This window comes from Kocuria massiliensis, assembly GCF_900169715.1.
Taxonomy (GTDB): domain Bacteria; phylum Actinomycetota; class Actinomycetes; order Actinomycetales; family Micrococcaceae; genus Rothia; species Rothia massiliensis.
This window is the reverse complement of the sequence record NZ_LT835160.1, coordinates 57,672-115,158: the sequence shown is the minus strand read 5'-3', so window position 1 is coordinate 115,158 and position 57,487 is coordinate 57,672. Positions and strand designations below refer to the sequence as shown.

The following is a 57,487-nucleotide window of genomic DNA, read 5'->3' as shown; positions in this document are numbered from 1 at the left end:
ACGACATTTCCCGAGGGCGGGGAACTCTTCAGGAGGCCTTGGCCCGATCCACGTGCGGGTGGAGCGTCATCGCCGTCGATTCGGACCGCTTGTTTTATCCCCGAGAATCGGAAAGTTTGGCCGCAGCCCTCCCGCGGTCCGTTCCGGTGCACACCGTGTCGTCCCCGAGCGGCCACGACGGTTTCCTCATCGAGACCGCCCAGATCGCCAACTGTTTAGCCGCCGGCTGGCCTTCGGCGGAGACCGCACGCCGCTAGCCGCCACGGCCAGTTCCAGGTCCCGCTTAGACTGGAAGCATGACTCAGGAACCCTTCGTCGAATACTCTCGTCCGTCCGAAGAACGCCGCGGCACTCATTTGGTGCTCATGCTTCACGGCTACGGATCGAATGAGCAGGACCTCCTCGGGCTATTGCCCGCATTGCCGTCGGACGGCTTTACCTACGCGTCGATGAGGGCACCCGACCCCATGCCTTCCGGTGGCCCCGGGTTCAGCTGGTTTGACCTCAATATGGGTCCGGAGGGGAGTCTCGCCAAGACTGCAGAAGGCGCGAAGGCAGCCACTTCGATGGTCACCACATGGATCGAGTCCCACGCCGATGAGTACGCGGACGTCACACTCCTTGGCTTCTCGCAAGGAATGGCAATAGCCAGCTCGGTTGCTCGGCATCGCCCGAATCTTCTGGCCGCCGTGGTGGGACTCTCCGGTTTTGTGATCGATTCCGACGACGAATCCCTTGACGACGCCGCCCTCGCCGCCCGCACACCTCGCTTGCCCTTCTTCTACGGGCGAGACCAAGAAGACCCCGTCGTGACGGGCGATTTAGTGGCCTTCACCCTCGATTGGCTGAGGGACCACACGCAGGTCACCAAGGTTCTCTACGCGGGGATGGGTCACGGAGTGAGCAATCAGGAAATGAAGCACGTTTCCGAATTCCTGACGTACGTGCTGCGCTGAGATAGCCGGTGGCTTCTGAAGGGTGGGCGAGACGTTTAGCGGTGGCCGTCGAGGTGCATCACGAAAGAACGGTCCGGATCGATGAGAGCGTGATTGCTGTACTTCAGGGATAATGGAGCCATGACTTGGGCCAGGAGAGCGGTCCAAGGTATGGGATATTCAGCGTTGAGGCCCCAGGGCTGTTGCGGGCGCTTTTCATCCAATAGTCGATCAAAGTAACTCAGGCGACGTTCGACTTCGCTGAGCCACGCATCGGTCCACGAAGAACCTGGCTTGAACCCAAAGGCGCGCTGATCGAGCATACGCGTGTAATGGGTGCGCTGGTCAGATCCGAGTGCTCCGAACGCCGGGCTGAGATCTCGGGAATCGGGCGGTGTAAGCCCACAAGCCCACATGGTGTGATCGCGATTTGCACGATCAATGAGTGGTTTCCACGGCTCCCGCATGTCCTTGATATCCGAATAAACGCCTCCATGATGATGCATCAGATAAGCGCGCAGGTAATCGGAACGGTGGACGTAGCTTAATTTTTCATACGCCGGGTGCAAAGGGTGCCCTTGAACGACGACATCGTTGAGATTCTCGGCCGTGATAAAGACGACGTCCAATTCAGTATTGTGACGTCGCAAGGATTTGATGGCCCGTATGCGTTGCGGACTTAGGTCGTTGTCGCCGGTCCAGAGCAAAAACAGTCTGCTCGGCATTGGCGAATGTGGCGGATCTGTCGGTGGTGAATACATCAGATGATTCACCTTGAAGGTTAGAGACGATGCCTCATGGATCCGAAGAATTTTGTCAAAGCTTTGGTAACGATCGAGATCGTATTTATACGGGAAGCGTTTGGAATAAATAGAGCGAGAATGATCGATGAGTAATCGAATATTTCGGCGCGAAGATTTGTTGAGCGCCAAACCGGCGTGCTTGACCCGTCGTAGAGGCTGAATTAAAGCGTTCATGAGAGATCCGTCTTAATTGATGTGGTTGCAGAATGTATTTTTGAGGAGGCGGAACTTAGGCTTCAGCGCGTTGAACTTGGATCGTCATATCGCCCAGGCGTACCTTATCGCCCGGACGTATCTGCTTGCCGCGTTGCGTTTCTACCTCATCATTAACGCTGACGTGCCCCTCAGCGATGACTTCGCGGGCCTCCAATCCGTCGCCCACCAGGTTTGCCAATTTCAGTAATTGGCCCAAGCGGATCATGTCGTCCCGGATCTCGATCACTTCCACGGATTCATTTCGACTCGTCATGTCATGAGCCTATCCGTTTCGCTTGGGGGAAGCATGGAGACCCGCATGATCGTGAACAGCCGGGATGGGCGACCTAGGAGTCAAACCGGTAGGCTGGGCGGGAGAGATTTGACCCTTTGCACGCGACACCCCCGATGGCGCGTGACGACCTATGGAGTGAGCAATACCTATGGCACCTAAGTCCACGCTGGACAACGTCATCACGCTGGCCAAGCGCCGCGGATTCGTTTTTCAGGCGGGTGAGATCTACGGCGGTTCTCGCTCGGCGTGGGATTACGGCCCCCTGGGTACCGAACTCAAGGAAAATATCCGTCAGTTGTGGTGGCAGAACTTCGTGCGTTCCCGCGAGGACATGGTGGGACTGGACTCCTCGGTGATCTTGCCGAAGGCCGTGTGGGAGGCCTCTGGGCACGTCGAGACCTTCACCGATCCGCTCGTGGAGTCCTTGCACACGCACCGTCGGTACCGTGCGGATCACTTGCTGGAAGCCTACGAGGCCAAGCACGGCCACCCGCCGGTCAACGGTTTGGCCGACATCAATGACCCCGAAACGGGCCAGCCCGGGCAGTGGACCGAACCGCAACAGTTCTCGGGTCTCATGAAAACCTACCTCGGCGCCGTGGACAACGAAGAGGGCATGACCTTCCTGCGTCCCGAGACCGCTCAGGGCATTTTCGTGAATTTCAACAATGTGGTCACGGCTTCCCGGAAGCGTCCCCCCTTCGGAATCGGGCAGATCGGCAAGGCGTTCCGCAACGAAATCACTCCGGGAAACTTCATTTTCCGCACTCGTGAATTCGAACAGATGGAAATCGAATTCTTTACGCACCCGGAAGATGCCCCGAAGTACTTTGACCGGTGGGTCGAGGACTGCTGGAACTGGTTCGTGGACCTCGGTATTAACCCTGAGAATATGCGGCAGTTCGACGTACCTGAGGATGATCGCGCGCACTACTCTGCGGGGACCATCGACATCGAGTACAAGTTCGGTTTCCAGGGCAATGAGTGGGGGGAGCTCATGGGCGTGGCCAACCGGACGGATTACGACCTCGGCGTACACAACGACCATTCCAATACCCGCCTTGAATACTTCGATCAGGCCACCGGGGAACGGTACGTCCCGTACGTCATCGAGCCGTCCTTCGGCTTGACGCGTTCGATGATGGCGTTCCTCGTGGATGCCTACAGCGAGGATGAGGCCCCGAACGCCAAGGGCGGCGTCGACACTCGGACGGTCCTCAAGTTGGACCCCCGCTTGGCACCCGTCAAGGCTGCGGTCCTGCCGTTGTCCAAGAAGGAAACGTTGACCCCGACGGCCGAGAAGCTCGCCGCGGAACTGCGGAAGAACTGGAACGTCGACTACGACACGTCGGGTGCCATCGGTCGCCGCTACCGTCGCCAGGACGAAATCGGAACCCCGTTCTGCATCACCGTCGACTTCGATACCCTCGACGACCAGGCGGTGACCATCCGTGAACGCGACACCATGGCGCAGGAGCGCGTCAGCCTGGACCAGGTGGCCTCGTATTTGGCCGGCCGGCTGATCAAGTAGCGAACAGGAGAACGTGGTGACGGATTACACCCTTCGACCGTGGCAAGAGGGCGATGACCTGCAACTGATGCAGATCTGGCCCGACGCCGACAACATCCAGGCCTCCGTGTTTCGCGCCAAATTGGGCCCAGACACGGATTCGCCGTGGCAAAGGTCGATCGTGGTCGAGCACCAGGGGATTCCCGTGGCGGCCGGAACCGTGTACGAAACGTCACTGCACGACGCTCGGCTCTGGGCCTACGTCGAGGTGGCGCCGGACCATCGACGACGCGGCGTCGGCCGGCTCATCCTGGACCAGTTGCGGGAACAGGCCGCCACCTCGCCGTCCGGCGTCTCGGCTCTTCGAACCAAGATCGTGCCAGAAACCTCCGGTGCGGGTTTCGCACAATGGGCGGGCCTGGGCTCGATTCAGCGGACCCGCATGGTGCGCGTCAACGCGGGGGCTTTGGCCCCGCAGCCTCTTCGGGCCGACGACGCCGACCGCCTCGATCAGGCGGTAGAGGATCTCGCCACGGGGTCACTCGAACTCACTCAGGCGCTCTGGGATTTCTATCGGTCCGTCCACGAGTGGGACCCGCCGGCAGAACAATCGTTGGGTCGCGTGAATCGGTTGTTCCTCTCGGACGAAGCGGAGGCGTTTGGCGCGATTGTCGTTCGTGACGACGTGATTGCCGCGCAACATGACGGGAAAAAGGGGCCGATCAGCGCCTTTGCGGTCAGCTACCGCTCCCTCGATGCCGATGCCCCCGGTCGGGAGATTCCCGAGGACGAGCCCACGGAAGTTCTCCTCGGTTACGACATCAACGCCCCACGTGCGGCCGAGGACGTCGAGCAATTGCTCGCGCTCCTCGTGGCTCAATACCCGGTGGTCTTCCAGGTGGATGACTCGATGAGCGTGCTGTCCGAATTGGCCGATGCATTGATCGAGCGTGGAACCGCTGAGGTCGAGGAAGAGGCTTTGGTCCTCGCGGACCGTTAGGGCCAAGAAGGAGTCGCATCGTGGATGACCTGCGTCTCGAGAGGATTCTGCGGGCGGTCGAAGGAATCCCTGAGGGGCAGGTCGCGACTTATGGGACGATCGGCAAGATCGTGGGGGAGTCGCCAAGGGTCGTTGGCAACGTCATGGCGCGCTGGGGCTCCAACGTCCCGTGGTGGCGGGTGGTCAACGCCCGAGGCGAAATTCCCGGTCACCACCAAAGGGTCCGCGAGCATTGGGAACGCGAGGGTTTGCTTCGCCCGGCACATGAAACCGGGCAGGAAGCGCCGTCGGATGGCACGCTTCGGGTTCGGCTGTCCAACGTCGCCGCCGACGTCGTGATACTGACCGCGAATTTCGAACGAGCCGTCGAAGATCTCCCGTCCGATGCTGCCTCAGATAGTGATTCATAACCGAGGGGCCGCCTCGCCGCGGGAGCGCCGAGGTGCGCGATTCCGGGCATGAGTACCTACACTGGTCCACAGGGCCCCGACCAGGGGAAACGAACCAGGAGGTAGTCCGATGAACGGAATTGATCGAGGTCATACCGAGTCCACGGATCCCATGGACGGGCTGGCGGCGGGCCCCAGCGAGGCCGAGCTCGCCGCGGGGAGAGAAGCCTATGCCCTGGACCGGAAGCACATTTTTCACTCTTGGTCGGCCCAGGGTTCCCTGGACCCCATGACCGTGACCAAGGCCGAAGGCTCGTACGTCTGGGACGGCGCCGGCCACAAGCTCCTGGACTTCTCGTCCCAGATGGTCAATACGAACATCGGCCATCAGCATCCTGTTGTGGTGAAAGCCATTCAAGATCAGGCCGCGAAGCTGTGTACGATCGCGCCCTCCCACGTCAACGACGCACGTTCCGAAGCTGCCCGGCTCATCGCGGGGCGGACACCCGGGACCTTGAATCACATCTTCTTCACCAATGGTGGGGCAGAAGCCGTAGAGCACGCGATCCGTATGGCTCGGTTGCATACGGGACGTCGGAAAGTTCTTTCCGCATACCGCAGCTATCACGGTGGGACCGATCTGGCCGTGAATGTCACGGGGGATACCCGCCGTTTCGCGAGCGACTACGGTGACGCCGGGGTCTCGCATTTCATGCCGTCCTACCCATATCGCTCGTATTTTGGGTCGCAAACTCTGGAAGAAGAGACCGAGCGAGCCCTTCGACACCTTGAGGACACCATCATTCTGGAAGGGCCCGAGACGATCGCGGCCATCATCCTCGAAACGGTGCCGGGAACCGCCGGCATCTACGCGCCCCCGCCCGGATACCTGAAGGGGGTTCGCGATCTCGCGGACCGTTACGGCCTGGTGTATATCGCGGACGAGGTCATGGCGGGTTTCGGTCGCACTGGAGCTTGGTTTGCCGTGGACCATTGGGACGTCGTCCCCGATCTCATGACCTTCGCCAAGGGCGTGAATTCTGGCTACGTCCCGCTGGGCGGCGTCGCCATCTCGGATGACATTTTTGAGACCTTTCGCGAACGGGCCTACCCGGGCGGTCTCACGTATTCTGGCCACCCGCTGGCTTGTGCCGCTGCCGTAGCTACCATCCGCACGATGGCGGATGAAGGCATGATCGAGAATGCCGAAAGGATGGGGCGGGAAGTCTTCGGACCTGGCCTCGAGAAGATCGCCAAGAACCACGCCTCTGTCGGCGAAGTCAGGGGCCTGGGGTGTTTCTGGGCCATCGAACTCGTCAAGAATCCCGAGACCCGTGAGCCTTTGGCTGCCTATGGCGGAAGCTCCCCGGAAATGAACGAACTCATCGGCACCATGAAAAAGCTAGGGTTGCTTCCTTTCGCGAATTACAACCGTATTCATGTGGCACCCCCGCTGAATATCACTCAGGACCAGGCGGAAGAGGGCTTGAGGATCATCGATCGGGCGCTCGACGTCGCGGATGCCCACGTCGTCTGACCCGAGAGTGCCGCCACATGCGAATGTTCCTCCACCCACAATGTGCGCTCGAAACGTGTGCAACCGTTGTGGCCTGTGAGAAAATCGCTGGGTGACTACCGCAACCGCTCCCACCCGCCTTTCACTGCCACCACTGCGTCTTGGGCCGCTCACGGTCGATGTTCCCGTGGTTCTGGCGCCGATGGCAGGCGTGACGAACCGTGCTTTTCGGCGCCTGTGCCGCGAGTACGGTGGAGGGTTGTACGTGACCGAAATGGTCACGGCCCGCGCTTTGGTGGAACGCCGCCCCGAGTCCTTGCGCATTATCGAGCACGACTCCGACGAGAAAATCCGCTCGATCCAGATCTACGGCGTGGATGCCGTCAACGTGGGCAAGGCCATCCGGATGGTCGCCGAGGAGGGGCGAGCGGACCATGTGGACCTCAATTTCGGTTGTCCGGTTCCCAAGGTCACCAAAAACGGTGGGGGCTCGGCCCTGCCGTGGAAAACCGACCTCTTTGAAGCCATCGTGACCACGGCCGTACGCGAGGCATCACGAGCGAATATCCCCGTGACCGTGAAGATGCGCAAAGGGATCGACGATGATCACATCACCTTCCTCGACGCCGCCAAGACCGCCCGCGACGCTGGTGTGGCCGCGATCGCGCTTCATGGTCGGACCGCGGCGCAGCACTATTCGGGGCAAGCCGATTGGGACTCCATCGCGGAACTGCGAGAGGCAATTCCGGACGTTCCCGTGCTCGGTAACGGTGATATCTGGTCGGCTGAAGACGCCGCTCGGATGGTCGAGCAGACGGGCGTAGACGGCGTGGTGATTGGGCGCGGTTGCCAGGGCCGTCCGTGGCTCTTTGGTGACCTGCAGGCAGCTTTCGAGGGACGCACGGATCGCTTCCGCCCTGGAGTGGCCGAAGTCGCCGACATCATCTATCGGCACGCCGAACTACTCGTCGAAACCTTCCATGATGAGCATCGAGGCATGCGCGAGATCCGTAAGCATATCGCCTGGTATTTCAAGGGTTACCCCGTTGGTGGCGAACTTCGTGCCAGCATGGCGCAGGTTGCCACGCTCGACGAATTCCGTGACCTGCTCAATCAACTGGACCTTTCCCTCCCTTATCCTGGTGCCGATGTTGAGGGACCGCGTGGCAGGGCGGGGTCACCGAAGAAGCCCCATCTTCCGGACGGTTGGTTGAATTCGCGAATCTTGGGCGACGCGGAACGTCTGGGTCTCGCCGATGCCGAATTGGACATTTCGGGCGGCTAAGCGTGACCCGACCCGCGGATGCTGTGGAAAACTCCGTCCTTCCGCGGAATCACGCGGTACTGTGGGCATGACCCAACGTCCCCGATCAAGGTGCCCGCTCGATGTCTTCCCCGATGGATCCCCAGCAGCCTGGTTACACCGCGCGCGATTCCGAGCGGTGGCTCCCGGAGAACCACAAGAACCTGTATCGCAGTCACTTCGAACGGGACCGGGCGCGAGTCTTGCATTCTTCGGCATTGCGTCGGCTGGGCTTCAAGACTCAAGTCGTTTCACCGAATTCGGACGACTTCATTCGGACCCGGCTGACACACTCCTTGGAAGTTGCCCAGGTGGGGCGAGAAGTCGGCCGGATGATTGGGTGTGACCCCGACGTCGTCGACGCCGCGTGTTTGGCCCACGACCTCGGCCACCCGCCTTTTGGCCACAACGGCGAGACGGCCCTCAACGCGATTGCGGAATCCGCCGGTGGCTTTGAAGGAAACGCGCAAACTCTTCGACTGCTGAGTCGGCTCGAACCCAAGGTCACTATGCCTGACGGCCAACCCTGTGGGTTGAACCTGACTCGCGCGAGCCTCGATGCGGCCTGCAAATACCCCTGGAAGCGCGAAGACGCTCCGGTGAAAGACGGCGTGCGAAGCAAGAAATTCGGCGTCTATGAGGATGATCTCCCGGTATTTGAGTGGTTCCGAGACGGAGCCCCGGAGGGTCAGAAATGCCTAGAAGCGCAGGTCATGGACTTGGCCGACGACATTTCCTATTCCGTCCACGACGTCGAGGATGCCGTCTTTGCCGGTCATGTGCAGTTGGGCTGGATGGACCGCACGGCCGAGCGGGAACGCGTGCTGAGCTGGACGCAACGGTTGTACCTGCCCGACGCCGAGCCCTCCGAGTTGGAGGAGGCGTTGGGGCGTCTTCGGAACTTGAAGGAATGGCTGCCGAGCATGACGGGTACCCGAGCCTCGATGGCCGAGCTGAAGGCGCTGACCAGCCGGTTGATCGGTCGGTTCGCCGGTGATGCCATTGCGGCGACCCGTGCTGAATACGGCGACGGACGTCTCACCCGATACGATGCCCAATTGCGAATCCCTCGGGAGACTCTGACCGAGATCGCGGTGATGAAAGGTATCGCCACCGCTTTCGTGATGGCGGTCCGAGACCAAGGGCCCATGTACGAGAATCAGCGCGAGATGCTGACGGTAGTGGTTGAAGCTCTGGTCGAGACGGACGGCATGTACCTTGATCCGGTTTTCGCTGCCGATTGGCGGGAAACCGACCCCTCCGACGACGCCGGGCGCTTACGTTTGGTCATTGACCAGGTCGCTTCGCTCACGGATTCTTCTGCGGTGCGTCTCCACGATCGCATCACCGGCCTGAATTGGCGCACCGGCGATAAGCCCCTGTGGTGAGATGTCCACGTTCCGCGAAGACCAGCCCGTGACTTGCGGGCCCCAGATAAACTGACCCTTGTGGCTGGATTGATACGACGCGAAGACATCGATGAGGTACGTTCCCGAAGCGATATTCGGGAGATCGTCGAAGGCTTTGTCACCCTCAAATCCGCCGGCATTGGCTCCTACAAGGGTTTGTGCCCTTTCCACGATGAGCGGACGCCGTCGTTCCACGTGCGGCCCCAAATGGGTACGTACCATTGCTTCGGATGCGGAGAATCGGGCGACGTCATCGCTTTCCTGATGGCGATGGAACATACCAGCTTCGCCGAGACTGTGGAGCGTTTGGCCGCACGCATCGGTTACGAACTGCACTACGAGCAGGGGAGCGGGCCGACGCGCGAGGAGAAGGGTCGCCGTCAGCGCCTGATTGATGCGCACAAGATTGCCCAGGAATTTTTCGAGCGCCAGCTCTATACCCGTCAGGCCCAAGTGGCCCAAGCGTTCCTTGGCGGCCGTGGCTTCGATGGGGAGGCGGCGAAGAAATTCGGGGTGGGGTTCGCCCCTCAAGGCTGGTCGAATCTCCTGAAGCACCTCCGTGATCAGGGGTTTTCCGATGAGGAACTCAAGGCCACCGGTATGTTCTCGGAAGGGCAACGCGGCTTGTACGACCGTTTCCGTGGTCGACTGATCTGGCCCATCCGCAATATCACGGGCGAAACCATTGGCTTCGGTGCTCGCAAGCTCTTCGACGACGATCAAGGCCCCAAATACCTCAACACCCCTGAGACGCAGCTCTACAAGAAGTCTCAAGTGCTCTACGGCATCGACCTCGCCAAGCGGAAGATTGCACAAGGGAAGCAGATCATGGTGGTCGAGGGATACACCGACGTCATGGCTGCGCACCTGGCCGGAATCGAAACTGCGGTGGCCACCTGCGGAACGTCATTCGGCACCGAACACATCAAGATCGTTCGTCGACTACTGGGAGATGACGGTAGCGGCGGAGAGGTGATTTTCACGTTCGACGGCGATGAGGCGGGGCAAAAGGCGGCCCTCCACGCGTTTCAGGAGGACCAACGGTTCACCGCTCAAACGTACGTGTGCGTGGCCCCAGACGGTATGGACCCGTGCGATCTCCGGCTCAAACGGGGGGATCGCGCCGTCCGCGACCTGCTTGAAGATAAGCGTCCCCTCTTCGAATTCGCGATCCGAGTTACTCTGAGGGACTTCGACCTGGACAGCATCGAGGGGCGCTACCGGGCCATGAAGGCAGTCGCGCCCATGGTCGCCTCGATCCGCGATTCCGTTCTCAGGCACGGTTATCAGCGTGAAGTGTCCCGATGGATCGGAGTGGACCTTCAGGAACTGGATCAGGCCGTCCAAGCGGAAGCGCGCAAGCCCTCGGAACGACGTCGGGACGAGGTGGAAGCCGTCGCGGCGGCGTCGGATCACGGTTCCGTGGGGGCGCCACAGATTGAGGTGCCGGATTACAGGGATCCCGCGGCCCGGCGCGAACGTCAGGCTCTGGAGGTGTTGATTCAGGTTCCGGAGCTCGTGGAACAGTCCCAGTGGGATGCCCTGGGGTCGATCCGGGTGAGGTTTCGGGTCCACTATGAGTTGCTCCGTGGGATCCTCGCTGCGGCCGGCGAGATGACCCCCACTTCAGGTACAGGGTGGATCAACGCGATTCGAGGTCACGCCCACGAGGCAACGCACGGTTTGCTTGCCGAGCTGACCGTGGCGCCGTTGCCGGCCTCGAGCCAACGCCAGCTCGAGGCCTACGCCGTCTCGATTCTCAATAGCCTGCTTCAGCAGGAGCTCAGCGCTCGGCAACGGGATAAAGTGCGTGAGCTCGAACGGGTCGATGCCGTCACCGAGGCTGATCGATTCCGCAGCATCCAGCGGGAGATAGCCGACCTGGAGTACAAACGTCGGCAGCTTTCGGAGTATCGGTGACAAGGGTCACCCGCCATCGTTTTGCGAACCCCCAGCCGAGCCTGTAAAGTTTAGTGCTGTTGCAAGCGTTGAAGAACGCTGAGAGTAACGGTCCCCCGTAGCTCAATTGGCAGAGCATTCGACTGTTAATCGAAGGGTTACTGGTTCGAGTCCAGTCGGGGGAGCCAAGAGATTGCCGGGATGCCGGGCCACATGGCCTAGTGTCCCGGCATTTTTTGTGCCCGAAAACGGCCAAAGGCGCGGTTAAGTCACGGATTCAACTCGACACTGTCCAACCCAAGACCGTCGACCCGATACCGGCCCCGGGGCCTCTGCAGGTGGGGTGATTCAAGGTTTCTCGATTCGAATCCACTGGCCTGGTCGGAAGTTAACTCTTTTGAAGTACTAGGGAGTAGAGTGTGGGTCACATTGAGACTTCTGTGCATTTGCGCAGGTCAGTAGCCATTTGGGTGGGGGACCATGGAACATACAGGACTTCGGCGTCGAAGTATCATCAAGGGCGGCGCCTGGAGCGCGCCGGTTATCGTGGCAACCGCTTCCATGCCAGCGTAGGCAGCCTCGCCGACGAATCCGGATTTAGGGGTACTTTTTGACGGCGGAGGAGGCGCCGACGGCTACCTTAACAGCGTGTACGTGGATTTGGGGGTGCCCGCCGCCGGAACTCCGATGACTTTGCAAGCGCCACTGGTCATATCCTTGAACGTAGAGGGACTATTAACGGCTGCAACGGATGAACGGGCCTTCACGGTTTCTGCCAGCTTAGGCTCCGTCAGCCGTGGTGCCTACAACGTTTCCACACGAACCACAACGATCACCTGGACCTTGCCGGCCGGTACAAATTTGCCGAAAGTCAGCACGGCTTCAGGCGTTCCGGACATATTGTTCACTTTTCAGGATGGTGGGTCAAAAACGACCACAGGCCGAATTAAAAATAAAATCGTGATCACCAGCGTGACCGGCGGGACCATCGTGACGCCCAGTAGCACACCGATAGATTCATCGGTCGTGCGAGATGTTAACCAAGGCGCAGTGAGTCCAAACGGCATCTACTAAGTCGGTTTCAAAGCCCCGCTCACCTTCTGTGGTGGGCGGGGCTTTTTATTACCTGCAAATATCAATTCGAAGTCGATTGAAGGTGAAGGCCGCAGGTCGGCGAGTGAGAGTGAAGCGTCGTGGATACGTCACGGATTCAGTCACTTCCTTCTCGACGGCGTCCTCAACCATTCATCTACTGCGCAAAAGGGCCCCCACATACCGTGCCGGTCAGTGGGAGCCCTATTGTTTGGAGCAGATCTAGCCGTTGAGATGTTGGATCGCGTAGTCCGCTTCCTCAGGAGTGAAACCCTCGATCTCAGAAGTCAGCTGCGTCCGTACTGCTTCGGGTGACATATTCTGCTGGGACTGGTAATCCTTCGCCTTCTTGAGGGCATTTTCGTTCCAGTTCGCATCGATGTGATCGATTGCGTACTGTGCCGCTTCCGGAGTGAACTGCTCCACGCTTGAGGTGAGCTGATTGTAAATGCCTTGTTTCGACATATTCATGGTCTGAGCGTAGGACTGTCCCTTCTTGAGGGCGGCCTTGTAATCAGCGGGAGTGTCATCGCTCTTTCCAGAACCGTCCGAAGAGCTGGATTGCGAATTACCCCCAGAATTTGAGTCATGGTTCGAATTTGCCCCATTGGCAACCATGACGATCACGGCGATGATCACAATGACGACGATGATGCCGAGGCAACCGAGACATCCAAATGGCCCCCGGCGCTTCTTTTTCGGTTGCTGGACGTTTCCATAGTGGCCTTGCCACTGCTGATTATCGTGACCCTGCCATTGCTGGTTGTTTTGGGGTGCGTTGGGCTGGTTTTCCAAAGGGGGATCTCCTGGTGTTGAGGGAATGCACAGGTGTATGCCTGCTGTTGCGAATTGATGGGGACATGAAGCCTCGGGAAAACCGAGGTACCTCAAGCAGTGCCTCACCATGCGAGCCGTTTGTTCGCGGCCGAATGATCTATGGGCGCGTGGCGCGACTCAAAGGGGATTGCCTCAAGCCGAGTGGCTCCTGGGATAACCCCGCTTACCTACGAAAGGTCAGCGGGGTTTCCGTCGAGGAGCTGTGGCTTTAGCCGTTGAGGTGTTGAATTGCGTAGTCTGCTTCTTCCGGGGTGAACTTTTCGCCGTACTCGGAGGTGAGCTGGGTCCTAATCGCCTCAGGAGACATATTCATCTGGGATTGATAGTCCTTCGCCTTCGCCAGAGCATTGGCGTTCCAGTCGGACTTCATATTGTCGATGGCATACTGCGCGGCTTCCGGAGAGAACTTTTCTCCATATTCTGAGGTGAGCTGGTCGTAGACGCCTAGCTTAGACATGTGCATCATGCTGGAGTACTGCTCAGCTTTGCGGAGTGCCGACGAGTTGACGCTCGATCCACCGGCGTTCGGCTGTGCCGGGGCGGGGGCTTGGTTTGCATCGGGCGCGGTATCCGCAGGAGCAGACGAAGGCGCTGCCTGTGACGGCGCAGGTGAGTCCGCCGGTGCGGGCGCTTCGGTCTGCGCGGCCTCCGTACTGTCGGTCTCGGAGCTTGAATCCGACGGAGAATCCTCCGGAGTCGTCTCCGTGACGGACGGCGACTCCGTTGCAGGAGCTTCCGATGCGGATGCGGCCTCGGTCGGGGTCGCAGAGGCGCTGGACGAAGAAGTCGATGCGCTGGAGCTGGGGCTAGCGGAGGACGACGAATTATCGGCATGGCTGCAACCTGCGAGAGCGAGAGTGGCCACAGCAAGTGCGGGAATGATGGTGCGAGATTTCATGATGGTTCTTTCTGTGTGGGGCCTGAGTGCGGCCTGGATAGATTGTATGTGGTCGCTCGCCATTTGGGTAGATAGCTTGAGAAAACTTAGTAAAGCTTGTGTTCACCACTGCGAAACACCTTCGGTATGCGGCAAGAAAAGTCGTGTCCGCACCTGAAACCTAAGTCAAAATCCGAGGGATTCTGGAAACTATGGCCCCAATGATTAATTGGCGCCAATGGTTCATTCCCGTCTTGAGTCCCACTTCTAAAACTTCCGGGGCATCAGGTTGAGAGGGTGCAGATAATTGCATTTCGAAATAATTCGAACCGATGCAGGTATGGCTTCGTCCATCTTGATCGGGAAGAATCGCGAGACAGGCTCATCGACGAACCACATCTCAGCTCTGGAGGGCATTATGACCGACACCATTGCAGGCATCACCGTCCCGGATACAGATCTCACTCGGGAAGCGACCGAGCTGGTCCGGGACGCGGCCGACGACGTCCTTTACCATCATTGCCGTCGCGTCTATTTCTTCGGGTCGTTGCGAGGCCAAGAATTCGGACTGACCTGGGACCCAGAGTTGCTCTACGTGGGGGCGATGTTTCACGACCTCGGTCTCACCCCGAGGTATCGAACCACTGATCAGCGCTTCGAAATAGACGCGGCCGACGTGGCACGTGATTTCTTAGTTAACCGAGGAATTGCCGACGACGCCGCCGACCGAGTCTGGCAGGGCATAGCACTTCACACCACCCCCGAGATTCCGTTGCATATGCCACCGGAGGTGGCCTTAGTGACCCGGGGTGTGGAGCTCGACGTGATGGGCGTGGGTTATGACGACATCAGTGAGGCGGACCGTTCTGAAGTAGTTGCCGCCCACCCGCGCCCGGACTTCAAGAATCAGATTCTGGCCGCCTTTACCGACGGTTTGAAAGATCGACCGGAGACCACGTTCGGAAATGTTAAAGCGGACGTCTTGGCTCACTTCCTTCCGGGATTCCGCAGGGGAGATTTTGTGGAGGTCATTAAGAATTCGTCGTGGCCTGAATAGATTCGATGAAAACGAAAACCCACAACGCCCCGGTCCCATAGGGCCGGGGCGTTGTGGGTCGACAGCGGGGTTCTAGCGCTGGTCGCATGCAGTCACAGGCTATGACTTGGCCTCGCAGGCAACACCGTCGCCGTCGCGGTCCAATTTGCGGCTGTAACCAGGTTGGCCTTGGTGAATCGGCGCAGCGCCTGCGGCGCGAGCTGCGGCGCACGTCGGGTAGTAAACGTTGCCTTCCTGCGGAGGCGCCGGTTCGGCGGGGGCCTCGGGCGCCTGTGGTTGCTCGGGTGCCGGTGCTGCTGGGGGAGCGGGTGCCTGTGTGGGCGCGGCTGGAGCCTGCGTCGTTGGGGCCGGTGTCGGAGTCGGGGCGACATCGACGGTCGGGCCGGCATCTCGTCCGGGCAACGGCTCACCGGGGCATCCCTGGAGAATTCCGGTCATGGCATCACGCTCAGGCTGCGTGACCCATAGATGGTAAGTGGCTTTCACGGCGATTTGTCGGGCCACGTAATGGCACCGGTACCCCTTGTTGCCAGGCAGCCAGGTGGCCGCGTCAGCGTCGGATTTCTGCTGATTGGCTGGGCCGTCCACGGCGAGAAGATTCAGCGGGTCGTTCGCAAGATGCTCGCGAGTGTCGGCGTCTAGCTGCTGGGCACCCGTTTGCCACGCGTTGGACAGCGCGACGACGTGATCAATCTGCACTGCTGAGCTCGTATCTTGTCCAGCGGTGTAGGAAATCTCGGTCGCCGTATACGGGTCGGCTAACGTGCCGTGCGTGACTTTGCAGTCCCCAGTATTTGGCTTAAAGGTCTCATCGGTCATGTCTCGTTTGAGAATGTCATTCCTGGTGTCACAACCGTTGTGGTCCACATCGGCCCAAGCTTGGCCGAATTGCTCCCTGGAATATCCAGTTTTGGGGGCTCGTCCCTTCACGGGCAAGCTAGCCAAAGTTTTCGCCGCGTCCCCTTGAGCGGTCGTACCGGTGTCGATTTTCGTGGAGCTTGGAGAGGGACTCTGGCTCGGAGCCGAGGATTCCCGTGTGGGCGACGGCGACGGCGTCAACGAGGGGGAGGGCGAAGTGGCTGAGCTACTCGTGGACGATGTGCTCGGTGAACTCTCCGGCTTTGAATCGTGGGGGCCAAAGAATGCGCCAATGATGCCGATGATGAGGAGAAGAACCAGAAGAATACCGCCACAACCGAGGCATCCCAGACATCCCTTCTTTTTGCCGGACATTGAGGATGTGGTTCTTGGCGCAGGGCCCGGTGGGTTGGAGGAAGCAGACATCAGGAACTTTCTACGGTGCGAGTGGTATCAGCATGATCGTACTGGTCAGTACGGATGAATTGACGTTTGACAGACCGGTCGAATCGAAGAGTCTTCGCTGGGATATGCAGTAACGGGATGACGTCACGAATTGATACTCGGAATCAAAATCCCTATTATGCCATCAGAATTTGCACGGTTAGATCGTGCTTGGAGCATGGAGTTTAAGGCGGCGCCCCGGATGCTATGGGGGTAACCGGGGCGCCTAGGGATTATTTTGGCGGGGTGACGAATCAACTTGGGGGACCGATTCGTCGCGCGGCCGTCGGGCCCTACCGACGTAGCTCAGAGTACTCGTCTCAGTCCTTGGGATTCAACACCAAAAGCGAAACATTGATGAGATGTCGGTTATATCAATGTGTGGTGAATTTTGATGCGCCGAAACATAACCTTCTAGAGGTTCGTTCATGACCTCTCCGACCGTCCCCACTTTTTGGTCTAACGCCCCCAGGTCGGGACTTAGGAACCTGCGTCTGGGTGTGCTCCAAAGGTGGGATTTCGAAGTCCGCGGGAACCGCTAGCGTCGATCGAGGACGAAGACCGTGAACGGCTGATCTCGTCGAAGGATCACACCCGCATGAATATTTGGAAGCTCTCGCGCAGTGCAGCACTGACAAAGTCACAGTCAGTGATAGGTTTAGCTGTGAAATCCATCGGCATTCACTAGGGAGGCTTGATGTCTCACTCCATCAATCACGGAGAGACCACCACGAAACATAAGCCCCGTTCCTACCGGGGTGGCTTGAGCTCCCTGAAGGCCGGGGTTAGCCAGGTTTTGGGGATCGGCAAGGTTGCGTCCCGGCTGGGACCGAAGCAGATCAAAGATGAGCTGCAGATCGCCAAGCTCGAAATGAAGGATAAGGGGATCAAGCTCGGCGTGGGGGCGGCATTCGTCGTCGTCGGCCTGGTTTTCCTCTTGTTCGCGGTCATCGCGCTGATCACTGCGGCCATTGCAGGCCTCGCAACGGTCATGCCGCTGTGGTTGTCGGCGTTGCTTTTCGCCGCGCTGTTCATCGTTCTCTTGGCGATTTTTGCTTTGATCGGTCTTTTGCGCATCAAGTCGCAGCTGCCGCTCAAGCCGGAATCCGCGATCTTCGGCTTCTTGTATGACCTTGGCGTTGCCAAGGAAGGCTCTTCCTACACTTCAAGCCGCGTGCGTCGCGAGATGAAGGAAAAGGAAGAAGCAAAGGCCGAAGAGAAGCGTCAGGCCAAGGAAGAGAAGAAGCGTCAGAAGCGTTCCAACGAGGTTCCGGAGACGCCGCAGCCTTCACAGGACCAGCTCGAGCAGCGCACCAAGGCACGCCGCGATCACCTCAAGTCGTTGCGGGACGACTTTGGCCAGCAGTTCTCCTCGGTTCAGTCCTCGGCCACTGGCCTGGCTGAGAAGTCCTCGGAGGATGCCAAGTCAGCCCCTGACCGCGCCAAGGCCGCGGCATCCAACTTGGGCGCGAATGTTTCCGATCCCGACAATCTCAAGGCACGTTGGAAGCCACTGACGGCCCTGGCGGTTTCCGTGGGCGCATTCTTCGTGTTCCTCGGTCGCTTGTTCAAGAAGTAGGCCAAGCCGCTCCAACGGCACCAACGACGCCCGTCCTCCTCCCTGGAGGGCGGGCGTCGTCGTTATGTGGATCATGCCGACGATTCATGATGAACACCTCGTGTGCAGTGGTTGGGTTGCACGAGGTTCCGGCCGATAGACTATGGGGGATTAACTTCATCCCTGTTCCATACTGAGCCAACGGAATGACAGATATCCATGAACTCAAGACCCCTGAAAATCCTGATCGGCGCGGACACCTATCCGCCTGATATCAACGGAGCGGCCCAATTTGGTCACCGTCTCGCCGTCGGGATGAGGGACCGGGGCCATGAGGTTCACGTGATTGCAGGTCGTTCTTCGGACGGGCCGTCGTATGACATCGAGATCGATGGAATTCACGAACACCGCCTGCGTTCCCATAATCCGCCGACCCATCCGTACTACCGGTTGTGCTTCCCCTGGGAAATGCAACGTCGAGTGGGGAAGATCCTCGACGAGGTCCAGCCGGATGTGGTGCATATTCAATGCCACTACATTATTGGCCGTATGATTTCGTGGGCCTGCAAACGGCGGGGAATTCGGCTGGTTTCCACAAATCACTTTATGCCTGAAAACCTCAATCCATTCCTGCCGTTCCCGGATATTGCTCTCAAGGTGATTGCCTATTGTTCCTGGAAAGACATGGGACGGGTTTTGGGCCGGGCCGACTATGTCACGACGCCGACCCCCATTGGGGCTCAAGCCATGCACGACCACGGCTTTGGGGCGCCGGTCATTCCGGTCTCTAACGGTATTGATGCAGCCCGATACGAATTGGCTCCGGGCGAAGAGGTCAAGAAACGGGATCACCCTGTGGTCTTTTTCGCGGGACGTCTTGCCGTGGAGAAAAACATTGACGTCCTCATCAGGGCTGTCGCACTATTGCCCGCAGATTTGAAGGTTCACCTTGAGCTCGCCGGTACGGGCGAAATTGAGGATGAACTCAAACGAGTCGCGCGTGAAGCAGGAGTCGAAGACCGTGTCCACTTCTTGGGTTTTGTCTCGGACGCGGAGCTGAGGGAGGGCTACCTTCGGGCCGACGTCTTTTGCCAGCCGGGCACCGCCGAGCTTCAATCCCTGGTGAGCCTGGAGGCGATGTCTGCCTCTCGACCGGTCGTCCTGGCTAACGCCCTCGCGTTGCCGCACCTCGTTCGAGAAGGCGAGAACGGATATCTGTTCGAACCCGGTGACCCTCAGGACCTCAGCGAGAAATTGACGGCCGTCTTGACGGCGTCGGACGAAGAACGACGCCGCATGGGCGAGGTAAGCCACGAAATAGTTCAGAAGCATTCGGTTGAGAAAACGTGGGACGCATTCGAAGCGATGTACCGAGGCGAATATCGTGGACCGGAAGGACGGTAGTTCGCTGACCCAGGGGCTTCTCGCGCCTGCCTTCACGGCTCTGATGGTGTCAAGGTAGCAACAATCATGCGGTAAACTGGGGAGCCGTCCGTCCAACCTCGCGTTGGCCGGGCGAGTGCCACTACGGGGGGTTAGCTCAGCTGGTCAGAGCAGAGGACTCATAATCCTTTGGTCGCGGGTTCAAGCCCCGCACCCCCTACCAAAAAGCCCGTCATATCAGGGAAGTAGCCCGATATGGCGGGCTTCAAACATGTCAGGCAGCCCGGAATCCAGCGCAAACCCATCACTTACGATTCGCCGCATTTCCTAGCACTTCCGGCGCTAAGGATTCGTCCGGGGTATCCTGCAATTCCGCCATATAGTGCCTCATGGTGACTTCCTGCGACGAAAGAGCCTATTGAGCAGAAGCGGCCTTCAAGCTATCCGTGTGAGCTAACAGTGTTGCCATCGTGGACCTGATGGTGCGATGATGCACCTATTCGAATTTTGAACCGGCTAACTGTTGGCGCAACTACTTCCAAAAATTATTCGGATCCCGCCAAGCACCGAGAGCGGATGGAAACACAACCACGCTCACTAATGCGACGCTCTAACGCCTTGGCAGTGAAAGACAGTATGCAGGCCTGTGGAAGCGGGGCATGCAGTCTGACGATCAACGGTGTTACCGTCAGGCCATGATTACCTGTGTCGTGCACTACACCATTGACCCGAACAAACTCCAGGATTTCGAGCGCTTTGCCAAAGAATGGATCAGACTCGTCAACAAGCACGGAGGGAGACATCACGGCTACTTCCTCCCCTCCGAAGGCGCTAGCGACCGTGCCGAAGCACTATTCAGCTTCAATAGCCTAGCCGCCTATGAACAATATCGATCCAGATTCGACACTGATCCCGAATTCATCGAAGCAAACAAAATCCGTGATAAATCGCAATGCGTGATCCGATACGAGCGAACATTCATGAGGCCCCTACTTGCGCCTGACGAGGTCAGCGGTCAATGACCTATCGAGGGGATCGAAAGCTCAAGATCAATACCGAATTGACGAAAACATACGCTATCAATCAGGCACGCCATACTCTCATCAGAGAGCTAACCATATGCCTCATGATTGTCAGAATGCCTCTCGGCGCTTCGAGGAAATCGCCTATGCGCCATAACGGGGTGGCACGCTGAAATACCCTTACGGGCAGGTGCTAGCTGTGAAGCTCATGCCGGTTATAAAAACCTGCTGGCTACCGATTCCCTGCTTGCTCCAAAAATCTATAGTTACCGAGGTGACGGGCTGCGAGTAGCGAATATCGCTGCGAGTCGTGACGTCATCGGATTTGCGATCGCCCACGTTGGTCGCTGGACCGAGCGGGGAGGTTGTAGTGCCCGCTCCGCTGACGTTGGATCCGTTCGAAACCGTGGGAGACCCCGACAATGCAACTTGGTCCAAATATCCGGCTTGGTCAAGATCGGCAATCGTGAAGGCCAAATTCTTGACCGGCCGGTCAAAGGTGATGGTGAGCGTTTGGCGAGCCGCGTAACCGATAGGGCCGCTCTGAATCAGTTCGAGACCGTTCGTGGCGAGGTCTCCGGCGCCGTTGTATCCCAGAGCCTGCTGTTGGCCAGCGACAGCGAGGTTCTGTGATGCTTGAAGAGCTTTGCCTCCCAAGGCGGTGGCTTGGAAGGCCACGGCAACGGTCGGCTTCACCGGGCCGGTGGGGGAGTTGACCGGTGTGACCGGGTTGAAAGCCCCAGTGGCCGATGAGTCGCTGGCTCGCGTCACGGTGTTCGAGTTGAGCGCAGGCGCGTAGGAAACCTCATCGCAGATAGAAACCGCGTGGGCCGGAACGGCTCCTGCGGCCAAAATCATGGGTGCAGACCAGGCCGCCCCTTGGGCCAGGCGTCGGCGAGTGATGTGCGAACTGGGCATGGTGGCTCCCCAAAGCTAGATTTTCGGTTTTGTAGAACCAGACACTACTAGGTCCGATCGTGTTTGACATGGGGTGACTCTGGAGGCGCCGATGGCGTGGCGGTCACAGGATTGAGTTGACTCGCACATAAATTGGCGCACAAACACGGCATCGGGCCGCTTTCCAGAGTTCACTGGGATTGACCTCCAGCCGCGAGATGTGGGCAAAATCATGAGTCCCAAGAGCCAGGTGGTAGCTGATGAAGCTCCGGAATTGAGCTGAGAGTCGGCTCCCTGAACCCCTAGTCTTCCTTATTTTTCGTTTCACCGTGTGCTTCCGGTGTGAATCGAGTGCGCGCGACGGGAAGGGTGTCGAAGCCTTTAGTGCTCAGTTCGTGATCCCTGACGAGTGGCTTGTATCCAGATTGCTACGAGTCCTCGAAGGGTGGAATATTGCGGGGCTATTCTTTTTCGGCCGTATCTACGTTGCGCTACGGGTCCAGTCAGCCGTGCGTCCGATCTTCGGTGCCCACTCTTCGATGGTTTCACGTTTCCAACCGAACCATTCGGATCCTTTGGATCCGTGGAGTATGGCATCGGGCTGAGGCATGGTGCCAGCGTTGTGACGCTGTTGGATGGCGGCGGGGGTCATGCCGAGGGCAACGGCAACTTTATGCCGGCTGACGAAGTGTTGGGTCACGAGAGTCCGGTGTCCTTTCACGGCGTGGTCTCGGTGGGTTGTAGTCCTATAGCCAGACTATGGGATTGTTTCCTGGAAAGCGCCCGGCGATGGATTTCGGTGTAATTGTGGTGTTGTTCGTGTCGCTATGTGCAGCCATTAATCTGGGTTATTTCCTGAGGGTCGAGCAGCCGGGAGTGGCCACAAGACGGAATGTGCTGACGCGCCGACAAAAAGTAGGGGATTGACGTAGCCGTCGCTATCCCTAACGCCCCAATGGAGGCACGGTCCACACGGTTCATGGGGAATGGCTGGGTCTCGGCGAGCAATGACGTCGCCCGCACGAACTTTGCTCCCTTTGGGGGCAGGGTCAGCTACTGGTTCGAAGCTGATGCGGTGACCGGACTTCACCTTGAGGCTAATGACCGTCCGATTCACCACCCGGCCGGTAAACACAATGACGCCGTCGGCTGGGGCGTGGATTTCTTGACCGAACCGGGCCGCTAGATCGACGCCTCGGTGGCCTGACATCCATGGGTGTGTTGGTCGGTGGAAGGCGCGCAGAACGGCGGGGGCCGGGTCCAACGGCCACGACCACAATGCTGCCGACGCTGACGTGACAGACGACGAGGCCAGTGCCGTGAGCATGGCGATGAGGGATACAACGATGCATCGGAACATGGCTCCACGAAAACTCATAGACAGGACGCGAGTGCTTCCATCGAACGCTGAGGACCAGACATTGTGGATAAGTGTGATCTGAATCGGGAAATTAGTGGCCTGTTTGCGGCTATTCGTGCGGTATAGTGGCCGAAGCAGTGGCATAAGTGTGTCCACTGACTTCGCGTGATCGCCGCGTTTCTCCTCGGAAGCGGCGCTCGCCAACGGTCCGGTTGCCTCCAGGTGCCGGTGACGGCGGGTTCTCGTCCGTCGCGTTCTTGAATGCGACAGGCGTCGACGATCACCAGGAATGTTGTGGAAATGTCCTCAGCATGAAAACCGATAACTACGACGATGATGCGGGCCCCTAAGGTACCTGGGACGCGTCATCACAAAGGAGACGACATGCCCGTCGTAACAATGCGCCAGCTTCTCGATTCCGGTGTCCACTTCGGTCACCAGACCCGCCGCTGGAACCCGAAGATGAAGCGTTTCATTTTCACCGAGCGCAACGGCATCTACATCATTGACCTTCAGCAGTCGCTGGAATTCATTGACCGCGCGTTCGAGGCCGTCAAGGCAACCGTTGCTCACGGTGGAACCATCCTGTTTGTCGGCACCAAGAAGCAGGCTCAGGAAGCGATCGCCGAGCAGGCTACTCGCGTCAACATGCCGTACGTGAACCACCGTTGGTTGGGCGGTATGCTTACCAACTTCGCCACGGTTTCCAAGCGCATCGAGCGCATGAAGGAACTCGAGCAGGTCGACTTCGACGACGTCGCCGCCTCGCAGTACACCAAGAAGGAACTGCTCCTGCTGCGTCGCGAGTTTGAGAAGCTCGAGAAGACCCTCGGTGGTATCCGCAACTTGACCAAGACCCCCTCCCTTCTGTGGGTCGTCGATACCAAGAAGGAGCACCTCGCGGTCGACGAGGCCCAGAAGCTCGGTATCCCGGTTGTCGCCATCTTGGACACCAACTGCGATCCGGACGAAGTCGCCTTCCCGATCCCGGGTAACGACGACGCCATCCGTTCCGTGAACTTGCTGACCCGCGTCGTTGCCGACGCCGTCGCCGAGGGCCTCCTCGAGCGCAACAAGAAACAGTCCGGTAAGGAAGACGCGCCGGAGGAGCCCATGGCAGAGTGGGAGAAGGAACTCCTCGAGCAGCACGAGGCACAGAAGGCCGCCGAAGCTGAAAAGGGTTCCGAGACCGAATCCGCCGAGAAGACCGAAACCTCTTCCAACTAATTCACGCTGATCGGTTTGCCGCACGGTGAACCGCCCAGTTTCCGCGGGGCCGGGCCATTCCGGCCCGGCCCCGCGTCCACGTGTTCCAGACACTAATAAAAGGAGTTCACATGGCGAACTACACCGCAGCTGACATCAAGGCTCTCCGCGAGCGCACCGGTGCCGGAATGCTCGATGTCAAGAAGGCCCTGGACGAGGCCGAGGGAGATCAGCAGAAAGCCCTCGAAATCATTCGCGTGAAGGGCCTCAAGGGCGTGACCAAGCGCGAGGGACGCGCTACCGCGGAAGGTCTCGTTGCCGCTCGCGTCGAGAACGGCGTCGGCTTCTTGGTCGAGGTCAACTCGGAGACCGACTTCGTGGCCAAGTCCGCCCCGTTCATCGATTTCGGCAATTCGGTTCTCGATGCCGCCGTCGAGGCCAACGTTGAGACCCTCGAGGATCTCCTCAAGGCTTCTTCCAACGGCAAGACCGTCGAGGAGCAGGTGACCGAGGCCGGCGCTTTGCTGGGCGAGAAGGTCGTCGTTCGTCGCGTGGCACGCCTCGAGGGCGAAAACGTCGCGATGTACCTGCACAAGACCTCCAAGGACCTCCCTGCTCAGGTTGGCGTTCTGCTCGCTGTTGACGGTGCTAACACCGACGAAGTTGCGCACGACGTCGCCGTGCACATCGCCGCAATGGCCCCGAAGTACCTGGATGAGTCCGGCATTCCGGAGGACCAGGTCGAGTCCGAGCGTCACATCGCTGAAGAGACCGCTCGTTCCGAGGGCAAGCCCGAGAAGATCATTCCTCAGATCGTTCAGGGCCGTTTGAAGGGCTTCTTCAAGGAAAACACCCTTCTCGACCAGGACTTCGCCAAGGATTCCAAGAAGTCCGTGGCGCAGGTTCTCGAGGAAGCTGGCGCCAAGGCAACCGGTTTCGTTCGTTTCCGCGTCGGCAACTAATCATTGTTGATGATGTGAAGGGGGGCGTCCACCGCGTGTGGACGCCCCCTTTTTGCGTAAGCTAAACACCAGTAGCAAGCACACGAGAAATTGGGGCCCATAGCCCAGGAGGATCCATGTCCGTCAATTCCGCAACGTCCACGCAACCACAGCGCCGCAGGGTCCTATTGAAGCTCTCGGGAGAGGTCTTTGGTGGCGGCCGAGTCGGTATCGACACCGGCGTGGTGCGCAAGTTCGCGGAGCAGATTGCTTCGACCGTCGGCCAGGCGGAGACCTCCATCGTCGTCGGAGGAGGGAATTTTTTCCGCGGCGCCGAGCTCTCCTCCGCGGGGCTCGACCGTTCTCGAGCTGACTACATGGGCATGCTCGGCACCGTCATGAACTCCTTGGCTTTGCAGGACATCCTGGAGCAGTCCGGCGTGGACACCCGCGTGCAGTCGGCGATCGAGATGGCCCAGGTGGCGGAAAACTACATTCCGCGCCGCGCGATCCGGCACATGGAAAAGGACCGAGTGGTCATTTTCGGTGCGGGTGCGGGGCTTCCGTATTTCTCGACCGATACCGTTGCAGCGCAACGTGCGCTGGAAATCGGTGCCGACGAGGTGCTGGTGGCTAAGAACGGCGTCGACGGCGTCTATACCGCCGACCCGAAGGTGGACCCCGACGCCGAGCGCCTGTACCACTTGACCTACGACGAGGCTTTGCGCCGCGACATCCGCGTCATGGACCAGACGGCCTTCAGCCTGTGCAAGGACAACAACGTCACCATGCGGGTCTTCGGCATGCAGGGTGAAGGCAACGTGGCGCGCGCGATTCTTGGCGAGGAAATCGGAACCCTGGTGACGACGTAAGATCCGGCATCGGTGATCAGAGTTCGCGACGTTCGTTGACGCATCGCTAAACTGGAGTACGGAGAATTCGGCCGTCGCTGCCTTGTGCCACTGAGCAGAAGGCGCGGTGCCGCCACAGCGACTCGTCCGAGAGCGAGTCCCCACGAATGAGGAGACCGAAGTGATCGAAGATTCCCTGTCAGAAGCCAAAACGAAGATGGGCAAGGCGGTAGATTCCGCCAAGGAGGATTTCGCGTCGGTGCGAACCGGTCGGGCCAACCCCTCGTTGTTCTCGGGCATTCTCGTGGACTACTACGGTGCTCCGACTCCGCTCCAGCAGCTTGCGTCGTTCCAGAACCCTGAGGCCCGCACGCTGCTCATCACCCCCTATGACAAGTCGGCCCTCGGTGATATCGAGAAGGCCCTCCGTAATTCTGACCTCGGGGCCAACCCGGCCAACGACGGCAACGTGATCCGCGTGGTCATGCCGGAACTGACCGAAGAACGACGCAAAGAATACGTCCGCATGGTCTCGGGCAAAGCGGAAGACGCTCGCGTGTCCGTGCGCAACATTCGCCGCACCGCCAAGTCCGCCATCGAGAAAGCCGTCAAGGACGGCGACGCCGGTGAAGATGAGGGTAGCCGTGCGGAAAAGGAACTCGAAGAGCAGACCAAAAAGCACATCGACCAGATCGATGAATTGCTGAAGCGCAAGGAAGCTGAGCTCCTGGCGGTCTGATGACTTCATCCAGCGCGCCGTCGACCGAACCCGAGAAGAAGAAATCTCGGGCCGGACGTGATCTTCCGGCGGCCATCGGAGTCGGTGTGACTCTGGTGGCCCTCGTCATCATCGGGTTGTTCTTTATCCCGTTGGTGATCGTGGCATTCGCAGCTGTAGCAGCGGCCGTCGGCACGTGGGAGGTCGGGCAATCCCTCAACCATAAGCGGGGGATGCGCGTTCCACTGATTCCGGCGGTGATCACGGGTGGACTGCTTCCCTTCGCCGCCTATTTTGGTGGGGGAGAGGCGCTCATCCTCTCTGTGCTGGGCTCGGTCAGTCTCGTCACGCTGTGGCGAGCCTTCGGGCGCAAAGATGGCATGTTGTTTTCCATCATGGGCGGCATCTTCGTGATGAGCTGGGTGCCGTTCATGTTGGCCCTCGCGGTACTCATCTTTCGCGACGTGGACGGACCAGCCAAGGTCTTCACCATCGTTTTGATGGCCATCGGCAACGACACCTGGGGATACATCGCGGGCGTCTTGTTCGGAAAACACCCCATGGCCCCACGTATCAGTCCCAAAAAGACCTGGGAGGGCTTCGCCGGCTCCATGATCGGTTCCATGATCGTGGGGACGCTATGTGCGCTGTTCCTCCTTCACCAGCCGTGGTGGCACGGCATCGTGATCGCGGTACTCCTCGTCATCGTCTCCACGGTCGGCGACCTTGCCGAATCGATGGTGAAACGCGAAATCGGTATTAAAGACATGAGCAATCTGCTTCCTGGACACGGCGGTGTCATGGACCGGCTCGACTCCATCGTTTTTGCCGCGGCCATCGGATATGTCATCTTTGCCGTTCTGCTCGTCTGAGCCGACCACAGGAATTTGGAGAAAGCATGAATGGATCAAGGGCCGCTACCGCAGCGGACTCCAACGGCGATATTTCAGCTCGTCGGGACCCCGGCACGGTACGTCGAGTCGGTCACCGAGAGACTGGCTACTCTGCCTCGGCAGTCGACGCCGCGATCGAGCGTTTCGACGACGCTCTCGCCCGATGGGCCGAAGATCCCGCCGTCGAAACCATAGGTGCCGCTGAGGTTCGTCAGGTCACCTTCGAGCGGGAACGAGGCGGCTACGACCCACACGACGTCGACGATCTCTTGGACGCCTATGAGGACCGATTCGCGGAGGCCGAAAAGGTGGCGTACTGTCGTCGCGAAGGTGATCAAGCCTGGCACGAGCACTCCGCCGCTTTGGCCGACCTCGTCATGGGGCGTCTTACCCGTGAGCGCGGAAACCGCTTCCGACGTCCCGCTCACCGGCGCGTCGAAGGATATTTCGTGGGTGATGTCGACGATCTTTGTGACCGCCTCGAAGAATATTTCCGCACGGAGAGCCACGTGGAACCGTCCGTGATTCGGCGGTCTTCATTCCGAACCGCGACCCGGAAACACGCCTATGATGAAGTCCAGGTCGATGCCTTTCTTGACACCGCCATCCAGCTGATTCAGGCGTTGCGTTAACCGCGCGACGACGGATTGCGGCCGGACCACCACACCGGAAATCGCCGCCGTCGTCATCCTTTCGGGGGCGCGGGACATCCTGAAAGGAGAACGCCATGAAAAGCATTTTTCGCATCATGCGGGCCACGAGCTCTCTGTGGCCGTACTACGTCATCATTTTGGCCTGTTCTGTACTGACGGCCGTTGCCTCTTTGGCCACGCCTTTCGTCCTTAAATTTGCGACGGACGCCGTGGTCGCTGCGCTCAACGGCGATGGCGGCTCGACGGTCCGGATCATCTTCACCTTCGCTGGACTTTATCTTGTGGTGCAGCTGCTGATGACCGTCGTGTCGAATTACGGCGGATATCAAGGCGACATCATGGGGCAGAAAATGCGCTCGCTCTTGTCCACGCGCTATTTTCATAAGCTCCTGAGCCTCCCGCAAAGCTACTTCGACGGTCAGCTCACAGGCACCGTGGTGTCACGGCTGAATCGTTCGATCGCCGAGGTCACCTTTTTCATCAAGTCGATGTCGAATAACTTCTTTTCGATGATCGTCAGCACCGTGGCCGTGCTCGTGGTCATGTTCATCTACTACTGGCCGCTGGCCGTGCTTCTGCTCATCATCTATCCCACGTACCTGTGGCTCACGGGACTGACCAGCAAAAAGTGGCAAGGCTGGGAGAAGGACAAGAACGAGCATGTCGATCTGGCCGGCGGACGTTTCAATGAGGTCATCTCGCAGCTGCGGGTTGTGAAATCATTCGGAACGCAAGCGCGTGAACTCGCCGGATTTGCCGAGCACTTCACATCGACGGTGTCGTTGACTCGTTCCCAGTCGAGGCACTGGCACACCATGGATGTGTACCGGCGTTCCATCCTCAACATCGTCTTCTTCGCGATGTACCTCCTCATTTTCTGGAAGACCTTGACGGGTGAATTCTCGCTCGGCGACATGGTGCTCATGATTCAGCTCATGGCCATGGCGTCTCAACCGGTCTCGATGTTGTCGTGGATCATCGATTCGGCGCAGCGGGCTATCGCTGGTTCCCGCGAATACTTTGAGGTCATGGGATTGCCCGACGACCCACGGGCGGCCTCGGTCATTCCCCCGACGGTCACGTCAACCATTCAGAAGGTGCAGTCCTCAGAGGAAGGACCACGCAGGCCAAGTAACCACGAATTGCCGGACCCCGTGATCGAATTCCACGACGTCGATTTCGCTTACGGCGGCGAAGACCCCGTGCTTCGCGATATCAATCTCAGCGTTCGGCGAGGGGAAAAGATCGCGTTTGTGGGGGAGTCGGGCGGCGGAAAATCGACGTTGATGTCCCTCCTGCAAGGCCTGTACACGCCGTCCACCGGCTCTGTGCAGGTCGCCGGTTTCGACACCTCGACGTCGACCTTGGGACAACTTCGCTCCACGATGGGCATGGTCTTCCAAGACGCGTCGCTGTTCTCCGGAACGATTGCGGAAAATATTGCCTATGCCAAGCCGGATGCAACGCGCGACGAGATCGTTGACGCCGCACGCCAGGCCAACGCGGATGTGTTCATTCGTCGTTTCACGGATGGGTACGACTCCCTCATTGGGGAGCGTGGCCTCAAACTTTCGGGTGGCCAGAAGCAACGGATCGCCGTCGCGCGGGCCATCCTCAAGGATGCGCCGATCTTGATTCTCGACGAGGCCACGAGCGCCTTGGACACCAAATCGGAACGGATCGTTCAGGATGCCCTGGACCGACTGATGGAAGGGCGAACGAGTCTCATCATTGCCCACAGGCTCTCCACCATTTCTGCGGTGGACCGGATCGTCACGTTGGAGAATGGTCGGATCATCGAGATGGGAACCCCGGGTGAGCTCGCTCAGTCCGGTGGGATCTATTCCGAATTATTGCGGCTGCAAATGTCGGCGAGTTCCGCGGACCGTAAGCGTCTTCGGGAATTCGGGATCGTCGGCTAGGGATGCTTTCAGGAATCGTCCACGTCTCTTGCGGCATGGCCACGTAGAATCGACCGGGGCGAAAAGCCCAAGGGAACGAAGAACGGGAATTCACTGGTGGATTTTTCGCACATGCTGGGCGGGTCGTGGCTCATGTTCGTGATCGGCGTCGTCGTCATGGCCCTCGGTATCGCCGTGTCGATTGCGCTGCACGAGGTCGGGCACCTGCTCCCGGCCAAGTTCTTCAACGTGCGAGTTACGCAATACATGATCGGCTTTGGCAAGACGCTGTTTTCCCGGAGACGCGGTGAAACCGAATATGGCGTCAAAGCGATCCCGCTGGGTGGCTACATTTCCATGATTGGCATGTATCCGCCGGATCGAAACGGCGAAAAAATCACGGCCGATTCAACGGGCCTTCTTCAGCAAATGGCCACGGAGACGCGGAGCATGGAAGCCGAAAGGCTTCAACCCGGCGATGAAAACCGCCAGTTTTACCAGCTACCGATTCATAAGCGCATCATCATCATGCTAGGTGGCCCCTTGATGAACCTGCTGATTGGCGTCGTTTGCTTGTCGGTGGTGGTCATGGCCTTCGGTACGAGCCAGCCGACGACGAACGTGAGTTCCGTGAGTCAATGCGTCCATACGGTCGACGTTGGCGACACGAACCGATCCTCCACCTGCACCTCAAAGGACCCGGCGTCACCTGCCGGAAAAGCAGGTGTGAAACCTGGCGACAAAGTCGTGAAGTTCGCCGGGGAAGACATCACGTCCTGGGACCAGCTGAGTCGGCTCATCTCGGAGCACGGCGGCCAGACCGTACCCATGACCATTGACCGAGACGGTTCCACGATTCAGACCAGTATTACCCCGATCATCACGCCCCGTCCGGTCACTGATGCTTCGGGAGCCCCGGTCAAGGACGCCAACGGCAAATACAAAACCCACGACGTCGGATTCGTCGGCATTGGTCCGCGGCAAGAATTGACGCCGGGGAGCATCTCGGACGTTCCTCCCGTGCTGGGTCAGACCCTGACTCAAATCGGGGGAGTGATCATCAAACTTCCGGTTCGACTGTGGGATGTAGGGACGGCCCTGTTTACCGACAAGGAACGGCCGGCGGACTCGCCGATGTCGGTGGTTGGCGTGGGACGAGTGGCCGGTGAAGTCGCGTCGACTGAAAACATCACGACCGACGCCAAAGTGGCATACCTCGTATCCGTTCTCGGAACCTTGAACATCAGCCTGTTCGTCTTCAACTTGATCCCATTGCTACCGCTCGACGGCGGACACGTGGCCGGGGCGCTGTGGGAGGGGATCCGACGCCGTTGGGCTCGATTCCGCAAGAAGCCGGACCCTGGCCACTTCGACCCCATCCGTTTGATGCCGCTGACCTACGTCGTCGCCATCGCCTTCATCGGTATGTCCGTGCTTCTCATCGCGGCCGATATCTTCGACCCCGTCAAGATTTTCTGATTGTGGATGACGTGACGTGGTGAAATTCTGGACACAGCATGCGGACCGTGTAACGGGTCCGACGGTGCGCCCGCTGACCGTGGAAGATTCCGATGCCTTGCTGACGATGATTCACGATCGGCCCGTCGCCAACCTCTTTCCCCTGGAACACTACGAGCGGATCGGACTGCCTCGTCCGAGTTTTCTGACGAAAATGCACTCAGCCTCGCCGTTTTTGGGAGTCTTCGAGCCGACGGGTCAAGACCAGATCCCCACACTCCGGGGATGCGTGTGGTTTGGCGTCAACATCGTTCCACTCCATCTGGAAACAAAGCACTTTTCCCGAGTTGCCAACTACATTTTGCGAAGCCGAAAAAATACCGCGTCTCTTTTTGGCCCGGCCGAGTACGTGATGCCGTTGTGGGAGTGGCTCCGTGGTGGATTCCCCACACCCTTCGATGTGCGACCGAACCAGCCGTTAATGGTGCTGGGCCCGAACAGTCGACGGGAATCGGTGGAGGAATCCGCCGTCGAACTTCCCGAGGTGCGGTGGGGCCTCGAATCCGACCTTGAAGCACTTCTACCGGCCAGCGTGGCCATGTTTACCGAAGAAGTGGGCTATTCGCCGTTGGGCCGTGACCCTGAAGGCTACACGCAGAGGGTCCGCGATACGGTCCGGGCCGGCCGCAGCGTTCTGGCCCGGGACGAGACCGGTCGAGTGGTATTCAAAGCTGACTTAGGCCTGGCGGCTGACGGCATGTGCCAGTTGCAAGGCGTGTGGTTGGCTCCCGACCTCCGAGGACAGGGCTTCTCGGAGCCGTTCCTCATTCGAGCCTGTGAATTGATCCGCCCGAGGTTCCCGACCATCAGCCTGTACGTCAACGACTACAACGCTCCCGCGCGGGCGTTGTACAAGGCCGTGGGCTTCGAAGAAGTCGGGTCATTCGCGACGATTCTGCTGTGATGAGCGACCAGTATGTACTGGTGGGTCGCCTCCTTTAGACTTGGGCAGAAGAAGAACGTCAAATCAGAGAAACGGATACGTTAGTTGGCCATTCGCCTTTCCTCGCTTTTCCTCCGCACCCTGCGTGAAGACCCCGTCGACGCTGAGGTGGACAGCCACAAGCTGTTGGTGCGTGCAGGATATATTCGCCGGGCCGCTCCCGGCATCTATTCGTGGTTGCCTCTGGGCCTCAAGGTTCTGAATAAGGTCGAGACCATCGTGCGCGAGGAAATGGACGCGATCGGTGCCCAAGAGGTTCATTTCCCGGCGCTTCTGCCGCGCGAGCCCTATGAAACGTCGAATCGCTGGGAAGAATACGGGGAAAACCTCTTCCGGCTGCAGGACCGAAAGGGGGCCGACTACCTGTTGGCTCCCACCCACGAGGAAATGTTCACGTTGCTGGTCAAGGACATGTACTCCTCGTACAAAGACTTGCCGGTTTCCCTCTATCAGATTCAAACCAAGTATCGTGACGAAGCCCGACCGCGCGCAGGTCTCCTGCGAGGGCGCGAGTTCATCATGAAGGATTCGTACTCCTTCAGCGTCGACGACGAGGGCCTGGACGAGGCCTATCTCGCTCACCGCGGCGCGTACCAGCGCATTTTCCAACGGCTCAGCCTGGACATCGTGATCGTTCGTGCCCAGTCGGGGGCCATGGGCGGCTCGCGGTCGGAAGAATTCTTGCATCCCACCCCCGTCGGTGAGGACACCTTCGTCCGTTCCGAGGGTGGATACGCTGCCAACGTCGAGGCCGTCACCACCGTTGCCCCCGAGGCGATCGATCACACGAATCTGCCTTCGGCGCATGTCGAGGAAACCCCGGATTCGCCCACCATTGACACCTTGGTTGCCCAGTCCAACGCGTTACATCCGCGGGACGACGGCGAATGGACCGCCGCCGATACCCTCAAGAACCTCCTCGTCTCCGTTACCCTGCCGACCGGCGACAAGCAGATGGTTGCGGTGGGCGTTCCCGGAGATCGTGGTGTCGACCTCAAGCGATTGGAAGCCGGCCTGGGCGATGCGCTCGGAGTGGGCGGGGAGATCGACGTCGCCCAAGCCGGAGACGAAGAACTACGACGCTTCCCGATGCTGGTCAAGGGCTATATCGGGCCAGGCCTGAGCCTAGAAGCTGCGACCTTGGGCACGGAATCCTCCACCGGCATCCCTTATTTCGTGGATCCCCGAGTTGCCGAGGGCACCTCTTGGATCACGGGAGCCAACCTGCAAGGCCGTCACGTGTACCACCTCGTCGCGGGCCGCGATTTCACGTGGGACGGCGTCGTCGAGGCTTGCGAGGTTCGCGAGGGCGACCCGGCTCCCGACGGATCCGGTCCACTGCACACCGCACGCGGCATTGAAATGGGCCACATCTTTGCTTTGGGCCGAAAGTATGCTGAGGCCTTGGGTCTACGAGTGCTGGATTCCAACGGCAAGCTCGTGACCGTCACCATGGGGTCCTACGGTGTTGGTGTGACGCGCGCGCTCGCCGCCATCGCCGAATCCAACCACGACGACCGTGGGTTGATCTGGCCGCGCAATCTTGCGCCGGCGGACGTTCACGTGGTCGCCGCCGGTAAGGGTGAAGAGATCATGGATGGTGCCGAGAGCATCGTCGCCGAACTCGAGCGTTCCGGACTCCACGTCTTGTTCGATGACCGGCCGAAGACCTCTCCAGGGGTGAAATTCGGTGACGCCGAACTCTTGGGAATTCCCACGATCTTGGTCGTCGGACGAGGATTCAAAGATGGCAAGGTCGAAATCAAGGACCGCGCTACCGGCGAAGCCCGCGAGGTCGACGTCGAGGCCGTCACGCAAGAGGTCTTGAAGGACGTCCGCTCCGACGCCTCGTGATGCTTTCCCCGGGGTCACACCCCGGGGAGGGCCGGAACGTCCGAAGTCTCTCGTGCCGCCAGCGCGGTATTGAGAGCCAAGGACGTGGTGCCCCACGCCCGCCACGAGGCTGGACCCGTCGCTTGACCCGTGGCCGCAGGATCAGACTTGACCACCGAGAGCGACTGTTGCGCCAGATATTCCGCCTGATCGGCGAGGATCTGAGCGGGATTCTGTTCCCCGTGATCCTCGATGGAGTAAGCGGCCTTCGGCTGAGGGATGGAAGAACAGCTCTTTCCGAGTGCAGCTCGCAAGGACCGAAGCTGGTCGTCGTGGATGGAGGAGGATTCGCCGACCAACCGCGTCGTCGAGTCGGGGATCCCATCAACATCGGAGCGAGCCTGGTAGTAGGACTCGGCCCAGGTGGAGCGATAGAGGCCCTTGAGGAGCGAGGCGAGTTCCTCGGAATCTTGGGCGTCGGGTGCCTGGGAGGCCGACGCTGAATTGCTTGCCGAGGCCGATTCTTGTTCGGATACCGCGGGGCACAAGCCAGATCCTTCGAAAGAGTCGCCGCGGGAGAGACCCGTCATGTGGCTCAGGCTTTGGGACCCAGCCGAATCTGGGTTGCCAAGGTCCGAGATGGAGCCGTCAATCAGGCGAGCTGAGGACCACTGGCTCACGGAAATAGAGATCAGGACGGCGGATTCATCCGTCTCGATTCCTGGGGTCCCGGCGAGCGCGTAGAGCCGTTCGGCGGCGTCGTCGAGATTCTTGCCTGCGTTGGCACGGGTCGTGGGCGTGGCATGAGAATCTGCCTGTGCTTCGTCGACCGCAGTGCGGTTCAGCGCCTTGAGCTGGGTCGAGAGATCTGAATTCAGCGCGTCTCGCGAATCCTGCGGCAGGTCGGTATTCCGGAGACTCTCTTGGAGGGTTTTGAGCTGGGCCGCCGCTTCGCGTTGTGCGTCGTAGTTGCCGTCGTTTCGGTTGAGTCGCCAGGCGGCGTACCCGGCGATCGCCCCAAGGACCAGGAGCACCACCACAAGGATCGTGAAGAGGGTCTTGCTGAAGGTGGCTCTCATCTGAGTGAACTTCTCTCCTACGCTGGTTCCGGTGGCAACTCACCATCATCGCACGTCCGGTATCGTGGCGGGCCACGGTACCCTGTGACGAGAACAGGAATACATCACGATGGGGAGGTCTCTTGGCTCACAACACCTCGAAGTCTTCGGCACGCGGTAAGAACACCTCGCGCGAACGACGTCGGTTGGCACGAGAAAAGGCCAACGCACACTTCTCGGACCAATCGCATCCCCGAAATTCTCTCGCGGACAGCGTGAGCTTGGACGAAATTCGGGAGAAGTTACAGCCCGTCGCGGAGCAACTCCACCTCGTCATCGAGGACGTGACCGCCCGGGGCGCTGGAAACAGCCAGACGCTCACGGTCGTGGTGGATTTGTACGAAGACGAAGTGGGCAGCGTCGAACTCGACACGATTGCCGAGGCGTCCGAAGCCATGTCGGAGGCCCTCGACGGCATGGAGGACGATCCCCAGGACGCCTATCTGTTGGAGGTTACCTCGCCGGGTGCCACGCGCCCCCTCACCGAATCGAGGCATTGGAAGCGAGCTCGCGGCCGTTTGATTTCGGTGCGGACCACCGAGGGGGATAACTTCGTAGCCCGCCTCGAGGAGACCGATGGCACCACCGCCACAATCGCTCGCAAAGTGAATACGCCAAAGGGCGTTCCGGAAAAATACCGAGATCAGGAAGAGATTCGCCTGAGCGACGTCGCGTCCGCCCATGTGGAAATTGAGTTCAACCACTAGGTACAGACCGCTAGAATAGGTCGGAACACTGAGGTCGACGGCGGAAGCCGCCGGGCCAGGCCAAGCGCCGGGACGCTCAGCGCCCCGGTGTTGTGGCACACAGAGCTAAGAAAGGCCAGCAATGGACATCGATATGAGCAACCTCCGACTCTTGGAGAAGGAGCGTGATATCCCCGTCGATCAACTGATCGAGATGATTCAGTCTGCTCTGTTGCTGGCCTACGAAAAGAATCCCGGTGCGATTCGTAACGCGCGCGCCGTCGTCGACCGTTCGAGTGGACATGTGACCATCATGGCCCCGGAGATCGACGAAGACGGCACAGTCATTGGGGAATTTGACGACACCCCTCGCAACTTCGGGCGTATCGCTGCCGCCACGGCACGTCAGGTGATTTTCCAGCGTCTTCGCGAAGCTGAGGACAACCAGGTTCTTGGCGACTTCCGGGATCGCGAAGGGCAACTTGTCTCGGGCCAGGTGCAACAGGGCGGGCGATTCGACACCGTTCAGGTTGACCTCGGAACCGTGGAAGGTGTGTTGCCTCCGCACGAACAGGTTCCGGGCGAATCGTATCCTCACGGGTCTCGTATCCGTGCCTTCGTGGTGGAGGCCCGACGCGGTTTCAAAGGACCGTCCATCACCTTGTCTCGTTCACACCCGGACTTGGTGCGTCGACTCTTCGAGCACGAAGTTCCGGAGATCGAGGACGGTTCCGTCGAGATCATGTCGATCGCTCGTGAAGCCGGACACCGCACGAAGATTGCCGTCCGGGCCACCCGTGAGGGCATCAATGCTAAAGGTTCGTGCATCGGCGAGATGGGATCACGAGTGCGCGCCGTGACCTCTGAACTGAATAACGAAAAGATCGACATCGTGAGCTATTCCGACGACCCCGCCGCGTACATCGCAGGTGCGCTGAGCCCGGCCAAGGTCGCCTCGGTAGAAGTCGATCCGCAGGGGCGGTTCCAGGCTCGCGCGATCGTTCCCGACGACCAACTCTCCCTTGCGATTGGCAAAGAAGGGCAAAACGCCCGGCTCGCGGCCAAGCTGACGAATTGGCGCATCGACATCGTCGCTCAGTCCAAGGCGCAAGCCGTTCACATCGAGGATCGCCCGGGAGTCACCGAGTAATCGTCCTCACAGTGACCGGGTGAACCTCCTCCATCGTTGGGGGAAAAGGCCGGATAGGGGATAGACTGGGGGAGATCATCGACTCTGCCCGGTAACCCACCGGGCACGATCGTGTCGGAAAGGGGAGGGTTGATGTCTTCCCCAGCCGGAATTCGGACGTGCATAGGTTGCCGCAGTACCGATGATCGCACCGCACTAGTACGTGTGGTCCTCCAAAGGCCACCGGAGCGAACGGGCGTCGTCGTCCTTGACCCGCATGGGGTCATCAGTGGGCGAGGGGCCTGGTTGCATCCACGAAGGCAATGCCTCGACCGGGCCGTGAAGACCAAAGCATTTGCTCGATCTTTTCGTGCCCCGGTGGATACCAGTGACCTATTGGTGCAGTGGGAGTCGATCTTTCGACCACCCCACGGCTCCACAGCACACGAGGACCAGTCCTAGCTGAATCAACGGGCGCCAGCCTGAAGAAAGCGAGAAGAAAACCGATGGAAACCCGATGAGTGCCGCGCAATGAGTACTTCACTGTGCTTGCACACGGCAAAACCCGGAGTGATCTCTTGATCGCCGGGAATCTTAGAAGGAATTAACGGTTTGTGCCTGTCTCGGCACAAACCGAGACAGGAGTAATGTGGCCAAGCCCCGCGTTCACGAGCTCGCGAAAGAGCTCAATATCACCTCTAAAGAAGCGATCGCCAAGCTTCAAGACTTGGGCGAATTCGTTCGAGGTGCATCGTCCACGGTGGAACCCCCCGTGGTGAAGAAGTTGCGCGCCGCGTTCGCGGACCGCGCTCAAGGATCCGGTCAAGCCGACTCAGGCTCTCAGGATTCCGCATCGCCTCAGCCGGCTGCTCAGAAGTCGGAAGCCTCCAAGAAGGCTGCCTCGGAGAGCTCCGCCCCGAAGCCGGGTGCTAAGAGCGCACCGAAGCCGTCGCCCAAGGCACCGACACCCGGCCCCAGGCCGACGGCGACCCCCGCTACCGCGGGTAAGGCCGCCCCCAAGGCAGAGGCCAAGGCCGCCGAGCCCAAGAGCGAGACACCGGCGAAGGCGCCTGAGGCTCAGAAGCCCGCTGAATCCTCCAAGGCGAAAGCATCGACCTCATCGGACGCGCCGAAACCGGCGGGCAACGCGCCCAAGCCGGGAGCTACGCGTCCCGGAAATAACCCCTTTAGCTCGCAGCAGGGCATGAAGAACGAGGCGTCGCCGAAGCCCAGCGCTCCGACGCCCGGTCCCCGTCCTGCGGCCTCACGAGGAACCGCTCCCAAGCCGGGCGCTCCTCGCCCCGGCAACAACCCGTTCAGCTCCCAGCAGGGAATGCGCGGCAGTGCCCAGGGAGCCCGGCGGCGGTCCCGGCGGTAACAATGGTCCGCGCAGGGGAGGCCCCAGCGCGGGTGGTCCTCCGCGTGGCGGTGCCCGTGGACGCGGAAACGCCCAGGGTGCTTTCGGCCGCGGCAATTCGCGTCGCAAGCAGCGCAAGTCGAAGCAGGCGAAGCGTCACGAGTTGGAGCAGATGCAGGCACCGTCGGCCGGCGGCGTGGTTGTACCCCGCGGCAACGGCGACACCGTCGTCCGCATGCGACGGGGCGCTTCGCTCATGGACTTCGCCGAGAAGATCAACGCGAACCCGGCGGCACTCGTCACGGTGCTCATCCACCTGGGTGAGATGGCTACTCAGACGCAGTCCTTGGACGAGGAGACCTTCGAATTGCTCGGCGAAGAGCTGGGCTACAAGGTCCAGATCGTCTCGCCGGAAGACGAGGAGCGTGAGCTCTTCGAGTCCTTCGACATCAACCTCGAGGCCGAGCGTGAGGCCGAGACCGAAGAACAGCTCGAGGCTCGTCCTCCGGTAGTTACCGTTATGGGTCACGTCGATCACGGTAAGACCCGCTTGCTCGACGCGATCCGTCATACCAATGTGATCGAGGGCGAAGCCGGCGGCATCACCCAGCACATCGGTGCTTACCAGATCACGACGACCGTGGAGGGCGAAGATCGCCTGCTGACCTTCATCGACACCCCCGGCCACGAAGCGTTTACCGCGATGCGTGCCCGTGGTGCCAAGGTCACGGATATCGCCGTTTTGGTGGTTGCCGCCGACGACGGCGTCATGCCCCAGACGGTTGAGGCGCTGAACCACGCGCAGGCGGCCGATGTGCCGATCGTGGTTGCGGTCAACAAGATCGATAAGGAAGGCGCGAACGCGGATAAGGTCCGCGGTCAGCTGACCGAATACGGCCTGGTGCCGGAGGAATACGGCGGCGACACCATGTTCGTCGACGTCTCCGCTCGGCAGAACCTGAACATCGATGAGCTCCTGGAAGCCGTGTGCCTCACCGCCGACGGCGCCCTGGAACTCCAAGCGAACCCGGATAAGGAAGCCCGCGGCGTCGCCATCGAAGCGAACCTGGACAAGGGCCGTGGTGCGGTCTCGACCGTCTTGGTCCAGTCCGGTACCTTGCACGTCGGCGACTCGATCGTCGCAGGTGTGGCCCACGGCCGCGTGCGTGCGATGTTCGACGAGAACGGTCAGAACGTGGAGGAGGCAGGTCCGTCCCGCCCCGTGCAGGTTCTTGGCCTGTCGACGGTTCCGCGTGCAGGCGATACCTTCCTGTCCACTCAGGAAGAGCGCACCGCCCGTCAGATCGCTGAAAAGCGTGAAGCGGCGGACCGCAACGCCCAGCTGGCCAAACGCCGCAAGCGCGTCACGCTCGAGTCCTTCGACGAGGCCGTGGCCCAGGGCAAGATGGACACCCTCAACCTCATCATCAAGGGTGACGTTTCCGGTGCTGTCGAGGCCCTGGAAGATTCGTTGCTCAAGATCGAGGTCGGCGGCGACGAGGTCCAGTTGCGTGTCATCCACCGTGGTGTCGGCGCGATCACGCAGAACGACGTCAACTTGGCGACCGTGGACAACGCGATCATCATCGGCTTCAACGTTCGCCCCGCCGAGCGTGTGGCCGACCTGGCAGATCGCGAAGGCGTGGAGATGAAGTTCTACAGCGTCATCTACCAGGCCATCGACGAAGTCGAGCAGGCCCTCAAGGGCATGCTCAAGCCGGAATACGAGGAGGTCGAGCTGGGCTCGGCCGAGGTGCGCGAGGTGTTCCGCTCGTCCAAGTGGGGCAACATCGCGGGTTCGATTGTTCGCAGCGGCCTGATTCGTCGCAACGCGAAGGCGCGTCTGGTGCGCGACGGAAACGTCGTCTCGGACACGCTGTCGATCGAGTCGCTGCGTCGCTTCAAGGACGACGCGACCGAGGTCCGCGAAGGCTACGAGTGCGGTATTGGGCTCGGTGCCTTCAACGATGTCAAGGAAGGCGACATCATCGAGACCTGGGAGATGCGCGAGAAGCCTCGCGACTAATAACCGGGCAGTGTGAGTGAAGCTCACACCTCGTGACGCAACGAGCCGGTTTCCAGGGGTACCCTGGGAACCGGCTCGTTTTCACGAAAGCCACCCCTATATTTGCGTCGAAAACCGACGCAGCGACTTGAGGAGACAACATGGCTGATGCAGCCCGCGCGGCCCGCTTGGCGGACCGCATCAAGGTCATCGTGGCCCAGGCCCTCGAACGCCGAGTCAAGGATCCGCGGCTCGGATTCATCACCGTGACGGACGCACGGGTCACGAACGACCTGCAGCACGCGACCGTGTACTACACGGTGTACGGAACCGAGGACGAACAGGCAGGGACCCGCGCCGCACTCGAATCGGCCAAGGGGATCCTGCGCTCCGAGGTGGGCAAGAACATCACGGCACGCCTGACGCCGACGCTGACCTTTGTCCCCGACGAGGTTCCGGTCAACGCAAGCCACCTTGAGGGCATTCTCCGTGAGGCTCGGGCTCGAGACGCAGAACTCGCCGAAGCCGCGCGAGGCAAAACCTATGCCGGTGACGCTGATCCGTATAAGCGTGATGAGGAAGAAACCCCGCATACCGACGCCGCCCGGCAGGACCTCGACAGCCTGCGCAACGGATACGACCCCGTCGACGAAGATTTTGGTATCGAAGGGCAAGACCCTGACTCTGGTTCTCCGGCACCCAAGTCCGAAGAAGCCTCCGAGTAAGTGGCACGTCGGGGTAGCTCGCAGGACGGCCCGGCGGGTTTGATCGTCGTCGATAAGCCGCAGGGATTCACCAGTCACGACGTGGTGGGCAAGATGCGACGGATCGCCGGAACCCGCAGGGTCGGGCACGCGGGGACCCTCGATCCCATGGCGACCGGCGTCTTGATACTTGGTATTAATCAAGCCACCAAGCTGCTGACATGGGTCACGGGCGAGGGCAAAAGCTACGATGCGACGATTCGTCTCGGGCAGTCGACGGTCACCGATGACGCCGAAGGCGACGTCACTAACACCGCAGACGGGGCCACGGTGCGGGATCTTTCACGCTCGTCCGTGGAAGCTGCCGTGGGTGATTTGACCGGCGAGATCCGGCAGGTCCCGTCGGCCGTCTCCGCGATCAAGGTGAACGGTGTGCGCTCTTACGCCAGGGTTCGTTCCGGTGAGGACGTCCACCTAGAGGCCAGGCCGGTGACGATTCGCGCATTCGACATCCACGAGTGCCGTTCCGCCACCACCGATGAGGGCGCATCCGTGCTCGACGTCGATGTGTCGGTGACCTGTTCCTCGGGAACGTATATCCGGGCCTTGGCTCGGGATCTTGGGACGGCTCTCGGTGTTGGCGGACACCTGACCCGTCTACGCCGTACCTCTATCGGGGAAGTCCGCATCGACGACGCGTCGACTCTGGAACAGCTCGAAGCTGCTCGGGACTCCGGCCAGGACCTCCCGGTTCTACCGCTCACCGAAGCCGCTGCGCGTCTGTTCCGACGCCGGGAGCTTACGGCTGAGGAAGCCACGGCTCTCTCCAACGGTCGCTGGATTGAACCGACGGACGACCTTCTGGAGACGGGAGGCTCCTCGGGACCGAACGACATCGTCCCGGCGGAACAACTCGCCGCAGCTTACGCGCCCGATGGCACACTGGTGGCCCTCTGCCACAATCAGCTGAGAAGGGGCCGCTCAGTGGCTGTGCCCCACCTCGTCTTTGCTTCGGGGCAACGCTTCGAAACGACAATCGAGAGAGGATCCGACCAGTGATCGCCGGATATGACGTGTGGTTTTGGATCGCTGCGGTCCTCGGGACCCTGGCGGCCCTCATCTGCCTGATCCAGTTCTTCCGTGGGAAAGCACCGGATGACCTATCCCAAGGATCGGTGCTGATCCTCGAAGCCTTTCTGGTGGTCTACCTCATCGGTTCGATCGTGATGCAGGTGCTCACCGACGGCCCCTCGGGGGATGCCTGGGAATATTACGGATATTTGCTCACCGCAATGCTGATTCCGGCAGGCACCTTCATCTGGTCGCTCACGGAACGCACCCGCTGGTCCACCCTGATGTTGGCGGTCGCCGGTCCCATCATCGTCGTGATGGTTCAGCGGATGAACGTGCTCTGGTATTACTACTGAGGACGTCCGCGACGCCAACCCTCATCGATTCACAGAAAGACCGACACTCTTGAAGACTGACGACGAGACCACGGAGACCGCAGGTCCAACCGCGAAATCCAAAGGCCCGGGAATGATCCTGGTGGCCATTTATGCGGTATTTTCTCTGTCTGCCGGTGCCCGCGCGCTCTACCAGATCGTGGCGAAATTCGATGCCGCGCCCGTTTCTTTCATCCTCTCCGGGGTTGCGGCCGCGATCTACATTGTGGCGACCATTTCGCTGGCCCGTCGCGGGCTCAACTCATATTGGGCCGCGGTCTGGGCGATTGTCGTCGAGTTCCTGGGCGTGATCGCCGTGGGAATCTTTTCCCTGGTGCGCCCCGAACTGTTCCCGTTGGCATCCGTTTGGTCGCATTTCGGGGCCGGCTATGGTTACGTTCCGTTAGTCCTGCCGATCGTTGGTTTGCTCTGGTTGTACCGGAATCGACCGACAAAACGCGCGCACTAATCCCGAAGGGCGCCGCTCCGTTCTAGAGTGGAACTCAGAGAATTCATCGTCCGAGAAGGGAAATTACGATGACGACACCCCCGACGCCGGAAAACGGAGGAGCCGCGGGCCCCGGCCCGAAGTCCCCGAGCCCATGGTCGCGCCGCGAAGCCGAAGCACCCGCCGGCCAGCAACCTGCTGCGGAAGGTGCCGGCAGGCAACGGCCCTCCGAACCGACCCAGACGACGCATCAGAAGGCGAACCCCACGGTTGGTTCAGCGCCTGGGACGAAGCCTGCCGACGGATCAGCTCGTGGTCCGGCGGCCCAAAAGCCTTCGCAGGACTCCCGGAAGCGACAGAAGCCAGCACAAGGCAAGCCCGCCAGCAAGCAGCAAGATTGGGGTCTGTTCAGGACGGTCGTTGCTCTCTATGGTCTGCTCATTATTGCCTACGGCGTCTGGCAGATCGTGGCGGGAACCTCGTCCCTGCCCGGCGAAACCGACAAGTCCTCGGCGACTGTCGCCGCCTCCTACGGAGCATTGGCCGCCGTCCTGTGCGGTGTGGGGGCAGCGTTTGTGGCGATTGCGATCAAATTCAAATGGGCCAATGTCCTGTGGTTCGTCTGCCTCATGATCTTTATGGGCGGCATCGGCCGGATTCTGTCCTGGGCCATCTTTGGCCTACCGCATCCGTTGATGATCGTGATGATGGTGCTGGACCTCGTCATCCCGCCGTGCCTGTTGGTTTGGCATGCATGGGTCACCAAGGCCAACCGTATTCGCCGTGATCTCGCCCAAGGCGCGGCTCCAGCAAGCCAGACTCGGCCTGAGTCCAAGCGCGCTCGGCGTTCGTAGCACCTGCAGCCTGGCCGAGCGCCTTGCAGCAAAATCACAGTGAGGCCCCGACTCGATAACCGGGTTGGCTCATGTTTCAAGGAGATTTGTGGACTGTTTCAGGAGTCTGAGTGAGATTCCTCAGGGATACGGCGAAACGGCCGTGACCATTGGAAATTTCGACGGCGTCCACCGCGGCCACACCCGGGTGATCCGGACGGTCGTGGAGGAGGCCCGTGCTTCGGGCCTCAAGGCCGTCGCGATTTCCTTTGATCCACATCCCGCGCTCGTGCACCGACCGGATGTTCCGCACTATCCGATCATGGGCGAACGCGATAGTCGGGACCTCCTGGCGGAATTGGGGCTCGATGCCGTCGTCTTGTTGCCGTATTCTCTGGAATTTGCGCAGCAGACGCCGGAAGACTTTATCCGAGAAACGTTCGTCGAAGGGCTCTCGGCCAAGAAAGTCGTTATCGGTGCCGACGTCAGGTTCGGACGCAATAACGCCGGTGATCTCGAGACCATGCGTCACTTGGGCGAAACCCACGGGTTTAGCGTCGTCGTGGTAGACGATCTCTCCACCGACAACGTGTTGGACGGATTGAGCGTCGATGCCCCGCATCGTCGCTGCTCGTCGACGTGGATTCGCGAATTACTGGCCGAGGGCGACGTGCAGTCCGCCGCCACCCTTTTAGGCAGGTACCACCGCATGCGGGGGAAGGTGGTGCACGGTGCAGCTCGGGGCCGAGAATTGGGATTTCCGACGGCGAATATGGCCACGGACTCCGACGGTTTGGTCCCCGCAGACGGCGTCTACGCTGGATGGCTACACGACGACGGTGACTCACGCTGGCCGGTCGCGATTTCCGTGGGTTCCAACCCCACCTTCGACGGTGTTTCGCGTCAGGTCGAGGCGCACGTCATGGGCCGCCCCCAGGAGGCCGTGGAGGACTTCAACCTGTACGGTCATAACGTTCTCCTCGAATTCGTGGCCCGCCTCCGGCCGATGGTCGCATACGAAGGCATGGAAGCTTTAATTCGCCAGATGACGCAAGACGTCGACGACGCATGGGATGCTCTGGGCGGTCGTCCCGCGTAGATTCCCGGAACCGACGCCGAAGGACATCTCGGCCGAACAAACAGCACCCGAATACGACGATGCCCCGCGAGACCGTGGTCTCGCGGGGCATCGTCGTTTATGGCCGGGAACGCTCAGAATTCCTCGTGGGTCCGGGGATCGAAGTCCTTGTAGCCAATTCCGGTGTGCAAGAGTTTGATGGTGTCCATCTGCTCCGCGCTCAGCTCCCAGTCGAAAACATTGAGGTTTTCTTCCATGCGAGCCGGTGTGGAGGTCTTGGGAATCGGCACGATGTGGTTTTGCACCATCCAGCGCAGGACCACTTGTGCGGGCGTCACGCCGATGGTGTCTGCGATATCGCCGAGCTCCGGCATCTCCTCAAGATTCTTCATGCGGCCCAGGGGAGACCACGCCTGCGTCACGATCTTCTTCTGGGCGTGGTAGGCCCGAAGTTTTTCTTGCTGCTGACGGACCTGGAGCTCGATCTGATTGACCACGGGAATTTCGCTGGTTTCTTCGCCGAGGCGGTCGATGTGCTCCGGTAGGAAATTCGAGGTGCCGATGGACCGGATGAGCCCTTCTTCCTTCATGGCGATGAGGGCCTTCCACGACTCTACGTAGAGGTTCACCTGCGGATTCGGCCAATGGATGAGGTAGAGATCCAGGTATTCCAGGCCCATGACGCGCAGGGATTCCTTGACCGCGGCCACGGCCGAGTCGAAGCCGTGGTCTTTACCTGCGAGCTTGCTGGTCACAAAGATGTCCTCGCGGTCGACGCCGGAATTCGCGACCCCGCGGCCGACCCCTTCCTCATTGCCGTACTGGGCGGCGGTGTCGATGAGGCGGTGGCCCCGCATGATGGCTTCGGCGACGTTGTCCTCTGCCTCGGCGTTGGACATCGGGTACGTGCCGTAGCCGATCGCCGGGATGTTCCGGCCGTCGCGCATCGTATAGGTGATCATGGTCTATCTCCTCGAGTCAGGGGACGTTTCGGGTAGTGGTATCGCGCCATTACGGTCGACGTGACGTCACGGCGGTGCGGCGGATGGCCTCCAGGACGACGCGCGCGGATCGCGCGGCTACGACGTCGACGGCCATGTGGAAGTCTTGGTCGGCGGCCGGACCGCATAGGTCGGAAATTCCGCGCACCGAGAGGAAAGGGACGCCGTGACTGCCGCAGACCTGGGCGATCGAGGTGGTTTCCATGTCGGTGGACAGCGCTTCGGGAAATCTCTCGCGAGTGTCCTTGACGTTCGACTCCGTGACAAAAGAACCACCGGCCAACATCTGACCGACCAGATGCGATCCCTGTTCCGGCGTGACATCACGGGCGGCGTCCAAAAGGGCAGGGTCTGTTGAATAGTCCACGGGCATTCCCGGCACCTGGCCCCGCTCATATCCGAACGCCGTCGCATCTGCGTCCGTGAAGGTATAGGAGGTTCCAATAGCGACGTCGCCGACCTCAACGTCATGACGCAAGCCCCCGGCGCTACCCGCCGAGATGACGGCTCGCGGAGCGCACAGAGCGAGCGCGCTCGTCGCAGCGCTGGCAGCGTTGACCAAGCCGATGCCGGACCGTACAAGCAAGATGGCCCGGTCTTCGTGGAGCAACGGCGTGAATTGGGCTCGGCCAAAAACCACGGGATCGGCGAGGAGGGTGCCTTCGGCCAGGAACGGACGCGCTTCTTCGTCCATGGCCACCTGGACGACGACGCCTCCGGTGAGGCGATCGAGAATCTCGGCGGGGAAGGAGAGGGTCGCGGCGTCGCTCACGCGTAGACCTCGGACCATTCGTCGCGCTGGCGGAGAAAACCTCGGACGGCCTCTTGTGCGCCCGCCAGAGTGTGGTTGCTTCCCCAGCCGCACTGGGTCTCATTGGCCGCGGGAACTTCTTGGGCGTCCAAGATGTCGCGGAAGGACTCTTCCAAGACGGGGAAGAATTCGGCCGGCTCTAGGCCCAGGGTCAAAGCATAGAACCCGGTTTGGCAGCCCATGGGGGAGAAGTCGATGAGCGCGTCCGTGTGGTTGCGCATATGTTCGGCGGTGAGGTGCTCGATCGAGTGGACGGTCGGCATGTCCAGGTGCCCGGTGTTGGGCTGGGTGAAGCGCACGTCGTATTTGATGAGCGTGTCACCGCCGGGAAGCTCTTTGCGGTCCGCGATGCGCACATAGGGTGCCGCGACCTTAGTGTGGTCCAGATTGAAGGATTCGACGTTCATCTTCTGCATGTTCCAATTGTCGCGCAGAACTCTCCGCGGGAACAGACGGCGCGGATGCCGGACGTAACGTGTCTCAGGAATCGGCGTTGACGGGGGCCGCATGGCGATGGGCGGAATCTTCCGGCCAGATGGCGTCCAGAACTTCTTCCCGAGGAATATTCAAAATGGCGACGATTCGCATGAGGGAACGCAATTTGGGATTAGAGGGGCTCCGAGTCGCGCGATCGCTATAGCCATATTCCATTTGTTGATAGTGCTGCCGGGAAATGCCGGCCGCTATGGCGACCTTTTCTTGCGAGAAGCCGAGGTCTGCACGATAGCTCTGCAGGAGACTCCCCAACCGCTGCGCGGTTTCGCGGTCAAGAGAGTCGGAAGTCATTGCACCAGAATCGGTTTGGCCGTGGATCAGGTCTACCAAGTGCACTTTGCGAAACTTCGCTATCCTGTATTGCCAAGTGTACATTGCTCTATTTGGGGGAGGCAATGCCGGTGGATGGGTCCACGTTTTCAGGTAACCGTGGGTGGAATGATGTGGAGTTCGCCGAGGGGCCCGAAATCTATGGACTGATGTGGCCGGGGAAGTCCGAGGCCCGTCGACTGGCGGAGGCGCCCACGGCCGCGCGTTTGGTGACCATGGACGGGCGAGGGGCCCGGTGTGGACACACGACGATGATTGAAGGGGACAGCTTGGATGCGCTCAAGCTTCTGACCCGCACCCATGCGAGGGCCTTTGGGCTGATCTACCTCGACCCTCCCTACAATTGCGGCACGCGGGCGGACTATCGCGACGATTTTCGGCGTTCGCAAGCCAGTGAAAATTGTGCTGCGAATTCACTCGCCACAACGAGGGGTCGGCGAAGCGCGGGACGTCGTCACTCCTTGTGGTTGGACCTAATGTACGCACGACTTTGGGTGGCCCGGGAGCTCCTCCAGGAATCGGGTGTCGTGGCGATCTCGATCGACGACCATGAGGCACCGCGCCTCCGATTGCTCCTGGATGAAATTTTCGGGGAAGAGTGTTTCCAAGCCACGATCGTGTGGGAGCGAAAATACTCGCCGGCGAATGACTCCCGCGGATTCTCCACGGTGCACGAATACATTCTCGTGTACGCCAGGCCAGGCTTCCGGCCGGGTCTCTTGCCGCGCACGGAGCGCATGAACGCCGCGTATCGTCACGACGACGGCGATGGTCGGGGACGATACCGACCCAGCGATCTCTCCGTACGGACCTATCGGCCCACGCACGACTACCCCGTGATTAACCCGAAGACCGGGCGAGCTCATGTGCCGCCGCGCGGGAGATCCTGGTCCGTGTCCGCAGAAGCCATGGATGCGTTGATCGAGGAGGGGCGCGTCTACTGGGGAGTGGATCAAACCCACGGGCCTCAGCTCAAGCGTTATCTCTCCGAGGTGCAGCCGGGGGTGGTGCCGACGACGTGGTGGGCGCGCGAGGTGGCCGGACACACCCATGGGGCAAGGGCCGAATTGCGCGCGCTCTTCGGAACGACGGGTGTCTTCGATACCCCCAAACCGGTGGAGCTCATTCAGCGCTTGCTTCGCGTCGCTAGTGGACCCGACACTCTGGTGCTGGACTTCTTTGCCGGATCCGGGACAACGGCGCATGCCGTGATGCGGCAGAACGCGGAGGACGGGGGATGCCGCGGAGTCGTCCTGGTGCAGACCCCAGAGCCGATCGATCCAGGGCGCAAACCCGAGATTTCCGCCGAATACCCCACGATTGCCCATGTGATGCGGGAGCGCGTTCGGCGTTCGGCCAGCTCCGTCTCTCGCGAATTCCCGCATTGGGATCCGCCCGCCGTCACGTCTCTACGGGTGGAAAGCTATCCTGGGTAGCTAGTGGCGAACGGTCAGGTCAGTGCGTTATACCGGAATTAAGTAACTCATCGACGGAAAGGTCCACCATGTCCACTGCAGCACCCACCCTCTTTTCGACCGCCGGTCTCATCGGAGGCTACGGGGTAGCCAGGGCCACCGGTAATCGACCGCTCGGTGGGGCTGTGCTGGCCGCGGCCGGAGTAGCCGCTTTCCGCGGATGGCAGAAAAACGCCGGTACCGGGATGGCCGCAGCCTTGACCGGCGTCTACGTTCTGTCCTTCGGCCTTTCTCATCCCCTCGCCAAAAAGCTGGGGGCCTGGCCTAGCGTTTTTACCGTGACGGCGGCGACCGGGGCGGCCTCGGCGATTTTGGGTCGGGATCTTGGAGTGAAGGTTTCCGGGCGCGATAAGGCATGACCCCCGCCGACCCCGCAACACCTCAGGCCGATACGCACTGGGATCCACGGCGCTATCGGACGTTTGGCGATGAACGTTCCCGCCCGCTCGTGGACTTGCTCGGTCGGGTTCCGGTCGAACAGGTGAACGACGTCGTTGACCTGGGGTGTGGCCCGGGAACGGACACACCGGTGATTCGGGAGCGGTGGCCAGGGGCAATGGTGCATGGCGTGGACAGTAGCCACGAAATGATCGAGGCGGCTCGTCGAGGAGCCGATCCTCACACGGAGTATCGTCAGGTCGACGTCAGGCAGTGGCTTGCAGAAACGCAATCGACCGGTCTCGGCGAACGGCCTCAGGTCATTGTGTCGAATGCGATGTTTCAGTGGGTCGACGGGCATCGCGAGTTGCTGCCGGAGATCGCCGACATGGTGGCTCCCGGTGGGGCCTTCGCCTTTCAAGTTCCGGGCAACTTTGATGCCCCGTCGCACGTTCTTCTACGAGAAATCGCCTCTCGACCGGAGTACGCGCGGCACATCACGGAAAAATTGCGGGACACCGTGATTGGTGCCGAGGAATACCTCGGTGACCTTTCGCGCCCTGGGTGGTCGGTCGATGCCTGGGAAACGACCTACATGCATGTTCTTCAGGGCGAAAATCCAGTCTACGAGTGGATTTCCTCTACTGGGGCGCGTCCCGTGCTCCACCCCCTGCCGGCGGCGGAACAGCAGAAATTTATCGCGGAATATCAGGCAGCCCTTCGCGAGGCTTACCCGGTGGCCGAATTCGGGACTGTCCTACCTTTCCGGCGCATCTTCGTGGTCGCCACGCGAAGTGCCGGTGCATGAGTTCTTCCGCGTCTCACTCATCAGCATGTGAGACATTATCTTCAACCATCACACATCAACAGACGACGAAAGAGGCATCATGACCACGGGCGTCACCGAATTTACTCCCCAGCTTTCCCGCAATTTTGCGGATACCGAAGATTCCCCGGTGAGGGCGTTGCTGGATCTGGTGAGCCGCCCGGGAGTTATTTCTTTCGCGGGTGGTATTCCCGACGCCACGTATTTCGATGTCGACGCCATTCGTGACGCATACCGTGCCAGCTTGGAGCGACCCGATCGGTCGCTTCAGTATTCCTCGAGCGAGGGTGAACTCGAGCTGCGTGAAATCCTGGCGGCACGGCTCACCGACGAAGGAGTTCCGACGAGCTCGGACGACCTTTTGGTGACGACCGGCTCGCAGCAGGGGTTAACCCTCATGGGTCAGGTCATGATCGATCCCGGCGACGTGATTTTGGTTGAGGACCCCACGTATCTCGCGGCTTTGCAGACGTTCGGCCTCTCCGGCGCGCGATTCGTTGCCGTGGAATGCGACGACGAAGGAATGCTTCCCGACCACCTCGAATCGGCGATCGCGGAGCACGTACCGAAGCTCGTGTACCTGATTCCCAGTTACCAGAACCCGAGCGGCCGGACGATGACGATTTCGCGCCGTCGCGCCGTGGCCGACGTGTTGCGCGCCACCGGAACTATGCTCATCGAAGACGATCCCTATTCGAGCCTCCGCTATTCGGGTGAGGCACTCGATCCCATCTGCGCTTTCGAGGGCATGGCCGAACAAACGGTTCTTCTCCAGACCCTCTCCAAATCGGTGGCGCCTGGGATCCGGCTCGGGTGGGCACGTGTGCCCTCAGCGATTCGGGACGCCTTGATTGTGGCCAAGCAGGCCATCGACCTCCACAGCTCGACCGTCGACCAGTACGCGGCCGCCCATTTCCTGGCTCATCCCGAGAATCATCGTTCCGATGAGGAAAAACTGCGGGTCTACGGGCAGCGGTGCCACGCTTTGGCTCGCGAGCTTCCGCGGGCCTTGCCGGAAGGTTCCCGAGTCACGACGCCGCTCGGCGGGATGTTCCTTTGGGCGGAATTGCCGGAGGCCTACGATACCGATGCCCTCTTGCCGTATGCGATGCGTGAAGGCGTCGGTTTTGTGCCGGGGAGCTCATTCCACGTGGACACCAGCATTCGGAATACGATGCGGCTGTCCTTCGTGACCAATGCGGAGGACGACATCGTCGAGGGCGTGAATCGACTCCAGCGGGCAGTTGCCGCGTATGAAGCCGAGCGGAACCTGAAGTAATCGGGATTTCCGATCGGGCCGATCCCCACCTGGAAGAGATTCAGAGAGATTGATCGAGGGCGACTCTGCGGGAGCGCGGAGAACTCACCGTGGGGTCGCCCGGAATCCAGTACCTCAGGGGAGCGTCGGCGTTCTTGCTAATGCCAATTCGGCGTCCGCGAACCACCTCAACCGGGCCCTGGCGTTCTTCGATCCAGAATCCGTCCTCGTCGGCGACCGAGAGGCCGGAACGGTCTGGTGAAGAACCGTGGTGAACGCGGGAGCCGTCGTCGGACAGGCTCAGGCCCAGGGCTGCGCCGAGGTTCCCAGGCCCCCGAGCCAACCCAGCGTCTGGTGCGTGGGGGCCGCGGCGGGCACGAACCGTGTCGAGCCCTGACACCACTTCGCCACCTCGCATCAAACAACCGGTGGCGGTGCCGTCAGGGGAGCATACGAGGTTTCCCGCGCGGTGTATCCCATAGGAGGCGTACACGTACAGGCAGCTTGGCGGACCAAACATCGTGCGGCACCGCGGGGTTGGTCCCTTATGTGCGTGGGAGGCCGGGTCGATCTCGCCGAGGTACGCTTCGACTTCCGTCAATCGGATGGCGACGTCGCCACGATGGAGGATTGCACCCAACAGAAGCGGGGCGACCACGTCGGCGGGCTGCGAGAAATCGATCATGTCAGCCATCGTCGCACGATAAGGTCACACGTCTCACATCGATGGGCCGCTGCAGCCTTCCGGGAATGGGCCGCCATCAGTTAGACTGTTCGATACGTCTGGCTGCAGTCCGTGGTTGCCAGACCTCCCTCGCATCGTGATCCTCGATGGGCATTGCCACATCGGGACTGTCCGCGATGCAGGGGATCCCGGCGGTATACACCGTATCGGGCGGTTCACGGCACTAACTCTAGGAGTTATTCAGTGGCATTGGATCCCGCTGTCAAGCAGGAAATCATCAAAGAGTACGCGACCAGCGAAGGCGACACCGGTTCGCCCGAGGTTCAGGTCGCCGTTCTGACTCGTCGCATCAGCGATCTGACGGAACACCTCAAGTCCCACAAGCATGACCACCACTCGCGTCGTGGTCTCATGATCCTGGTGGGTCGCCGTCGCAACATGCTCGGCTACCTGCGCCGGATCGACATCGAGCGTTACCGTACGCTGATTCAGCGCCTCGGCCTGCGCCGATAGTAACGACGTTTGCGAGCGGCGGTGCTGCTTTCAAGACCTGAGCGTTCTTTCATGGAACACTAGGGACTGAAGGCGGCACCGCCGTCTTGTTAAATAACGGCACGAATACCGTGCCGCGAACCCGCCGGGGAGGAACCTCGGGGGTTCGGAAGAAGAACAGCGTGGGCCCCGGCCCTAACCCACGGTCCTCGGTAGTGGCTTCCGGATGGTGAATCATCCGTGAGCCTCGATCGAAGACCGAGTCGGGGAGGGCCCACGCGACCTAAGAAGAAATGGAGGTGACCCTTGGAGGGTCCCGAGATTCAGTACGCAGAAGCCATCATCGACAATGGCAAGTTCGGTCAGCGCACCGTACGTTTTGAAACGGGCCGTTTGGCCCAGCAGGCCGCGGGTTCGACGCTCGTGTCCATCGACGAGGACACCACGATGCTGTCCGCGACCGCCGTCGGCAAGCACCCGCGTGAAGGATTCGACTTCTTCCCGCTGACCGTGGACGTCGAAGAGCGGATGTACGCCGCCGGCCGCATCCCCGGTTCGTTCTTCCGCCGTGAAGGACGCCCCTCGACGGACGCGATCCTCGCGTGCCGTCTCATCGACCGCCCGTTGCGCCCGGCCTTCGGCAAGGGCATTCGCAATGAAGTGCAGGTCGTCGTCACGGTTCTGACCATCGATCCGGACGAAATTTACAACACCGTGGCCATCAACGCCGCGTCAATGTCTACCACCCTGTCCGGCATTCCTTTCCAGGGACCGGTCGGCGGCGTGCGCATTGCCCTCATCGACGGTCAGTGGGTCGCCTTCCCCAAGCATTCCCAGCTCGAAAACGCCGTCTTCGACATGGCCGTCGCCGGCCGTGTCGTGACCAAATCTGATGGCACGGAAGACGTCGCGATCATGATGGTTGAGGCGGAAGCCACCGACGACTCCTGGGAATTGATTCAGTCCGGCGCTACTGCACCCACCGAGGACGTCGTGGCCGAGGGACTCGAGGCCGCCAAGCCCTTCATTAAGGCACTGTGCGACGCTCAGTCGGACCTGGCTCAGCGTGCAGGCAAGCCTGCCATGGAGATCGAGCGCTTCGGCGGATACGGCGACGACGTCGCCGAAGCCGTTGAGTCGAAATTCGGCCAGAAGGTCAAGGACGTTTACTCCATCGGTGGCAAGCAGGAACGCGAGATCGCTTCGGAGAACCTCCAGAAGGAGATCGCGGACGCGCTCGCCGGCGAAGGCCAGCAGTTTGAGGGTCGCCTCGACGAGGTCAACGGTGCGTTCAACGCCCTAACCAAGAAGACCGTGCGCCAGCGCATCTTGACGGATCAGATTCGCATCGATGGGCGTGGGCTCACCGACATCCGTCGACTCTCCGCTGAGGTCGATGTCTTGCCGCGTGTTCACGGTTCGGCGATCTTCGAACGTGGAGAAACCCAGATCATGGGTGTCACCACGCTCAATATGCTCAAGTTGGAGCAGCAGATCGATTCGCTCTCCCCGGTCAAGTCGAAGCGGTACATCCACCACTACAACTTCCCGCCGTACTCCACGGGTGAAACCGGTCGCGTCGGCTCGCCGAAGCGCCGCGAGATCGGCCACGGTGCTCTCGCCGAGCGTGCCCTGACCCCGGTCCTGCCCTCGCGCGAAGAGTTCCCCTACGCGATCCGCCAGGTGTCCGAGGCTCTCGGTTCCAACGGTTCGACGTCGATGGGCTCCGTCTGCGCCTCGACCCTCTCGCTGTACAACGCCGGTGTGCCTCTGCGCGCGCCGGTCGCAGGCATCGCGATGGGCCTCGTTTCGGATGAGGTCGACGGCGAAACCCGTTACGCCGCGTTGACCGATATCCTCGGCGCCGAGGACGCCCTGGGCGACATGGACTTCAAGGTCGCCGGCACGTCCGAGTTCGTCACGGCAATTCAGCTGGATACCAAGCTCGACGGCATCCCCGCCGCCGTGCTCGGCTCCGCCCTGAAGCAGGCCCGTGAGGCTCGCCTGCACATCCTGAGCGTGCTCACCTCGGTGATCGACGCCCCGGATGAGATGAGCGAATTTGCTCCCCGCATCATCACCGTGAACGTTCCGGTGGCCAAGATCGGCGAGGTCATCGGGCCGAAGGGCAAGATGATCAACCAGATCCAGGAAGACACCGGCGCGGATATCTCGATCGAGGATGACGGCACCGTGTTCATCGGCGCCGTCGACGGACCCTCGGCAGAAGCCGCACGGTCCGCCATCAACGCCATCGCGAACCCTCAGGTTCCCGAGGTGGGCGAGCGCTACTTGGGCACAGTCGTGAAGACGACGACCTTCGGCGCCTTCGTTTCGTTGACTCCGGGCAAGGATGGTCTGTTGCACATCTCGGAGCTCCGCAAGCTCAACGATGGCAACCGTGTGAACGACGTCGAAGACGTCGTCGGAGTGGGCCAGAAGGTCCAGGTCGAAATCACCAAGGTTGATGACCGCGGAAAGCTCTCGCTTGCCCCGGTAGTTGCCGAGGATGAGGCCAACTCCGAAGCCGCCGACGAGGCGTAACGCGTTGAGCCACTGAGGCCCCGGTCGGATTCATCTCGAATCTGGCCGGGGCCTCGGTGCGTCGTGGGCAGGTGGCGCCGTGCCCTAGACTGTTCGCCGGGGCGTACCGTGCTCCCGCAAGCCGAAACCGACCAGTGAGGACCACCCAGCAGACATGCCGTACACATTGGGGCTCGAGCCTCAGGACCTGACCGCCGAGATGCACGACGACGACGGACGCCTGGTCTGGTCGGGGGAAGGCGGCAATGAGGTACGTCGATCGGTTTTGCCTGGAGGAGTTCGGGTTCTCACCGAACGCATGCCTGGGCAACGTAGCGTGTCCCTCGGTTTCTGGGTGGGCGTCGGCTCTCGCGATGAGGCCGTGGGAATGTATGGTTCGACGCACTTCCTCGAACACCTGCTGTTCAAGGGCACCGAGCGGCGCAACGCGCTGCAGATAGCGGAGGCCTTCGACGCCGTGGGCGGCGAGTCCAACGCACTGACGGCGAAGGAGCATACCTGCTATTACGCCAGGGTGCTGTCAGAGGATCTGCCCATGGCCGTGGACGTGATTGCGGACATGGTGACCTCGGCCCTCTTGGACCCGCAAGAGCTGGAGCAGGAACGCGGCGTCATCCTCGAAGAGATCGCGATGGATTTGGATGATCCCACCGATGTGGCCTTCGAAAACTTCACGAGCAAAATCATGGGTGAGCACCCGCTGGGGCGCCCGATCGGCGGCAACCCATCAGAGATCACCTCGGTGGCCCGTGACGCCGTCTGGGACCACTATTCCCAGCACTACACGCCGGACAAGCTCGTCATCTCGGTGGCGGGAGGGCTCGAACACCGCGACGTCGTGCGGCACGTGCTCGACGCGCTGGACCGCTCCGGCTGGGCTTTGCCCGACGCGCTGGACCGCTCCGGCTGGGCTTTGCCCCAGGGGGCGACGCCGGCGCCGCGGCGCATTCGCAAGGCCGCACCATTGTCCCCGGAATTCGGCCATCACACCGTGGATCGTGCCTTCGAGCAGGCGAATGTGATCATCGGAAGCACAGGTTTGATCGCGGGGTCGCCCCAACGATTCACGATGTCCGTGCTGAATGCGGCCCTGGGCGGGGGCATGTCGTCCCGGCTTTTCCAGGAAGTGCGGGAAAAACGTGGACTCGCCTACAACACCTTTTCCTTTGGCGGGTCCTATTCCGACGCCGGGTATTTCGGAATGTACGCAGGGTGCACCCCGGATAAGGCGTCCACGGTGATTGATGTGATGCGACGGGAGCTGCATCATCTGGCCGAGCACGGGATGAGCGCGACCGAACTGGATAAGGTCACCGGTCAGCTCAGTGGCGCGACCTTGCTGGGGAGCGAGGACTCTGGATCTCGAATGTTCCGTTTAGGTCGCTCCGAACTCGACACCGGAACTTTTACGGATTTGGACGAATTGCACCAGAATATTCGCGCCGTGACCGCTGCGGAAGTCCAGGAACTCGCCGCTGACCTGGCGGAGCGAGAAACGGTGACGACGTGGGTTGGTACCGGCATGGCTGAGGCGGAGGCTCAACGTGCGTAACGTGTTCGTAATCACAGTTGTCTGGGGTTAAGCTTTTCCCATGTGTTCCTCGATCTTCGTGACCGGAGAAGCGAAGTCGCCGTCGAGTAACCCGATCACACATCAGTTCGGGATTTTCTTCGTCGGCCTCGTGGTCGACCGGAACACTCACCGAATCCTCGATGCGGAATGCACGGCGACGTTGGCCCTGACGAATACGTTCGTCCGGAGCTTGATCGTGGGAGCAAGCATCGTCGACGAGGAACGCCTGGTGGAGCCCATCTCCACCCGGTACCACGGTTCGTCTCAGCGTGCCCTGATCACCGCGTTGCGGAACGCGGCGGTCAAATATCGCGGGATGATCGATACCACGTAGCAGGCACCTCCTGATTGCTTGGTCCCTTCCCAGGGGCCGGATCCAGTCGGAAACATCGAGACGACGTCTCGGGGTTTCCGACTTTTTGCATTTCCGGGGGTGTTGGGAAGGAAACGAGAAATGGTTACCGACGGCTTCCTCTTTTTGGGGGTGTTGATGGGACTGGCAGCGGTCATCGTGTTCTTGGAAAAGCGCACGCGACTCACGCTGTTTCGGTATGTCCCGGGATTCGTGTTGATGTACATTTTGACGGCTCTGCTCAACACGATCGGTGTCTTCGACCATAACGAGCAGGTCTTGGCCACAGGCACTTCCGTTCAGGATGCACTCCTCCCGGCAATGATTCTCCTCTTGCTGTTTCAATGCGATGTTCGGAAAATCATCAA

The 57,487-nt window shown here is 60.5% G+C and carries 56 protein-coding genes, 2 tRNA genes and 1 pseudogene (2 of these 59 only partly in view); 45 read left to right on the top strand and 14 right to left on the bottom strand.

Going from position 1 to position 57,487, the window contains the following annotated elements; translation table 11 throughout:
* Together metX and B9Y51_RS02060 are read left to right on the top strand one after the other, a co-directional pair.
* Positions 1-257: the end of a homoserine O-acetyltransferase MetX gene (gene metX / locus B9Y51_RS02065; RefSeq protein WP_085528622.1), read on the top strand. 934 nt of this gene lie to the left of the window's left edge; the window shows 257 of its 1,191 coding nt (coding positions 935-1,191); its start codon lies off the left edge, out of view; its stop codon occupies positions 255-257.
* A 39-nt stretch (positions 258-296) separates the two neighbouring features.
* On the top strand, positions 297-956 hold the full coding sequence (locus B9Y51_RS02060; RefSeq protein ID WP_048679405.1) for an alpha/beta hydrolase: 660 nt from the start codon (positions 297-299) through the stop codon (positions 954-956).
* A 35-nt stretch (positions 957-991) separates the two neighbouring features.
* Here B9Y51_RS02060 and B9Y51_RS02055 read toward each other — a convergent pair whose 3' ends face one another.
* Together B9Y51_RS02055 and B9Y51_RS02050 are read right to left on the bottom strand one after the other, a co-directional pair.
* Positions 992-1,660, bottom strand: coding sequence for a glycosyltransferase (locus B9Y51_RS02055; protein ID WP_158088233.1), 669 nt, complete (start codon positions 1,658-1,660; stop codon positions 992-994).
* A 307-nt stretch (positions 1,661-1,967) separates the two neighbouring features.
* Entirely contained in the window at positions 1,968-2,207 is a 240-nt protein-coding gene (locus tag B9Y51_RS02050; RefSeq protein ID WP_048679399.1) for an RNA-binding S4 domain-containing protein, read from the bottom strand.
* A 169-nt stretch (positions 2,208-2,376) separates the two neighbouring features.
* Here B9Y51_RS02050 and B9Y51_RS02045 point away from each other — a divergent pair, with 169 nt between their 5' ends.
* The 9 genes from B9Y51_RS02045 (at position 2,377) to B9Y51_RS11020 (ending at position 12,328) form a co-directional block, all read left to right on the top strand.
* Entirely contained in the window at positions 2,377-3,759 is a 1,383-nt protein-coding gene (locus B9Y51_RS02045) for a glycine--tRNA ligase (protein WP_048679396.1), read from the top strand.
* A gap of 16 nt (positions 3,760-3,775) precedes the next feature.
* The gene (locus B9Y51_RS02040) at positions 3,776-4,738 is read left to right on the top strand and encodes a GNAT family N-acetyltransferase (protein WP_245826025.1); all 963 of its coding nucleotides are present in this window, start codon (positions 3,776-3,778) and stop codon (positions 4,736-4,738) included.
* Between the two features lie 20 nt (positions 4,739-4,758).
* A complete protein-coding gene (locus tag B9Y51_RS02035; RefSeq protein WP_245826024.1) occupies positions 4,759-5,148 on the top strand; it encodes an MGMT family protein in 390 nt (129 codons plus the stop codon).
* Positions 5,149-5,299: 151 nt separating this feature from the next.
* Positions 5,300-6,664 (top strand): aspartate aminotransferase family protein, encoded by a 1,365-nt coding sequence (locus B9Y51_RS02030; protein ID WP_085528897.1) that lies wholly within the window; start codon positions 5,300-5,302, stop codon positions 6,662-6,664.
* Positions 6,665-6,755: 91 nt separating this feature from the next.
* The gene (gene dusB, locus B9Y51_RS02025; protein WP_085528618.1) at positions 6,756-7,928 is read left to right on the top strand and encodes a tRNA dihydrouridine synthase DusB; all 1,173 of its coding nucleotides are present in this window, start codon (positions 6,756-6,758) and stop codon (positions 7,926-7,928) included.
* A gap of 101 nt (positions 7,929-8,029) precedes the next feature.
* Positions 8,030-9,334 carry a deoxyguanosinetriphosphate triphosphohydrolase gene (locus B9Y51_RS02020; RefSeq protein WP_048679389.1) on the top strand — a complete coding sequence of 435 codons (1,305 nt, stop codon included), beginning with the start codon at positions 8,030-8,032 and terminating at the stop codon, positions 9,332-9,334.
* A gap of 60 nt (positions 9,335-9,394) precedes the next feature.
* Entirely contained in the window at positions 9,395-11,275 is a 1,881-nt protein-coding gene (gene dnaG / locus B9Y51_RS02015) for a DNA primase (RefSeq protein ID WP_048679386.1), read from the top strand.
* A 91-nt stretch (positions 11,276-11,366) separates the two neighbouring features.
* Positions 11,367-11,442 (top strand) — tRNA-Asn (locus B9Y51_RS02010).
* 460 nt (positions 11,443-11,902) lie between these two features.
* Positions 11,903-12,328 carry a hypothetical protein gene (locus B9Y51_RS11020; RefSeq protein ID WP_143467959.1) on the top strand — a complete coding sequence of 142 codons (426 nt, stop codon included), beginning with the start codon at positions 11,903-11,905 and terminating at the stop codon, positions 12,326-12,328.
* 240 nt (positions 12,329-12,568) lie between these two features.
* Here the strand turns inward: B9Y51_RS11020 and B9Y51_RS02005 are convergent, their stop codons facing one another.
* Together B9Y51_RS02005 and B9Y51_RS02000 are read right to left on the bottom strand one after the other, a co-directional pair.
* Positions 12,569-13,141 (bottom strand): Ltp family lipoprotein, encoded by a 573-nt coding sequence (locus tag B9Y51_RS02005; RefSeq protein WP_245826023.1) that lies wholly within the window; start codon positions 13,139-13,141, stop codon positions 12,569-12,571.
* A 250-nt stretch (positions 13,142-13,391) separates the two neighbouring features.
* Positions 13,392-14,081, bottom strand: coding sequence for an Ltp family lipoprotein (locus B9Y51_RS02000; protein WP_085528617.1), 690 nt, complete (start codon positions 14,079-14,081; stop codon positions 13,392-13,394).
* A 397-nt stretch (positions 14,082-14,478) separates the two neighbouring features.
* Between B9Y51_RS02000 and B9Y51_RS01995 the strand changes: the two genes are divergently transcribed.
* The gene (locus tag B9Y51_RS01995) at positions 14,479-15,117 is read left to right on the top strand and encodes an HD domain-containing protein (protein ID WP_085528896.1); all 639 of its coding nucleotides are present in this window, start codon (positions 14,479-14,481) and stop codon (positions 15,115-15,117) included.
* 99 nt (positions 15,118-15,216) lie between these two features.
* On the opposite strand, the gene B9Y51_RS01990 is transcribed toward B9Y51_RS01995, so the two are convergent.
* On the bottom strand, positions 15,217-16,350 hold the full coding sequence (locus B9Y51_RS01990) for a GmrSD restriction endonuclease domain-containing protein (RefSeq protein WP_085528616.1): 1,134 nt from the start codon (positions 16,348-16,350) through the stop codon (positions 15,217-15,219).
* Between the two features lie 766 nt (positions 16,351-17,116).
* Here B9Y51_RS01990 and B9Y51_RS01985 point away from each other — a divergent pair.
* The 4 genes from B9Y51_RS01985 to B9Y51_RS01970 all read left to right on the top strand — a co-directional run bounded on the left by B9Y51_RS01985 (position 17,117) and on the right by B9Y51_RS01970 (position 20,382).
* Positions 17,117-17,998 carry a phage holin family protein gene (locus B9Y51_RS01985; protein WP_085528615.1) on the top strand — a complete coding sequence of 294 codons (882 nt, stop codon included), beginning with the start codon at positions 17,117-17,119 and terminating at the stop codon, positions 17,996-17,998.
* A gap of 198 nt (positions 17,999-18,196) precedes the next feature.
* Positions 18,197-19,381, top strand: coding sequence for a glycosyltransferase (locus B9Y51_RS01980; RefSeq protein ID WP_048679375.1), 1,185 nt, complete (start codon positions 18,197-18,199; stop codon positions 19,379-19,381).
* 125 nt (positions 19,382-19,506) lie between these two features.
* Positions 19,507-19,583, top strand: a tRNA-Ile gene (locus tag B9Y51_RS01975).
* A gap of 436 nt (positions 19,584-20,019) precedes the next feature.
* Positions 20,020-20,382, top strand: a complete 363-nt coding sequence (locus tag B9Y51_RS01970) for an NIPSNAP family protein (protein ID WP_245826022.1) — start codon at positions 20,020-20,022, stop codon at positions 20,380-20,382.
* A gap of 180 nt (positions 20,383-20,562) precedes the next feature.
* On the opposite strand, the gene B9Y51_RS01965 is transcribed toward B9Y51_RS01970, so the two are convergent.
* The 3 genes from B9Y51_RS01965 to B9Y51_RS11455 all read right to left on the bottom strand — a co-directional run bounded on the left by B9Y51_RS01965 (position 20,563) and on the right by B9Y51_RS11455 (position 22,489).
* Positions 20,563-21,300 carry a hypothetical protein gene (locus tag B9Y51_RS01965; RefSeq protein WP_085528614.1) on the bottom strand — a complete coding sequence of 246 codons (738 nt, stop codon included), beginning with the start codon at positions 21,298-21,300 and terminating at the stop codon, positions 20,563-20,565.
* Positions 21,301-21,760: 460 nt separating this feature from the next.
* Complete coding sequence (locus B9Y51_RS01960; protein WP_143467958.1) at positions 21,761-21,979, bottom strand: helix-turn-helix domain-containing protein; 219 nt, start codon at positions 21,977-21,979, stop codon at positions 21,761-21,763.
* Positions 21,980-22,117: 138 nt separating this feature from the next.
* Positions 22,118-22,489, bottom strand: a complete 372-nt coding sequence (locus B9Y51_RS11455; protein ID WP_425432056.1) for a M23 family metallopeptidase — start codon at positions 22,487-22,489, stop codon at positions 22,118-22,120.
* 534 nt (positions 22,490-23,023) lie between these two features.
* On the opposite strand from B9Y51_RS11455, the gene rpsB reads away from it, so the two are divergent.
* The 10 genes from rpsB (at position 23,024) to B9Y51_RS01905 (ending at position 34,117) form a co-directional block, all read left to right on the top strand.
* Positions 23,024-23,866, top strand: a complete 843-nt coding sequence (gene rpsB / locus B9Y51_RS01950) for a 30S ribosomal protein S2 (protein ID WP_048679244.1) — start codon at positions 23,024-23,026, stop codon at positions 23,864-23,866.
* A 110-nt stretch (positions 23,867-23,976) separates the two neighbouring features.
* A complete protein-coding gene (gene tsf / locus B9Y51_RS01945; protein ID WP_048679241.1) occupies positions 23,977-24,807 on the top strand; it encodes a translation elongation factor Ts in 831 nt (276 codons plus the stop codon).
* A gap of 116 nt (positions 24,808-24,923) precedes the next feature.
* Positions 24,924-25,658 carry a UMP kinase gene (gene pyrH / locus B9Y51_RS01940; RefSeq protein WP_048679239.1) on the top strand — a complete coding sequence of 245 codons (735 nt, stop codon included), beginning with the start codon at positions 24,924-24,926 and terminating at the stop codon, positions 25,656-25,658.
* 160 nt (positions 25,659-25,818) lie between these two features.
* On the top strand, positions 25,819-26,376 hold the full coding sequence (gene frr / locus B9Y51_RS01935; RefSeq protein ID WP_048679237.1) for a ribosome recycling factor: 558 nt from the start codon (positions 25,819-25,821) through the stop codon (positions 26,374-26,376).
* A complete protein-coding gene (locus B9Y51_RS01930) occupies positions 26,376-27,227 on the top strand; it encodes a phosphatidate cytidylyltransferase (protein ID WP_048679236.1) in 852 nt (283 codons plus the stop codon). The genes frr and B9Y51_RS01930 overlap by 1 nt, the downstream gene beginning before the upstream one ends.
* 26 nt (positions 27,228-27,253) lie before the next feature.
* Positions 27,254-27,880 (top strand): DivIVA domain-containing protein, encoded by a 627-nt coding sequence (locus B9Y51_RS01925; RefSeq protein ID WP_085528611.1) that lies wholly within the window; start codon positions 27,254-27,256, stop codon positions 27,878-27,880.
* A gap of 95 nt (positions 27,881-27,975) precedes the next feature.
* A complete protein-coding gene (locus tag B9Y51_RS01920) occupies positions 27,976-29,823 on the top strand; it encodes an ABC transporter ATP-binding protein (RefSeq protein WP_085528610.1) in 1,848 nt (615 codons plus the stop codon).
* A gap of 111 nt (positions 29,824-29,934) precedes the next feature.
* A complete protein-coding gene (locus tag B9Y51_RS01915) occupies positions 29,935-31,281 on the top strand; it encodes a M50 family metallopeptidase (protein WP_048679228.1) in 1,347 nt (448 codons plus the stop codon).
* Between the two features lie 16 nt (positions 31,282-31,297).
* On the top strand, positions 31,298-32,224 hold the full coding sequence (locus B9Y51_RS01910) for a GNAT family N-acetyltransferase (protein ID WP_085528609.1): 927 nt from the start codon (positions 31,298-31,300) through the stop codon (positions 32,222-32,224).
* Positions 32,225-32,308: 84 nt separating this feature from the next.
* On the top strand, positions 32,309-34,117 hold the full coding sequence (locus B9Y51_RS01905) for a proline--tRNA ligase (RefSeq protein WP_085528608.1): 1,809 nt from the start codon (positions 32,309-32,311) through the stop codon (positions 34,115-34,117).
* Positions 34,118-34,131: 14 nt separating this feature from the next.
* Here B9Y51_RS01905 and B9Y51_RS01900 read toward each other — a convergent pair whose 3' ends face one another.
* Positions 34,132-35,175 carry a hypothetical protein gene (locus B9Y51_RS01900; protein ID WP_085528607.1) on the bottom strand — a complete coding sequence of 348 codons (1,044 nt, stop codon included), beginning with the start codon at positions 35,173-35,175 and terminating at the stop codon, positions 34,132-34,134.
* A gap of 122 nt (positions 35,176-35,297) precedes the next feature.
* Between B9Y51_RS01900 and B9Y51_RS01895 the strand changes: the two genes are divergently transcribed.
* From B9Y51_RS01895 to B9Y51_RS01850, 10 genes and pseudogenes are all read left to right on the top strand, one after another.
* Entirely contained in the window at positions 35,298-35,921 is a 624-nt protein-coding gene (locus tag B9Y51_RS01895) for a ribosome maturation factor RimP (protein ID WP_158088231.1), read from the top strand.
* A 121-nt stretch (positions 35,922-36,042) separates the two neighbouring features.
* Positions 36,043-37,050, top strand: coding sequence for a transcription termination factor NusA (gene nusA / locus B9Y51_RS01890; RefSeq protein WP_048679218.1), 1,008 nt, complete (start codon positions 36,043-36,045; stop codon positions 37,048-37,050).
* A gap of 132 nt (positions 37,051-37,182) precedes the next feature.
* Complete coding sequence (locus B9Y51_RS01885; RefSeq protein WP_085528605.1) at positions 37,183-37,491, top strand: YlxR family protein; 309 nt, start codon at positions 37,183-37,185, stop codon at positions 37,489-37,491.
* A gap of 187 nt (positions 37,492-37,678) precedes the next feature.
* Positions 37,679-40,412: pseudogene (gene infB, locus B9Y51_RS01880) on the top strand (translation initiation factor IF-2).
* 140 nt (positions 40,413-40,552) lie between these two features.
* A complete protein-coding gene (gene rbfA / locus B9Y51_RS01875; RefSeq protein ID WP_082156658.1) occupies positions 40,553-41,116 on the top strand; it encodes a 30S ribosome-binding factor RbfA in 564 nt (187 codons plus the stop codon).
* The gene (gene truB, locus B9Y51_RS01870) at positions 41,117-42,154 is read left to right on the top strand and encodes a tRNA pseudouridine(55) synthase TruB (protein WP_085528604.1); all 1,038 of its coding nucleotides are present in this window, start codon (positions 41,117-41,119) and stop codon (positions 42,152-42,154) included.
* Positions 42,151-42,522 carry a hypothetical protein gene (locus B9Y51_RS01865; RefSeq protein WP_048679213.1) on the top strand — a complete coding sequence of 124 codons (372 nt, stop codon included), beginning with the start codon at positions 42,151-42,153 and terminating at the stop codon, positions 42,520-42,522. Before truB ends, B9Y51_RS01865 begins: the two co-directional genes overlap by 4 nt.
* Before the next feature lie 49 nt (positions 42,523-42,571).
* The gene (locus B9Y51_RS01860) at positions 42,572-43,009 is read left to right on the top strand and encodes a hypothetical protein (RefSeq protein WP_245826020.1); all 438 of its coding nucleotides are present in this window, start codon (positions 42,572-42,574) and stop codon (positions 43,007-43,009) included.
* Positions 43,010-43,077: 68 nt separating this feature from the next.
* Complete coding sequence (locus B9Y51_RS01855) at positions 43,078-43,842, top strand: DUF4345 domain-containing protein (RefSeq protein WP_085528603.1); 765 nt, start codon at positions 43,078-43,080, stop codon at positions 43,840-43,842.
* Between the two features lie 88 nt (positions 43,843-43,930).
* Positions 43,931-44,920 carry a bifunctional riboflavin kinase/FAD synthetase gene (locus B9Y51_RS01850; RefSeq protein WP_085528602.1) on the top strand — a complete coding sequence of 330 codons (990 nt, stop codon included), beginning with the start codon at positions 43,931-43,933 and terminating at the stop codon, positions 44,918-44,920.
* A gap of 113 nt (positions 44,921-45,033) precedes the next feature.
* Here the strand turns inward: B9Y51_RS01850 and B9Y51_RS01845 are convergent, their stop codons facing one another.
* The 4 genes from B9Y51_RS01845 to B9Y51_RS01830 form a co-directional block, all read right to left on the bottom strand.
* Positions 45,034-45,861: an aldo/keto reductase gene (locus B9Y51_RS01845; RefSeq protein WP_048679207.1), complete on the bottom strand. Its 828-nt coding sequence runs from the start codon at positions 45,859-45,861 to the stop codon at positions 45,034-45,036.
* Positions 45,862-45,910: 49 nt separating this feature from the next.
* On the bottom strand, positions 45,911-46,672 hold the full coding sequence (gene mtnN, locus B9Y51_RS01840; RefSeq protein ID WP_245826019.1) for a 5'-methylthioadenosine/S-adenosylhomocysteine nucleosidase: 762 nt from the start codon (positions 46,670-46,672) through the stop codon (positions 45,911-45,913).
* Positions 46,669-47,127, bottom strand: a complete 459-nt coding sequence (locus tag B9Y51_RS01835; protein ID WP_085528600.1) for an S-ribosylhomocysteine lyase — start codon at positions 47,125-47,127, stop codon at positions 46,669-46,671. The genes mtnN and B9Y51_RS01835 overlap by 4 nt, the downstream gene beginning before the upstream one ends.
* Before the next feature lie 64 nt (positions 47,128-47,191).
* Complete coding sequence (locus B9Y51_RS01830; protein WP_065424239.1) at positions 47,192-47,497, bottom strand: helix-turn-helix transcriptional regulator; 306 nt, start codon at positions 47,495-47,497, stop codon at positions 47,192-47,194.
* Between the two features lie 152 nt (positions 47,498-47,649).
* On the opposite strand from B9Y51_RS01830, the gene B9Y51_RS01825 reads away from it, so the two are divergent.
* The 4 genes from B9Y51_RS01825 (at position 47,650) to B9Y51_RS01810 (ending at position 51,494) form a co-directional block, all read left to right on the top strand.
* Complete coding sequence (locus B9Y51_RS01825) at positions 47,650-48,972, top strand: site-specific DNA-methyltransferase (RefSeq protein ID WP_158088230.1); 1,323 nt, start codon at positions 47,650-47,652, stop codon at positions 48,970-48,972.
* Positions 48,973-49,040: 68 nt separating this feature from the next.
* Positions 49,041-49,370 (top strand): hypothetical protein, encoded by a 330-nt coding sequence (locus B9Y51_RS01820; protein ID WP_085528598.1) that lies wholly within the window; start codon positions 49,041-49,043, stop codon positions 49,368-49,370.
* Positions 49,367-50,197 carry a methyltransferase domain-containing protein gene (locus B9Y51_RS01815; RefSeq protein WP_085528597.1) on the top strand — a complete coding sequence of 277 codons (831 nt, stop codon included), beginning with the start codon at positions 49,367-49,369 and terminating at the stop codon, positions 50,195-50,197. Before B9Y51_RS01820 ends, B9Y51_RS01815 begins: the two co-directional genes overlap by 4 nt.
* A 79-nt stretch (positions 50,198-50,276) precedes the next feature.
* Positions 50,277-51,494, top strand: a complete 1,218-nt coding sequence (locus B9Y51_RS01810) for an aminotransferase-like domain-containing protein (RefSeq protein WP_085528596.1) — start codon at positions 50,277-50,279, stop codon at positions 51,492-51,494.
* Positions 51,495-51,534: 40 nt separating this feature from the next.
* Here B9Y51_RS01810 and B9Y51_RS01805 read toward each other — a convergent pair whose 3' ends face one another.
* Positions 51,535-52,167, bottom strand: a complete 633-nt coding sequence (locus B9Y51_RS01805) for a DNA-3-methyladenine glycosylase (RefSeq protein WP_218189194.1) — start codon at positions 52,165-52,167, stop codon at positions 51,535-51,537.
* 234 nt (positions 52,168-52,401) lie between these two features.
* Between B9Y51_RS01805 and rpsO the strand changes: the two genes are divergently transcribed.
* From rpsO to B9Y51_RS01780, 5 genes are all read left to right on the top strand, one after another.
* On the top strand, positions 52,402-52,671 hold the full coding sequence (rpsO, locus tag B9Y51_RS01800; protein WP_030016054.1) for a 30S ribosomal protein S15: 270 nt from the start codon (positions 52,402-52,404) through the stop codon (positions 52,669-52,671).
* Positions 52,672-52,956: 285 nt separating this feature from the next.
* Positions 52,957-55,194 carry a polyribonucleotide nucleotidyltransferase gene (locus tag B9Y51_RS01795; RefSeq protein ID WP_048679177.1) on the top strand — a complete coding sequence of 746 codons (2,238 nt, stop codon included), beginning with the start codon at positions 52,957-52,959 and terminating at the stop codon, positions 55,192-55,194.
* A gap of 154 nt (positions 55,195-55,348) precedes the next feature.
* Entirely contained in the window at positions 55,349-56,746 is a 1,398-nt protein-coding gene (locus B9Y51_RS01790; RefSeq protein ID WP_085528594.1) for a M16 family metallopeptidase, read from the top strand.
* Between the two features lie 40 nt (positions 56,747-56,786).
* Positions 56,787-57,101: a DUF3870 domain-containing protein gene (locus B9Y51_RS01785; protein WP_048679171.1), complete on the top strand. Its 315-nt coding sequence runs from the start codon at positions 56,787-56,789 to the stop codon at positions 57,099-57,101.
* A gap of 120 nt (positions 57,102-57,221) precedes the next feature.
* On the top strand, positions 57,222-57,487 hold the 5' portion of the coding sequence (locus tag B9Y51_RS01780; protein WP_085528593.1) for a DUF819 family protein. 889 nt of this gene lie beyond the right edge of the window; only the first 266 of its 1,155 coding nucleotides appear in the window; the start codon lies at positions 57,222-57,224; its stop codon lies off the right edge, out of view.

Excerpts from the sequence above, each read along its gene's own strand:
- B9Y51_RS02060 (WP_048679405.1), top strand. The coding sequence starts at position 297 with ATGACTCAGGAACCCTTCGTCGAATACTCTCGTCCGTCCGAAGAACGC.
- B9Y51_RS02055 (WP_158088233.1), bottom strand. The coding sequence starts at position 1,660 with ATGCCGAGCAGACTGTTTTTGCTCTGGACCGGCGACAACGACCTAAGT.
- B9Y51_RS02050 (WP_048679399.1), bottom strand. The coding sequence starts at position 2,207 with ATGACGAGTCGAAATGAATCCGTGGAAGTGATCGAGATCCGGGACGAC.
- B9Y51_RS02045 (WP_048679396.1), top strand. The coding sequence starts at position 2,377 with ATGGCACCTAAGTCCACGCTGGACAACGTCATCACGCTGGCCAAGCGC.
- B9Y51_RS02030 (WP_085528897.1), top strand. The coding sequence starts at position 5,300 with ATGGACGGGCTGGCGGCGGGCCCCAGCGAGGCCGAGCTCGCCGCGGGG.
- B9Y51_RS02020 (WP_048679389.1), top strand. The coding sequence starts at position 8,030 with ATGTCTTCCCCGATGGATCCCCAGCAGCCTGGTTACACCGCGCGCGAT.
- B9Y51_RS02000 (WP_085528617.1), bottom strand. The coding sequence starts at position 14,081 with ATGAAATCTCGCACCATCATTCCCGCACTTGCTGTGGCCACTCTCGCT.
- B9Y51_RS01995 (WP_085528896.1), top strand. The coding sequence starts at position 14,479 with ATGACCGACACCATTGCAGGCATCACCGTCCCGGATACAGATCTCACT.
- B9Y51_RS01990 (WP_085528616.1), bottom strand. The coding sequence starts at position 16,350 with ATGTCCGGCAAAAAGAAGGGATGTCTGGGATGCCTCGGTTGTGGCGGT.
- B9Y51_RS01985 (WP_085528615.1), top strand. The coding sequence starts at position 17,117 with ATGTCTCACTCCATCAATCACGGAGAGACCACCACGAAACATAAGCCC.
- B9Y51_RS01980 (WP_048679375.1), top strand. The coding sequence starts at position 18,197 with ATGAACTCAAGACCCCTGAAAATCCTGATCGGCGCGGACACCTATCCG.
- B9Y51_RS01970 (WP_245826022.1), top strand. The coding sequence starts at position 20,020 with ATGCAGTCTGACGATCAACGGTGTTACCGTCAGGCCATGATTACCTGT.
- B9Y51_RS01965 (WP_085528614.1), bottom strand. The coding sequence starts at position 21,300 with ATGCCCAGTTCGCACATCACTCGCCGACGCCTGGCCCAAGGGGCGGCC.
- B9Y51_RS11455 (WP_425432056.1), bottom strand. The coding sequence starts at position 22,489 with ATGTCAGGCCACCGAGGCGTCGATCTAGCGGCCCGGTTCGGTCAAGAA.
- rpsB (WP_048679244.1), top strand. The coding sequence starts at position 23,024 with ATGCCCGTCGTAACAATGCGCCAGCTTCTCGATTCCGGTGTCCACTTC.
- tsf (WP_048679241.1), top strand. The coding sequence starts at position 23,977 with ATGGCGAACTACACCGCAGCTGACATCAAGGCTCTCCGCGAGCGCACC.
- pyrH (WP_048679239.1), top strand. The coding sequence starts at position 24,924 with ATGTCCGTCAATTCCGCAACGTCCACGCAACCACAGCGCCGCAGGGTC.
- B9Y51_RS01930 (WP_048679236.1), top strand. The coding sequence starts at position 26,376 with ATGACTTCATCCAGCGCGCCGTCGACCGAACCCGAGAAGAAGAAATCT.
- B9Y51_RS01925 (WP_085528611.1), top strand. The coding sequence starts at position 27,254 with ATGAATGGATCAAGGGCCGCTACCGCAGCGGACTCCAACGGCGATATT.
- B9Y51_RS01920 (WP_085528610.1), top strand. The coding sequence starts at position 27,976 with ATGAAAAGCATTTTTCGCATCATGCGGGCCACGAGCTCTCTGTGGCCG.
- B9Y51_RS01915 (WP_048679228.1), top strand. The coding sequence starts at position 29,935 with ATGCTGGGCGGGTCGTGGCTCATGTTCGTGATCGGCGTCGTCGTCATG.
- B9Y51_RS01900 (WP_085528607.1), bottom strand. The coding sequence starts at position 35,175 with ATGAGAGCCACCTTCAGCAAGACCCTCTTCACGATCCTTGTGGTGGTG.
- nusA (WP_048679218.1), top strand. The coding sequence starts at position 36,043 with ATGGACATCGATATGAGCAACCTCCGACTCTTGGAGAAGGAGCGTGAT.
- B9Y51_RS01885 (WP_085528605.1), top strand. The coding sequence starts at position 37,183 with ATGTCTTCCCCAGCCGGAATTCGGACGTGCATAGGTTGCCGCAGTACC.
- rbfA (WP_082156658.1), top strand. The coding sequence starts at position 40,553 with ATGGCTGATGCAGCCCGCGCGGCCCGCTTGGCGGACCGCATCAAGGTC.
- B9Y51_RS01855 (WP_085528603.1), top strand. The coding sequence starts at position 43,078 with ATGACGACACCCCCGACGCCGGAAAACGGAGGAGCCGCGGGCCCCGGC.
- B9Y51_RS01845 (WP_048679207.1), bottom strand. The coding sequence starts at position 45,861 with ATGATCACCTATACGATGCGCGACGGCCGGAACATCCCGGCGATCGGC.
- B9Y51_RS01835 (WP_085528600.1), bottom strand. The coding sequence starts at position 47,127 with ATGCAGAAGATGAACGTCGAATCCTTCAATCTGGACCACACTAAGGTC.
- B9Y51_RS01830 (WP_065424239.1), bottom strand. The coding sequence starts at position 47,497 with ATGACTTCCGACTCTCTTGACCGCGAAACCGCGCAGCGGTTGGGGAGT.
- B9Y51_RS01820 (WP_085528598.1), top strand. The coding sequence starts at position 49,041 with ATGTCCACTGCAGCACCCACCCTCTTTTCGACCGCCGGTCTCATCGGA.
- B9Y51_RS01815 (WP_085528597.1), top strand. The coding sequence starts at position 49,367 with ATGACCCCCGCCGACCCCGCAACACCTCAGGCCGATACGCACTGGGAT.
- B9Y51_RS01810 (WP_085528596.1), top strand. The coding sequence starts at position 50,277 with ATGACCACGGGCGTCACCGAATTTACTCCCCAGCTTTCCCGCAATTTT.
- B9Y51_RS01805 (WP_218189194.1), bottom strand. The coding sequence starts at position 52,167 with ATGGCTGACATGATCGATTTCTCGCAGCCCGCCGACGTGGTCGCCCCG.
- B9Y51_RS01790 (WP_085528594.1), top strand. The coding sequence starts at position 55,349 with ATGCCGTACACATTGGGGCTCGAGCCTCAGGACCTGACCGCCGAGATG.
- B9Y51_RS01785 (WP_048679171.1), top strand. The coding sequence starts at position 56,787 with ATGTGTTCCTCGATCTTCGTGACCGGAGAAGCGAAGTCGCCGTCGAGT.